The following is a 57671-nucleotide window of genomic DNA, read 5'->3' as shown; positions in this document are numbered from 1 at the left end:
TTCTCTATTGAAAGAACGAAACTTTTCTATTATATCCTCTTGTCTTTTTATTTCAGTCTGTTGAAGATTATAAGCCTTAAGTTGAGCCTCCATAGCTTTTTCACGAAGCTCTAAAAATTTTGTATAGCTTGCATTATAACAATTAACACTACCACCTATAAGTTCGAAGGTTTGGGTTGTAACAGAATCTAAGAAAAATCTATCATGGGATATTAAAATAACAGTACCTTTATAAGCCTTTAAATAGTCTTCAAGCCATTCAATTGCTGATAAATCAAGATGATTTGTAGGTTCATCCAAAAGTAATATATCAGGTTTTATAAGCAAAAGCTTACAAAGGGCAACACGAGTTTTTTGTCCTCCACTTAAGGTTATTATATCTTTATCAAAATCATTTTCAAAGAAACCAAGACCTTTTAAGACTCTAGAAATCTCAGCTTTATAAGTATAACCACCTCTATTTTCATAAAGTTCTTGATTTAAGGTATAGTTTTGTATCAATCTTTCATGGTATTCAGCATTGTTAGGATCATAAGGTTCATTAAGCTTCTCTTCCATATTTTTTAAAGTTTCTTCTAATGAAAGTAAATCACTAAATACTTTAAGCATCTCGCCGTATATAGTAGAATCACTATCTAAAGATAAATGTTGTGATAAATACCCAAGAGTTTTATTTTTATCTATGAATAATTCTCCTGAGTCACTAGAAAGATCTTTAGTTAAGATTCTAAAAAGTGTAGATTTTCCTTCTCCGTTAGCTCCTATAAGTCCAACTTTATCGCCTTCATTTACATTGAATGTAACACCTTTTAAAATTTCATCTATTCCAAAGCTTTTTGTTATATTTTTTGCGCTTAAAACTATCATATTAAAAACTCCTTTGTATATTCACTATGTTAAACTATACTCTATTATACTATAAAAAGGCTTTGTATGAAATGAAAAGAGCCTATGTTTTAAGGAATAAACATAGGCAAGATTATTATTAAACACCATCTTTAACTATTATATTGGTAAAAGTAGGGGTTTCATTTATCATTCCAATAGAATATATTGTATAAAAAGTTCCAAGTTCTAGTTTTGTATTAGGTAAGGTGCTTTTAAAACCAGTAGCATTAGAAGGATAAATTAGAAATTCATAAATACCGGCTGAGATTGGTCTATAACCAGTTTCTTCTTTATACTCTACATACTTAAATAATCTACGATTAGGGAATATACCTAAATCAAGCAAAGGAGCATTAGGAGAAAATTGAATATATCTCAAGAATGAAATGCTAGGATTTAAAGATCCCATGCCATCTTGGATTAATTGAAGTTCAATATTAGAATCAGGGTTAATAAAGGCTAGAGTTTGATAATTATTTGGGTATGTGTCTATAGCAGCATTTAGTATAGGGTTTTCTTTAGTACCAGCTTTGTAAACTGTTAATGTACTCTCTCCAGGGGTTACTGATATATAATTAGATACTTCTCCAAAATGTAAATTTTCATATGTTAGCGTATTATTAATATAGATATCTATTTCTACATCGCTTGGGATTGCATGTAAAAATCTTAAGTTACTATTTAAGTATGGAAGAGGGGGTCTAAAAAGAGCTAATTTAGTAGAGTTTAAATCATTAAAATACATAGTTACCTCCAAAATTTTAATATATATTTTAATATTATGAATAAGTGTAAGCTTTATAGAACAATAATAGCTGGAAATGAATATTATATAATTGGAGGTGGAGCGCTAAGATGGATAGAGATGTTAATTATAGAGATTTATTTATTGGATTAGATAATCCTGTTAAACTTAAAAATGGAAAAAGTACAATTCCTATAAACTTTGATAATGGAGCAACCACTCCACCGTTTAAAATGGTTGGAGAATACATTGAAAATTTTATACCTTATTATAGTTCTGTTGGTAGGGGCAAAGGACAAAAGGCTAAGATATGCACTGAGTTCTATGAAAAGTCTAGGGGAAAAGTTTTAAGATTTTTGAATGTTAAAAATATAAATAAGTATGAAGTTATGTATGTCAAGAATACTACAGAGGGCATTAATTTGTTAAGTAATATTTTATGGACATCAGAAGATGATGTGGTTTTATCAACTAGAATGGAACATCATTCAAATGATTTACCTTGGAGAAATAAATGGAAAATAGATTATGTTGAGGTGGGGAATGATGGAAGTATTGATGTTACTGAAATAGAAAAAAAGTTGATAGAATATGACGGCAAAATTAAGTATGTAACAATAACAGGATCTTCTAATGTTACAGGTTATGTCAATCCTATAAATGAAATAGCTAAGATAGCTCATAAGTATGATGCTAAGATAATTGTAGATGCGGCTCAGCTTGTGGCGCATAGAGTGATATTTTTAGAAGGAAAAGAAAATGATGATTATATAGATTTTATAGTGTTTTCTGCCCATAAGATGTATGCACCTTTTGGAATAGGGGTAGTTGCAGGAAGAAAAGAAAATTTATCAAATGTTCCTCCTTTTATGACAGGTGGTGGAACTGTAGATATAGTTTTAGATAATGAAGTTTATTACACAGAATGTCCTTATAAAGAAGAAGCTGGAACTCAAAATCTTATTGGTGTAGTAGCACTATTAGCAGGAATAAGACAACTAGAATTGATAGGTTTTAAAAATATTGAGAATCATGAAGAAGTTTTAAAAAATTACTTAATGAGTGGAATAAGTAATATAAGAGGAATAAAGCTTTATGGAAATAATATAGAAAAAGATAAACTGTGTGTAATATCATTTAATTCACAAAAGTTATGGCATGAATCACTTGCTATAGCTCTTGCTGATATACGAGGGATAGCTGTTAGAGATGGCTGTTTTTGTGCTCAGCCATATGTAAAGAGATTATTAAGTATCAGTGATCAGGCATCATATAGATATTTAGTACAGGATAGGACTCTAAGACCTGGCATGGTTCGTACAAGTCTTGGACTTTACAATAGTATAGAAGAAATAGATGAGTTTTTAAACACATTAGAATATATACAAAATCATAAGTGACATTCTAAATTTTAGATTTAGTTAATGTAACTTACTAATATGAACGATAGTGAATAGGAGTTTCATTTAAGTAAGAATCCAAATTTTTAATTTGGTTATTCGAACTTATTTCTATGAATGATAATGAATAAGAGTTTCATTTAAATAAAATGAGAGTATATGAATAAAATTATTATATACTCTCATTTTATTATATATATTATATCTTAGAAAGCTTAAATTTATACAAGATTTTAGTAAAGAACATATTCTTATCTGCTAAAAACTTTGTATTTTGGTAATAGATCCTCAGTATCTAACAGTACATTATCAGCTATTAAAGGTCGCAAATAATTTATAGCTTCGACTGTTATATGGTTTCCTTTTTTATTTATCCATTCCTTAGGAAAATGTTTAATTTTATTAGCTATTTCATTAGCATCTACAAGTACAGTTGAACTTTTGTAAGGGGAATTAGTTTCTCTTTTAATACTTACCATATACCCTGATTTTCCTTCTGCGGCAGCTCTAATAGCAGCTGCACCTACCATTATAGCTTCATCTAAATCAGTTTTTGAAGCACAATGCATAGCACATCTTTGCATAACACCTAATTCTAATGCTTTAACTCTTTTAGTTATACCAGCATCCATTATTAAATTTTTTAAATATTCACCTACACCACCTAATTGAGCATGTCCAAACTTATCGTGGGCAGAATAAGCGCTTTGTGTTATAAATTTACCAGTACAATCTCTAAGACCTTCAGAGGCAACTATGTATACATGATTTTTTTCTTTAAAGGTTTTTCTAACATCGTTTAAAAAATCAGTGATTGAGAATTCACTTTCTGGTAAGTAAATAAAATCAGCGCAAGGCTTGCCATTAATTTGGGCAAGAGCAGCAGAAGCAGCTAACCATCCTGTATCACGTCCCATAGCTTCAATTATAAAGATGCCATTATCCATATAAACTGTAGAGTCTAAATATGTTTCTAAAGTTGCAGTAGCTATAAATTTAGCTGCACTACCAAAACCAGGAGTATGGTCAGTTAGTACAAGATCATTATCAATAGTTTTAGGGATACCTATAAACTTAATATCTAAATTCTTCTTTTTAGCATATTTACTAAGTTTGGCAGTGGTATCCATAGAGTCATTTCCACCTACATAGAAGAATGCTTTTATATCAAGTTCTTTTAATATTTTTATAAGTTTTATATATTCATATTCATTTTCACTAAAATCTTTTAATTTATATCTACAAGAGCCAAGTCCAGAAGATGGTGTATTCTTGAATGCTTCTAATTCATCCTTGTTCATAGAAGAAAGATTAATTATTTTTTTTTCTAATATTCCTTGAATTCCATTTAAACCACCATAAACATTATCAAAAACTTCAAGATTAAAGTTTTCTTTTACTAGTCCATACACGCTAGCATTTATAACTGAAGTTGGACCACCTGATTGAGCTATTATACAATTCATTAATATTATCTCCTTTATGTATCAAATAAATTAATTTTATAGAAAAATATAAGAATAATTAACTTATACAATCTAAATGTGTTATACAATTTAAAATAAAGTGTATTACATTTAATAATATACATTAAAAAAGAAGTAAAATAAAGTACTTTTTTTTACTTTTAATATAGTCGGAATTTTCTTTTAATTTAAAATTTAAAAATTTCTTAAATAATACTGGTTTTATTTAAGAATTTTGATAAAATAAATAGGTTAGTATAATTAATATATTATGTTAATAAAATATATAGTATATAATATTAAATTATTTATATTAGGGGGATAATATGGATATAAAAACCGTAGTTTTAATAGGGATTGCGCTAGCTATGGATGCATCTGCTATAGCCTTAAGTATAGGGTTGAATTGTGCAATTCAAAAAAAGAATAAATTTTTATTTGCATTATCATTTGCTTTTTTTCAATTTCTATTTACATTATTAGGTGCTATAGGAGGGATGCTATTTGAAATTTATATAACATCCATTCCAAATATAATAGGCGGGATAGTAATAGCTATTGTTGGTGTTATGATGATAAAAGAAGGTATGGAGCAAAAAGAAGAATGTATACTTTTAAAGACTAAAATGTATTTTATACTTGGAATCTCTGTAAGTATAGATGCTTTAGTGGTTGGATTTACAGCCTTTAATAGAGTTGGAAACTTAATGAATATAACATTCATATCAGTTATAATAGGTATTATAACTTTAATTTTAAGTTTAACAGCATTTTTTGCTTCTAAATATGCTAGAAAGTTTAGTTTTATTACTAAGTATGCTGATTATATAGGGGGAGCAATACTTATAGTTTTTGGATTTAAAATGATATTTCTTTAAGTGAAATTCTAAATTTTAGATTTAGTTAATGAAACTTATTCATATAGGTGAGATTCTAAATTTTGGATTTAGGTAATCGAATTTACTCATATGAAGGATAGTGAATAGAAGTTTCCGTTAAAAAAGTGTTACTTTAAGCTTTTAGTAACATTTTTTCTTTTTTAATGATATAATAAAAGAAAATATTTATTTGGAGTTAACTATGAGTGATGTAGAATTTTTAAAGAGTAAAGGTATAAAGATTACAAAAGCAAGGCTTGTTATTTATGATATGCTAAAGCAAGCAGATAGCAGCATTACAGCGGATTATATATATGAAAAATGTAAGGAATTAGGTATAGATATAAACCTTTCAACTGTATATAGAAATTTAGAAGCCCTAGAACTTAAGGATATAATTGATAAATTTGATTTAGGGGAAGGAAGAAATTCTTTTGCTATTAAGAAAAATAAACATAAGCATACGTTGGAGTGTAATCTCTGTCATAAAGAAATAGAAGTACCTTGTCCTATGCAACAAATTGAAGAGATGGTTAGAAATCAGACTGGTTTTGTATTAACTGAGCATAAGCTTGTGCTTAAAGGTGTTTGTGAAGAATGTAAAATTAATGATGGTAAGTGTAAAAAAATGACTGAATAAATTATGAATTTGAACCTATAGACTTAATTAGTTTATAGGTTCATTTTTTTTATATTTTATAAGATTAGTTATATAATTTTATATATTTTAAATAATATATAAAACTTTTATATATTTTATACGTTATACTCATTGTAATGGTAAACGAAGGGGGAATTTATGGTGGAGGATTTTGAATTAGTAAAAAAGATAAAATCCGGAGATGTGCAAGCATTTGAAGTTCTTATGAAAAAATATCATAGGCAGGTTTGTAAATTTGTATATACTATAGTTCAAGATAATGAGGCAGTTAAGGATATAAGTCAAGAGACCTTTATAAGTATTTATAATAGTATTTACAGGTTTAAAGAGGAAGGCAGATTTACTACTTGGCTTTTTCAGATAGCAAAAAATAAAAGTATAGATTATTTAAGAAAAAACAAAAGGAATAATATGGAAGGAGAGAATGAACTCTCAAGTAGAGAAAGTCATGAGGAAAGTATAGATAAGATTTTAGAATTTAAAGAAAGAAAAAAATCTGTAGAAGGTTTTATAGGTGGACTAAGTCTTATAAATAGGAAGCTTCTTTATTTAAAATATTATCATCCAGAGCTTACTTTTAAGGATATAGGCGATATATTAGAACTTAAAGAACAAGCTACTAAGAATAGATATTATGATTTGCATAAGAGATATATAAGGTATGAAGAAGAGAGAAAAGGTGGTGATATTTATGAAATGTAAAGAAGTAGAAGTTTTATTATTAGATTTTATAGAAGGTAATATAGCTAGTATAGAAAAACAAGAACTTTTAAAACATCTAGAAGTTTGTGATGATTGTAAGCATATGTATGAGGTTTTAAAGTCAGCGAAACAAGATATAAAGGCTGAATTTGATTCTGATGGATTTGAGTATTTTGATAATACAAAGGAAATTATGAGTAAAGTTGATGTAAATAGATATACAAGTAATAAAAAGAATATACTTAGAAATTTGAAAAAGTATAAAAAGACTTTAATATCTATGGCTGCATTATTAGTTATAGCTTTTATATCAATTAGCTTAATTGTTAAGAACGGAAATTTTATTAATATGGGACAAAGTGTTAAAGAAAATAAAGATGATATTCATTCAGATATTAAAAATAAATGGGATGTAATATATAGTGATAAAGATAATATAATTTTAAGAGATTTTTATAAAATAAAGGCTTACTCTAAAAATAGAGGGGTTTACTTTTCCATAGATTTGAAAAAACAAGGATTAAGTTTAACTACTAAAAATGATTTGATAACTAATGTAAGCAAGGATGGAAAACTTATATATATATTTAATAATAGTGATAAAAGCTCCATGATTGTTGATGTTACTAATAGTAAAATTCATAAATTAGACTCTAAAATTTATAAGGAAGAAATTGAAAAGTTAGATGAATTTGATATAGAAATGTTTGCGAATTCTATAAGATGGTCAGATAATTCAAGATATTTAATTTTTTATAATAGAGAAAATTATATTCTTAAAGAAAAAGATAAATTGGATAGGAAGGAAAATATATATTATATTTTTGATTTGAATAACTTAGATGATATAAAACTTAATGAGATAAAATTAAATTTAACAAATAAAGAAATGGGGCTAACTGAAAAGTTAGGCAAAGTAACTAGAATTACAAACTTTAATGGGAAAACAGTATTTCAAGATAAAAATGGCCTTTTAAATATTAATGAATATTTAGGAGTGAACTCCTTAGATAAAACAAATTTACATGTAACAAACAATGGGGATGCGGTTATAAATAAATATATATATAGAAAAGGTGATTATAATACTAGAGTAGACATAGATGATAAATTTGAAAATATTGGCGATTTAAATAAATATACAACTACTGTTATAGATAATGACATTTATATAGCATTAAATAATTATAAAAAAGATAAAGTAGAAATTTATAAATTAGATGGTGGAAATTTAGATAAATTAATTGAAAAGGAAACTCGTGGTACAGTATTATTCTTAAATGATAAAAATATGAAGTTTAATAGTGATAAGTTATACTTGGAGGAAGAGATAGGAGATAGTAGAAAAAGTATAATATCAATTGAGTTGAAAAGTAAAGAATTAAAGGAAACAGTGCTTATAAGTACATTTAATGAATATGATTTAAAAATAGCAAAGGATGGCACAAAATTTATAGCATATGATGATAGGTTAAATGAATCTTCAGGCTTAATTTTAACAGATGAAGATTATAAAAATCTAGATCTTAAGAATATAGGTAGAGGTAGTTTTATAGATGAAGATACATTAGTGTTTACTCAAAGTAATGATAATGATGATTATGATATATTCAAATTGGTAAGTTACAATATTAAAACTAAAAAGTATTCTACATTATACAATAGTATGAAGGATTCTAAAATTGAATTCAAAACATCAAATGCAGACTATGAGGATGATATTAGATTATTGCTTAAAAATTATTCCCAAAATTTGATCACAGTTAAAGAGGTTATAACAGAAGATAAGTTTAAAGAAAATATAGAATTTTATGATAAGCGTTATAAGGAAAGATTAAATTCGTTTTTAAGTAAAGAAGCATTGGAGTACTTAACTAAGAATAATCATCATTTAGATTATACAGGATGTTCAGCTAAGAATAATATTTATTTAAGTGTATCAGGTGATGATATAGTGAATGAAAAGCTTGTATTTTCTAAAGAAAATACCTTTAAAGAAAAGAAAAACCTTTCTTTAGATTATGTTATTTATATAATGTCTATAAATAGAAAAGAAAATGAAACTCATAATAATTTTTTAAGGGAAACTCAAAAAATAAACTTAATTAAGGTTAATGATAAGTTAATGATAGATAGTATAAAGGTAGATGAACAGAATACTTCAATTAAGTAAATAAATAATATAAGTAAAGGGCTATCTAGAAATTGAGGTTTTAAGAGAGCTCTTTACTTATAGGGGTTTCACTTTTTAATATGAAGTTATTTTGATTTATTTTAAAAACAAATGTAAGAAAATATCTAACTTTTGAAATTTTGCTACGTTATACTAGATGTAAGGGTTAATAAAGGGGTGAAATTAGTTTGGAGGATTATGAATTAATAAAAAAAATAAAGTCTGGAGATATTTCTTCATTTGAAACACTTATGAAAAAATATCATAGACAAGTCTGTAAGTTTATTTATACTATAGTTCAAGATAATGACGCTGTTAAGGATATAAGCCAAGAAACTTTTATAAGTGTTTACAATAGTATTTATAAATTTAAAGAAGAAGGGAAATTTACTACTTGGCTTTTTCAAATAGCAAAGAATAAAGCTATAGATTATATAAGAAAGAACAAGAATCAGAAGTTAGAAGATGAAGAAAAGCTGCTAAATGAGGAGAGTAAAGATGAAAGCTTAGACAAGATTTTAGAGTTTAAAGAAAAGAAAAAATCTATAGAAACTTTTGTACAAGGGCTAAGTCTTGTAAACAGAAAGCTACTTTATCTGAGATATTACCATCCAGAGCTTACTTTTAAAGATATAGGAGATATATTAGAACTTAAAGAGCAGGCAGTTAAAAATAGATATTATGACTTGCATAAAAGATATATAAGATATGAAAAGTCACAAAAAGGTGGTGATATCTATGAAATGTAAGGATGCAGAAAGTTTAGTCTTAGATATATTAGAGAATAGTGTTTCAAGTAAAGAAAAACAAGAATTCTTTAAGCACCTAGAAGAATGTACTAGCTGTAAAACTATGTATGAAGAATTTAAGACAGCAAAAGATGAGCTAAAAGAGCAATTTACTTTTAATGATTTTGAATATTTTGATAATACTGCTGAAATTATGAATAGTATTGATCAAAATTTATACAAGGATAAAAAGAAAACTATAGTAAGAAAAGTTAAGGATTATAGAAAAACCATAATAACAATGGCTGCTTTATTAGTTTTAGCAATAACATCTGTTGCTTTTATAGTTAAAGATAATAGCTTTAATGCTATTAAAAATAATCAAAAAGATAAGTATAATGATTTTGATAATAGATGGGATATTATATATAGTCAAAATGGTAATATAATATTTAAAAACTTCTACAAAATAAAGGCTTATTCAAAGGAAAAAGGAGTTTACTTTTCAATAGATTTGAAAGAGAAAGGATTAAAACCAGATATAAAAGAAGAAGTTATAACAAGTGTAAGTAAAGATGGAAAGCTTATTTTTGCTTTTACTTCAAATGAAGGTAAAGGGGTTATAATAGATATAGCAAAAAATAAGATTTACAATTTAGATATCAGATTACCAATGCCAAATAACCAAGATTCTAAAAAATTTGAAGAGAAAATATGGTGGTCTGATAATTCAAGATATTTAATGGTATTAAATAAAGAAATAGCTCAAGGAGGAGAAAAAGAAAAGAAATTAGAAGGAGCCAATGAATTTTATGTTTTAGATTTAAAAGATTTAAATAATATAAAGACATCTATACTAAGACATAATCCAGAAACTGATAAAAATATGGTTATAGATAGTCAGGCATCAATAACTAATGATGGAACTGTAATAATTGGTAACTATGTTTATGATAAAAATAATTATGAAAATAGGATAGATATAAGTGAAAAGCTTAAAGCAAACGATATAAAAGAAAAATATTCAGCAGTTGCTAAAGAAAATAATATTTATATAGCAGTTAATGATTTAAGTAAACAAGGTAATAAAATTGATTTATATACTCTAGAAAATTCTAAGTTAAATAAAATAGGTACTATAAATAATTGTACAGGAAGGTTTATAAACAATAGATCTTCTGATAATGAAGAAAATAAACTTTATTTATATGGGGTTTATCCAAACTTAAAATATTCAGTTATAACTTATGATTTAAAAACAAATGAAATAAAAACAACAGATATGCAAAAAGGTTTTCCAATAATGGATAACGATGTTAGTAGTAATGCTCAGGCTGTGTTATATTATAGCCAAAGATGGTTAATTGAAAATCCAATGGTATTAATAAAAAATGATTATATAAATATAACTTTGAGTAATATAGGAAAAGGCAAGTTTTTGAATAATGATGAAGTTGTATTTATTCAAAGCTTACCAAAGGATGATTATTATAAGTTTAGAATAGTTAGTTTCAATATAAAGGATAAAAAATATACCAGTTTATATGATAATATGGATGATAAAAAAATAAGTTTTAAAAATAATATTATGGATTATGAATACGAAGCAAGAGAGATTTTAGAAATGTATTTAGGAAATTTAGTTAATTCAAAACATGAATTGTCACAAGATGAGCTGTTTAATAATATTAAGAATTATGAAGAAGATGTAAAGCCTTTTGTATCAGAAAAATATTTAAATAATTTAATAATGAATAGGGGGTTAATAGTTTTTAAGGGATATTCAATAAAGCAGGGAGTAGATTTAAATATTGTAAATGATAATGATAGCATGACTGCAAAGTATAATAAGAGTGAATTAAATGGAGCTGAGGAGATAGTAATTTCATATAATAGTCATATATATATATATAAGGATAATAAAGAAAGAGAAGTAAAAAATATAAAAGGAGAAGTTTTTTTTAGATTAGTAAATGGAAAAATTGTCGTAGATTATAGTAATGATAATTTTGATGAGTTTATGAAATAGCTCTATAAAGTGTACCCAAATTAATTTTAAGTAAGTTTGGGTGCACTTTTTCCTAATTAAATTTAGAGAAAATGTTTTTAAGCTATAAAAATTTTTAATGAAAATAAAAAGTAAAATTGCGTAAATACATTTGGTGTTATAAAGTAAAAATATAAGAAATGATTTTTAATGAATATGATTTTTTCCTAAAATCAGGAGAATATTTAAGAATTATGTTTAATATATATTAGTATATTTAGTAAAGTAGGAGGCACTAATATGCTTAATATTAAAGTATGGGATGAGAAGAATGAATGTGTGTTTAGTAGAAAAGTATGGGGGAAATTTAAAGGCGAAGAATTTTTAAATCATAATGAAGAGGAAGTAGGAGATCTAGCAATAACTTGGTGTATGTATAATGAGACCGCATGTACTTATATAGGCGATGAAAAATGTGAAGCTTTAAAACAAATTGCAAACGATTACGGATGCTTTTTATAATTTTCATCTGTATTAATAGATCGTTAAATTTTTTTTAACGGTCTATTAATTATTAAAATAATTAATTCATATAGTTATATAAGGTAACTTTTTTATGTATTTAACCGTATATACTTTAAAAGCTATTAAAGAGGGAGTTTATAAAATGAAGAAAAGATTTGTAGTTATATTTTTAATACTTATAGTTTTTGGTGGAGCGTATATAATATTAGCTAATTTATTAACAGGTGAGCAAAAATTCAACATAATCCCCCAAATAGTGAAGGTTAAAGATGAATCTTCTAAAAAAGATAATAATAAAAATGGTATAGCTGATACAATAGATATAGTAGAGGGAGCAAGAAAAGAAGTTAAGAATAAGACAGTATATAAAGACGCTTATTATGAAGGAGGATATCCTAAAGAGGGAGAAGGTGTTTGTACTGATGTTATATGGAGAGGATTAAAAGAAGCTGGAATAAATTTAAAGGATGAAATGGACAAGGATATAAGAAATAATTTAAAAGAGTATAAAAGAGTAAAAGAAAAGGTTGATCCCAATATAGACTTTAGGAGAGTGGCTAATCAGGATATATTTTTTCAAAGACATTTAGAAAGTATTACGACTGAAATTAAAGCAATGGATAAGGATAATTTAAAATTATGGCATCCAGGCGATATTGTAGTTTTTACTGAAGGTTATGAGCATGTTGGGATAATATCAGATAAAAGAGACTTTGATGGCGTACCCTTTGTAATTCATAATACTCCGCCTCATGCTAAAGAAGTTAAACTTACTTGGTTTAAAAGTCCTATACATGGACATTATAGATGGAAATATTGAAAAGTAGATAAGTAAAAGTAAATTTATGTTTAAGATTGAGCTAAGGATTAAAGAAAGCCTAAGAATACAGAGGTTGTATTCTTAGGCTAATGTTATAATTTTTTCCTATTTATTATAAGAGATATTATAAGTACTGCTACAGAAGCTAATGCAATAGTTCCTCCAGGTGCTGAGTTAAGCTTATATGAAGCTATAAGTCCTGAAAAAATATCTATAACTCCAATTATCATAGATAAAATAAGAGTATGCATAAAACCTTTTTTAAATTGCATAGCAGTAGCTACAGGAACTACTATAATAGATGATATTACAAGTATTCCCATAACTCTTATAGAAACAGATATGGTTGCGCCAACCATTATAGTAAAAAGATAGTTTATAAGTTTTACATTGATTCCGGAAACTTTAGCACCTTCTTCATCAAAGGTAGTATAAACAAGTTTATCGTATAAAAGAAATATACCTATAAAACAGATAAGAGCAACTATTCCTATTATAATGAGATCATCACTTGATACAGTTAATATACTTCCAAATAAAAAGGAATTTACTTTAGTAGCTGATTTACCAGTACTTACGAGAACTATGGCTATACCGAGACTCAGTGTAAGTATTATAGACATCACAAGTTCTGCATATTTTTTGTAATATTGTCTAAGTAATTCAATAACTATAGCACATACAGTCGTAAAAATAAAGGCTGTAATTATAGGGTTAAAGCCAGCTACAAGGCCAATCGCAACTCCTGCAAATGAAGAATGAGCAAGTGTATCACCAATCATTGAATATCTTTTAAGTACTAAAAATAATCCTATACAAGGGCACAATAATGAGATTATAAGGCCAGCCATAAAGGCATTTCTCATAAACTCTAAATCAAACATAGATTCTAATCCAAACATTAAATTCAACCTTTCTAACGTACTAAGCCATTTATTTTATTTATATATTCATTAGTAGTGTAAATAGTTCCTAAACTATCAGCTATTTCAAGTATATTTGAAGAATATTTTATAGCTTTTGATCTATTATGTTCTACAGATACTATAGTTATATTTTCATTTTTATTTAAATTATATAAAAGGTTATAGATTTCATTTTGAGTGCTTTCATCTATACCAGTTGCAAGTTCATCAAGGAGAAGAATTTCAGGTTTTCCCATTAATGCTCTAGCTATGAAGATTCTTTGTTGTTGACCACCTGACAAGGAACCAATTAAACTATGCTTAAAATCTTCCATTTTAACGTAAGATAAGACTTTATCTATCTCATCTTTATATTTTATTTTAATAGCCTTTCCATGACATTTTAATATTTCATTTACTGTAATAGTAAATTGGGAGTTAAAACCCTCGATTTTTTGAGGTACATAACCTATGTTCTTAGTATCTAAAGAAATATCTCCATTTATAGGTTTAAGCTGTCCTAAAATAAGCTTTAATAATGTAGTCTTACAACTTCCATTTTCTCCTACTATAGAGGTAAAACTTCCTTTAGGTATTTTTATGTTTATATCATTAAGTTGATAAGGTGTCATTCCAGTATAAGAAAAGTTAAGTTTATTTATGTTAATCAAAATATCACTCCTAGTTTAGTATGCTTTAATAATTATACTACTAATTGCAAACCATTTGCAATAAAGATATAAAAAATAGTGAAGAAAGCATTTTAATTGCTTTCTTCACTTTCTTTATAAGAGAGATTTTTATTATCGAGAGGAATAGCTTTTTCTAATGCCCAAGAATTATTGCTATCTTTTTTAAAATAAGCTTTATAGGTAATTTTAGCATTTGGTGGAGCAGAAGATAGACCATAAGCTTCAACAACGGCAGAATCTTTATCTGCAAAAACAAGCTTCATAGTTTTTACTCTTAAAAGTTTATTAGAATTAAACATACCAGTTGTCATATAGTGTTCTGTTGCATAATAAAGATCTTTACATTTAGTAGTTAATACTTTCTGTTTAAGAAAAAAAATACTACTTGCGAGTATTAGTAGAACTAATATTAAGGTGATTTTTCTAATTTTCTTTTTTCTAAGTTTTCTCCGTTTAATTCTAGTTAATGTACCTCTTTTTCGTCTTTCCATAAATATACCTCCAAAGTGAATTAAGTTTATATTAAATAGTAATAATAAAAGAGAATAAATAATATAAATATATATTACCAAAAAATTCCAGAAAAGTAAAAGGTAAAATTTCTTTATAGTTTAGGAAATATTTCCTTGAAAACCAGTTGTAAATGAAATTATAATAAGATAAAAGACTTATGAGAAGGGAATGATAAAAATGGATTTTTCGTCATTAGTATTAATGGAAAGAGACAAAGAAACAGGATTATTTAAAAAGGAGATTGGAAGCTATTCAGTAGGTGATGGAGCAGAATATGTTAGAAAGCTTTATGTAATAGAGAATGAAGTAACAATGATATTTGATACTAAGGTAGATGTAGAGGAATGGCAATTTTCTGCAATCTTTGATTTGTTTAATAAAAAGGCTTTTGAAGATTTAGGATATAAAATAGAGGACATAGATGAAGAATATAATCCTACTTTTAAGATAAATTTTAGCTATGAAGAAGAACATGAAGAAATGAAAGCTATAATAAATGAACTTTGTAACCTTATAAAAGTAAATATGCATAAAGTATTTAAAGATATAAAAGGCAAAGAACAAGAATACAAATAATAAATATGCAATAAGTATGAAAGAGGGGCATTATAATGAGTGAAGTTTTGAAATTAAGAAATAGGGATGAGATTGAAGCAGAAAGCAAGTGGAAAGTTGAAAAGATTTATGCTTCGGTTAAAGAATGGGAAGAAGATTTTGATAAATTAAAAGAAGAAGCTCCTAAGCTTAAAGAGTTTGCAGGAAAATTAAGTTCTGCAAAGAAACTTAAGGAGTATTTAGACTTAGAAGAAAAGTTATCAAGAAAAGCAGAAAAACTTATGGTATATGCACATTTAAGAAGCCATGAAGATACTACAAATGCAGAATTCCAAGCGCTTACTAATAAGATAGATCCGTATTTAGCAGAGTTTTCAAGCTATACAGCATATTTTGTACCAGAAATTCTATCCTTAGAAGAAGGTGTTTTAGATAAGGCTATGGAAGATATTCCAGAGCTTAAGATATATAAATTCTTATTTGAAGGAATATTAAAAGAAAAACCACATGTATTATCAAGAGAAATGGAAGAGTTCATGGCATCAGTTTCTGATTGTTTAGGAGCACCAGAGAGTATATTTAGTATGCTTACAAATGCCGATATGGTTTTTGGGAACATAAAAGATGAAAATGGTAATGAAGTAGAACTTACTGAAGGTAACTACAGTAATTTTATAAGAAGTAAGGATAGAAGAGTTAGAGAAGATGCATTTAAACTTTTATTTAATACTTATAAAGGCTTTGAAAACACTATAGCAACAAGCTTAACAAGTTCAATAAAAAGCTTTAATTTTAAAGCGAAGGCAAGAAATTATAAAAATGCTTTAGAAGCTTCATTAAAACCAAATGATATAGATGTTAATGTTTATTATAATGCAGTTGAGACTATAAATAATAACATTAAATCACTTCACAGATATGTTGATTTAAAGAAAAAATTGTTAGGTCTTGATGAAATTCATATGTATGATTTATATGTTCCAGTGGTTGATATAGAAAAAGAGCATATAGAATTTAATAATGCTATTGATATAGTTAAAACTGGGCTTAAGCCACTTGGCGAAGAATATCTTAACATATTTGATGAGGGTGTAAGAGAAGGCTGGATAGATATTTATGAAAATAAGGGCAAGAGAGGCGGAGCTTATTCATGGGGAAGCTATGATACTATGCCTTATGTACTTCTAAATTATAATTATGATATAAATGATGTATCTACTCTTGCTCATGAAATGGGGCATTCTATTCACTCATATTATACAAGAAATACTCAACCTTATGTTTATGGAGATTATACTTTATTTGTAGCTGAAGTTGCATCTACTACTAATGAAGTTCTACTTATACATCATTTAATAGAAAATGAAAAAGATAAAAAGAAAAAGCTTTATTTAGTTAATCAAGAACTTGAACAAATAAGGGCAACAGTATTTAGACAATTAATGTTTGCTGAGTTTGAACTTATAACTCATGAATCTTTAGAAAAAGGGGAAGCATTAACAGCTAAAGATCTAAATGATATATGGCATAAGCTGAATGTTAAATATTTTGGACAAAAAATGAAGGTTGATGAAGAAATAGACATAGAATGGGCTAGAATACCACATTTTTATTCAGATTTCTATGTTTATCAATATGCTACAGGTTATGCAGCAGCATCAGCTTTTGCTAAAGCAATACTTGAAGGCGGAGAAGAAGCTGTTGAAAAATATAAAGGCTTTTTAAAGACTGGTGGAGCTGATTATCCAATAAATACATTAAAAACTGCAGGGGTTGATATGACTACTTCAATGCCATTAGAGGCGACTATAGCAAGATTCAATGAATTATTGGATATGCTTGAAGAATTAATTTAGTAGATAATAATTATTAAATAATAAAAAATACTATTTATTTTTTATATAAAGTTTGGTATAATGAAATAAATAATAAAGATAATATTAAGGTATAAATAAATTATCTATCTAGGAGGAATAAAAATGAAAGAAGTTCAAATGTGTCCAAATTGTAATGAGGAATTTATAGCAAAATTCAAAGAAATGATGGAAGAAAAAGGGGTAGAGATTGAAGAAGGTTGTATAGGTCAATGTGGAACGTCAACTCCAATATGTTTAGTTGATGGAGAAGTTGTTGAAGCTGATACAGTTGAAGAATTAGCTGCTCAAATATAATTGATATTAAAAGAAAAATAATAGACCAATTTAATTGGCTATTATTTTTCTTTATATGCCTAATTTTTATCACAAAATTATAAATAATATTTTAACGTTTTTTAAATATTCAATATAATCTTGATAAATATTATATGTAGAGTATAATATTTATTAATAAATAAAGATGAAAAGATAATAGGTGGGAAGTATGAGTAAATTTCAAAAAGATTTTTTTTATAAACTTATTAATAGTTATGGATTTGTTGTAGAACAGTATTCAGAAACTGAAGAAGATTTTTTAGCTTTAAAGTATATAGAAGATGGTATATATTCAGTTATTATATCTAAAGAAAAGGATCAAAAAATAAATGCTACAAAGGCAGAAGAATATCTTAATACTAAAAATAAAAAATTTGCAATACACAATGTAATTTTATTAGAAGATGATATGGTAAACGAAGAACCAGTTAATTTTAATAGAATTTTCATAAACGGACATAGTGGAAAAATATTAAAATATGATATGTTATCAGAACCAATAGTAAAAATAATAGCAAATATTTTAGTGGATGAAAAAAAAAAGAATCAACAGTAGATAAAATAAAGGCTTTTAAATTTCCAGATAAAGCAACAAGTGTGTTAATAGCTATAAATTTAATTGTTTTTATAATTAGTGCTATCAAGTCGGGGTCAGTATGGAATATTAAAAAAGATATATTAGTGGAACTTGGAGCTAAGGTAAATTATTTAATAAATGGCGGAGAGTATGAAAGACTGATAAAATCTATGTTTTTACATAGTGGCTTAATACATTTTGTATTTAATATGTATGCTTTGTATTCATTAGGTAATTTAATTAATCAAATATATGGAACTAAGAAATATTTAATAATATATTTTTTATCAGGAATAGTAGCAAGTTTTACAAGTTATAAATTATCATATGGTGTTTCAGTTGGTGCTTCTGGCGCTATATTTGGACTTTTAGGATCTTGTTTGTTTTTTGCTTATAAGGAAAAGCAAAGAATAGGTAAGGAGTTTTTTATAGATATAATTTCAGTTATAATATTAAATCTTATAATAGGATTAAGTATACCTAATATAGATAATAGTGCACATTTTGGAGGACTATTTGCTGGAATTATAATTACATTTTTTATTTATAATCAGAATAAGATTATAAAAATTTTCAAAAAGGAATAAATCCTATGAGCATTATGCTCATAGGATTTATTAAATTTAAGATAAAATTAAGTTAAGTGTAATATTTTCTTAACTCTTTTTATGTGTTTATTTTGATATAATTTATTTACAATAGATAATAAGGGGATAGGAGTAAATATATGAAAAGAGGTATTCTTTTAATATGTGCAGTAGGAATGATAGTTTTAGCTTTTTTTAAGTTTGCCTACACTGATAAAACGGTTGAAGATAAAAAAAAGCAAGATCAAGAAAAAACACTTTTTGCTCAAACTTTAGAAAAGACCAAGGGAAGAAAATTTTTAAGTGATTTAGCAATAAAAAAGAAGGATTACTTGGGACAAGCATATCTTAATGATTTAAATTATAAAGTAGATTTCTATTTAAATAACAAAAAGTTGGTTTTTAATAAACCTATAAAAAATAAATTTAATAGATATTATTTTTCATTAAATGATTTTGCTAAAACTTTAGGAGTTAACTATAAACAAAGAAAAAATAACATAATTTTTGAAAATAAGGTTAAATTAGATTTAGATAATAATATTTATGGAATAAAAGACAATAGATATAGTTTAAGAGGTGAAATTATAAAAAGTGAAGATGATATATATATAAGCTTTTTTGATTTGTGTGATATTTTGAATTTAAGAACTCATTGGGATTATGGAAAAGGAAGTATAATAATAAATAAAATTAAAAAGGAAATTAAAAGAGATACTTATAAAAATGAAGAAAATAAAGAATTAAAAAATTCATATATAAGGTTTGAAGATTTTGCTCCTGGTAATGTATATGATGAAGGACTAACTGCAGAAGAGAAATCTGGATTGAATGCTGATGAGATTAAGAAATTGGATGCAAAATCTAGTGGAGTAAATCTTGAAAAGATGCGAGTTGTAGCAGACTATATGTATAGTAAATGTGAAACATTTCATATTGCATTAGTATCTAGGTATGTTAATCCGGAATTAGGAATAGATAATGATATTGCAAGGGATAATAATATTAAAAATGCTAACTTTTTATTCACAATTGATTATCTTATAAATAGAAATGGAATAGTAGGATTACATGGATATACACACCAATATGGAAATGCTGAAAGTATAATAGGATCTGAATTTGGGAAAAATGGGTATAATAAAGAATCAGATATAAGATTAAGGGTAGAAGCAGCTATTGAAAATGCGGTAAAGCTTAATATACCATATAAATTTTGGGAGACACCTCATTATAGGACTACCAAAGAACAACAAGCAATATTTGAAGAATACTTTAATTATTTATATGAACCATGTATAGGAGTATACAATACAGAAATAATAGAGTCTAAAAGAAATAAGCTTACTAAATATATTCCAACACCATTAAGTTATGTTAAGGATCTTAATGTAGAAGAAATGAAGAAAAGCATGCAAAATAAAAAAAGTAATGAAATAATGAGTCTTTATTATCATGCTAGTAAAGAAGCCACAAATTATATAGAAGTAAGTATAGACAAAGAAAATAATATAAACTATAAATATAATGAAAATTCAGTACTTAAAAAGTTAGTTAATTTTATACAGGAAAAAGGTTATAAATTTAATTCAATAGAATCTTAAAATTAATAAAGCTAGTTAAAGCTAGCTTTATTAATTTTTGTTTAATGTGTAAAATATTAGAAGGGATTATTTGATTTGTATAGAATACTTATATTAAACAAATATAAATTTAACACATACTCAATGTAAAGGATTACAAAAAGAATTATAAAATGATATTATTAAAAAACTTAAACTAATTAGTTTAAATTTGGGTATATATGTTTTTATATAAAATATATTTATCATATAGTAACTTATAAAGGAAGTGCTATTATGCTGCGAAGGTAATTTTAAATGTGCATTTTTAAAAAGTTCTAATTTTAAATTTTAATAATGAAGGGAGAAATAAATATGGGAATCTATTATGGAATAATATATGGAGTTATCATAGTGTCCCTTGCTATCATTTATTACTTATTTAAATATATCTTTTCTCAGGAAAAAGGAAGCAAAGAAATGCAAGAGATATCAGAAGCCATTAGAGAAGGCGCTATGGCTTTTGTAAAGAGACAGTACAAAACTATAGGTATAATTGCAGTTATAGTTTTAGTTATTATACTTTTAGCAGTATATTTTGGAAACCAATCGAAGGGAGCAGATGAAGCTTTTAAGATTGCATGGCATACAGCTATTGCTTTTGTAACTGGTGCATTTTGTTCTGCTTTATCAGGATATATAGGAATGTATATGACTGTAAACACAAACATAAGAACAGCAAATGGAGCAAAGAGTGGACTTAATAAGGCTCTTCAAATATCTTTTAGAGGGGGAGCTGTAACTGGCCTTGCTGTTACTGTATTATCACTTTTAGGAGTAACTACATTATTCTTAGTATTTGGAGGAAGCTCTAGTGATGATACGCTTATAAAAGAAGCCCCATCCCTAATAGTAGGTTTTGGTTTTGGAGCATCTTTAGTAGCATTATTTGCTCAATTAGGTGGAGGTATATATACCAAGGCAGCAGATGTTGGTGCAGACCTTGTTGGTAAAGTAGAAGCAGGAATACCAGAGGATGATCCAAGAAATCCAGCAGTTATAGCAGATCTTGTTGGAGATAATGTAGGTGATTGTGCAGGTAGAGGTGCAGATCTTTTTGAATCTACCGCAGCAGAAAACATAGGTGCAATGATACTTGGCGTAGCGTTATTCCCTGTATTCGGAGTAAAGGGTATATTATTTCCATTAGTTGCTAGAGCGTTAGGTATAATAGCCTCAATAGTAGGTATATTCTTAGTTCAAGTTAAGGATGAAAGTAAAGATCCTATGAAGGCTTTAAATAAAGGTTATTTGATAACTACAGGAATAGTTTTAGTATTTATGTTTTTCACAGTTAAAAATATGTTATCAGGAAATTTACCAAATGGAACAGAAGTAAATTATATGATGCTTTATGGATGTGCAGTGGCAGGAATAGTTTTAGGATTTGGATTTGTATGGCTTACCAATTATTATACATCTGTAGAATGTAGACCAGTTAAAGAAATAGCAAAATCCTCTGAAACTGGTCCTGGAACAAATATAATAACTGGAGTTTCTATGGGGATGGAATCTACAGCTCTTCCAGTATTGTTTATATCACTTGCTATATTCATTTCATATAAATTAGGAGATTCAGCACTAGGTGGAATAGCTAATGGTGGACTTTATGGTACAGCTATAGCAACTATGGGGATGCTTTCAACTTGTGCATTTATCTTAGCTATGGATACCTTTGGACCTATTACAGATAATGCAGGTGGTATAGTTGAAATGTCAGGTGCGCCTGAAGAAGTTAGAAATGTTACAGATAGATTGGATGCTTGCGGAAATACCACAAAAGCTCTAACTAAGGGCTATGCAGTTGGTTCAGCAGCTCTTGCAACATTCTTATTATTTTCAGCTTATCTAGATGAAGTTAAAAAGATAATTGGAAAACCACTTGATTCTTGGTTTTCAGTTGATATAGGTAAACCAGAAGTATTTATAGCTGGTTTTATAGGTGTTATGCTCGTGTTCTTATTCAGTTCAACAGCTATAAGAGCAGTTGGTAGAGCAGCTCAATATGTAATTATGGAAGTTAGAAGGCAATTCAAAGAAAAACCAGGTATAATGGATGGAACTGAGAAACCAGATTATGCAAGCTGTGTTGATATAGTTACAAAAGGTGCGTTAAAAGAAATGGTGCTTCCAGGAATACTAGTTATAGTAACTCCTGTTTTAGTAGGAATACTCCTAGGAAAAGAAGCAGCGGCAGGATTTTTAATGATAAGTACTATAGCTGGAGTAATACTTGCATTATTCTTAAATAATGCAGGTGGAGCTTGGGATAACGCCAAGAAGTTCATAGAGCTTGGAAATCATGGTGGTAAGAAGTCAGAAGCTCATAAGGCAGCTGTAGTTGGTGATACTGTAGGAGATCCATTTAAGGATACTGCAGGACCATCTCTTCATGTATTAATAAAATTAATAAGTACTATAACTTTAGTATTTGTATCATTATTTAGTTAAGAATTGAGAGTGGAGAGTTATTGATAATGGGCAATGGGTAATTCTTAATTTTCCTTTTTGGTTGTGTAGTGTGGAAGTAAGTTTAAAAAACCTAGGGAAGCCTAGGTTTTTTATGATTATAGATTAATAGTGAATAAAAAATTTTATAGTGAATATATTGGTGGTAATAAGATATGTTGGGGGCTTGTATGCGTAAAAAATTTTTATCTATAGCTATAGGTTTACTTTCAATTTTTACATTGATATTACTTTTTAACTATTTAAAGGAAAATGAAATGATTGTAAAAAAGTTAAAAAATGAAATAAGAGTTTCTAAACTTGATGATAAACAAAGGCAACTTTTAAATGTGTTTTCAGGTGGGAATATATATAGTTATGATATTAATTGTGATAGAAAAGCTTATAAAAAATTAGATATATGGTTAGAACGATATGAAAAAGGTGAGTTTAAGGGGGAAGCATTTAGAGGATCAGAAGAAAGTAGTCAGATAAATAATAGCAATATAAAGTATATGTTTTCTTTTGAAGATACTGAAAGAGGGAAAATTTACAGGGATGCCATGGTAGATGGGGAGAAGATGTATTGGGTAGGAAAGAGTGATATGCCATTTGATAAGTTAAAAGATATAATGGTAAAGTATAGCTTTGGAACAGATAATAAAAAAATAGATTTTAATAAGGATATTATATTGGCTGTTTGGGGAGAAAGGAAAGAAAGTTATATGGAAGCAAGTTTATCTGATGCTACAAATGTAAATGAAGAAAAATTTAAGAAAATTATAAATGATGAAAGAGCTTTTATATTAAAGTGTAAGTTTAGTAAGTGAATTTTAAAATAATATATAATTAGTAAACATGTTGTAATTGCAAATGCCTTCCTACGAATTTTGATATGCTCCCTTTATAGTAGACAGTTAAAATAATAAAACTGTCTATATAAAGGGAGTATTTTATTATGGTATAATTAACAAATAAAACCAATGAATGAAATTAGAGAAAATATGATTGAATTTAAAAATGTCAGTAGGATATATATGACAGTGTAGCAATTGCTAATATAAAAATTGCTATTTAAAATGAAAATATTACAAGAAATAAAGAACTGGGAGTTGCAATTATGAAGATTAGTACATATTATTTACTTTTAAAAGATGCTTCAAAAAATATTAGAAAGCACGCTACTATTAGCATTTCTTCCATTATTGCAGTAATGTTAACGTTATTGATTTTAGAAATGTTTTTGCTATCTTTCTTGAATCTTAAGGTGGGGATTATTGGTGCTAATACTCAATTTGAAATACGGGTGTCTTTAAAAGATGATATAAAGGTTACTGATAAGCAAAATATATATAATAAAATAAAATCGGCAAATGGTGTAACTGATATTAATTTTAAAAATAATAAATCTCTATCAGCAGCATATATAATTAAAGTGAATGGACCAGATGATATACCTAAAATAATTTCTAGACTTAATGGGTCAAAAGGTATAGATAAAATTAATGGTGGTCCAAAGGTTCAAGAGAAAATTGTGATAAAAGCTAAAATAATTCAATTGATAGGATTTATACTTTTCCTTATACTTATGGTAGCGGCTTTTTTTCTAATTAAAAATACAATAAAGCTTTCTATATATCCAAGAATTAATGACATTAGGACAATGCAGTATCTTGGTGCAACAGATTGGTTTATTAGATGGACATTTATTTTTGAAGGAATGATAATTGGATTTTTAGGAGCAGTGTTCTCATTAATAGCAATTTATTTCTTATACAGTTTGGTATATAAAAAAGCAACTTCTTTTTTGGCAAAAATGTTCATTACCTTTATAGATCCATCTTTTATATTAACAACTATGTCATGGAGCTTTATACTTATTGGAATAATTCTAACTACTATAGGAAATGTTTTAGTTTTAAAAAAGTTCTTAATATTAAAGAAAAGTGGATTGAGTATATAATCAAAGTATAAGATTGTCTTATATTAGTTTTTATATTCTAATGTTAATGGAATTTAATTTGTAATATTATTTTGAAAATGCTAAAATAGATTTATAGTAAAGATAATGAAAAGACAGTTAAGGATTTTAAATAAATATTTAGAATTAAAAAAATGAGGTGAAGTTTATGTTAGGTTATAATTATAAAGTTTCTAAAATTGAAGAATCTCTACAAACATCTAACATAGAACTAGGAAAATGTACTTATATAGATTTTAATATAGAGTTAATTTATAGCGTAGTTAAAACACCTAGAAAGTGATATGTGCTTTCTGGGTGTTTTATTTTTATAATTTTAAGATATAAGGAATGAAAAATAAGAAGTCACTACCTTGACTAAGATTAAAAATATATAAATAAAAGGAGAGTTTAAGAATGAATAGAAGTGAGATTACAATTAAGGGAGTACCAGCAAAAGCAAGTAAATTAGAGAATGGAAATGTTAATCTAATATTTAAAATAGCGACTTATGATGATAAGGAATCAATTTATAGTGTAATTGTAAAAAAGGAATATTGGAGAGATGCAGTAATTGGAATGACTGATGTAAATTATTTTGTTATTAAAGGTGAATTAAAAGCATGTGTAAATAGCAAAGGTATACCATTTATTTCGGTAGAAGCAACTTATATTAAAATATTCAAATTTTCGAAGGATGCTACTGGAGAAATAGATCTAAATTATGAAGTACCAGATGGAACCGATGAAATAATAGATATTTCAAAGTTAGTAAATGAAAATGAAGACATGTCAATAAAACGTTCAAAGAGGAAAGCAATAAATTATATTAAAAATAATAATAAGTTTAGTAATCCTATAGTTGTTAAAAAAGGAAGTTTTGTAATAGTTTCAGGGCATGATCAATATGCAGCCGCACAAGAACTTGGAATAAAGAGTGTGCCAGTGTCATACGAAGAGAATTAGATAAGAGATAGGATACTTTAGAGAATTTTGTGGCTAAAATGAATCCTACAGTTATAAATGGCTATAAAACCATGGATATAAATTAATGTATAGCTTTCATCATAAAGTATATTAGGCTTTTTTGATGAGAGCTTTTGATATAGTATAATGAATGGTTTGAATATATTGTAACTAATAAAAGTAAAGGTTGTAAAAAGTTATATAATGCTGAGTAAAATGATTGAATTTGTGCTATAATATGGTGTGTATAAACTGGTAATTTTTACTTTGAAGAAAAGCAGAGAGTTGATAGAAAAAGCATTAAATTGGGGTGTAATAAGATAAATTTTAGTATAAAAAAGGGGGGCTAAGGTATGCCGATAAAGATAGCAAATGATTTGCCAGCAGCTAAAGTACTAAGTAGCGAAAATATATTTATAATGAATGAAGATAGGGCTAGAAATCAACAAATAAGACCATTACGTATAGGAATTTTAAATCTTATGCCTACAAAGATAACAACAGAAACACAACTTCTTAGACTTTTGTCAAATACGCCACTTCAAGTTGATATAACTTTAGTTCATACAAAAAGCTATGTATCTAAAAATATTTCAGAGGAGCATTTAATTAATTTTTATACTACTTTTGATGAAATTAAAAATAAAAAGTTTGATGGTTTTATAATAACTGGAGCACCAGTGGAAGAACTTGAGTTTGAAGAAGTTGAATATATGGATGAACTTAGAGATATTATGAATTGGACAAAGGAAAATGTATATTCAACACTTCATATATGTTGGGGAGCTCAAGTTGGTCTTTATCATCACTTTGGTATACCAAAGTATAAGCTTAATAAAAAAATGTTCGGCATTTTCGAACATTATAGTAACGATCAAAAACTACCATTATTAAGAGGTTTTGATGATGAGTTTTATGTTCCTCATTCAAGGCATACAGAAATAAAAAAAGAGGATATATTAAAAGTACATGAACTTTTTATAGCAAGTGAATCAGAAAAAGCAGGTGTTTACGCTGTGCTTTCAAAGAATGGCAGACAAATTTTTATAACAGGTCATCCAGAATATGATAAGGAAACTTTAAGCTTAGAATATTTTAGAGATTATAATAAGGGACTACCAATAGAAATTCCTTTTAATTATTTCAAAGAGGACAATCCATCAAAAGATATAAAGGTAACTTGGAAAAGTTCAGCTAATTTATTATTTTTTAATTGGCTTAATTATTATGTATATCAAGAAACTCCATTTGAAATTGAAAATATTAAGAAACAGTAGTTTATATTATAAAAACATATAATATAAATATATATGAAAAGGGGATGAACTATATGGATGAAATTTTAAAGAAAAAAATTGATTTAATGGTGGAAAATTTTCATAGATTAAAAAACGATTTTATTTGGGAAGAGAGACTAGTAAAGCATTTTGCAGCTATGATACATGCTAATAATAATAAAGTTGTTAATACAAATGAAATTCGCAAAACTGTAGATTATATAAAAGAAAAAACAAGTACATTTTCTTATTTTAGAGGCGCAAATAAGTTTATAATAGCTAATTTGTTAACCTTTGAAGAGGATTATGAGGATATGTTTAAAAAAATAGAAAATATTTATGGAAAGTTAAAGGAAAGCGGATTTAAAAGGTCAGAATATTTACCATTAGCAGCCTATACAATTGCTAAAGAAGCTAGTGATGATAGTCAAATTGCTTATAGAATAGAAAGAATGAGTTTATTTTATGAAAGTATGAAGAAGAATCATTGGTGGTTAACATCTAGTGATGATTATGTTTTAGCAGCAGTATTAGCTAATACTGATTTAGATGTTAATGAAACTACAAATAAGATTGAAGAATGTTATGGTATTTTAAAGGATAAAGCTTTTAGTGCGAGCAATGATTTACAAACATTGTCCCATATATTGGCTTTAGGTGATGAAGATTCAAATAAAAAGGTAAATAAAGCCATAACTTTATATGAGGGATTAAAAAATATTAAGTGTAAAGTAAGATATAGTGGCTTATCTTCATTAGGAGTTCTAACTTTAATAACAGATGATACAAGTAAAATATTAAAAGAAGTAAAAGAAGTCTATGATTATATATACGAAAAAGATGGTTATGGATTTTGGTCACTTGATAAAAATATTAGAATAATATTAGTTTTAAACTTAATTTCAGCTTATTATGTAGACGCTATTAAGGATGAGGTTTTAGAAATCACTTTAGCAAATAGTATAAATGCAATACTTATAGCACAAGAACAAGCTGCAATGATGGCTTGTATAGCTGCAAGTGCTGCTGCTTCAAGTGCAAGTAATTAAAATTAAAAAATAAAAGAATAAAAAGCAAATTTTAAATAAATAATAGAATAGCTTTAATAATTTTATGGATTTATAACTTTATAATGTGTTAAAAAAATAGTTTTGGATAAACTACATTTGATATATTTAAAACTAAGGAGGATAAAGTTATGAGATACGAGAATGAAAGGCAATATAGAAAAGAAACTTCTTTGAAAAATTCAACTAAAACTCAAAATCAATGGGCTAAGAATAAATTAAATACGTCTGTTGAAGAGCCTGGAATAAATGAAAGTGGAATAGAAGCTAAGAAAAAAGGCTTCTAAAAATATAATCGGAATAAAAAACTATGTGGAAATTTTCCACATAGTTTTTTACATTTTGGATGTTTAAGGATTTATATTCGATTACTTTTTCAATATTTATTTTCAATTGTTTTTATAATACCTATAATTGACCAAATAAAAAATATAATCAGAAATAATATGAATTTGCAAACTATATCATCTATTAAGATGTTCATTTGAAAGATTACTTTAGTTTTTTACCACACTTAGGACAAACGTTCCAAGTTGGAGAAATTGGTGAATTACAGGAAGGACAATCATTTTTTAATTTATAACCACAATAAGGACAATTTAAAAAATCTTCATTTACTGCTTTACCACAGTTTAAGCATACTTCTTTTGTATAAGATGTTCTTATTATTAAATAAAGAATTAAACCTAAAAGGTTTGGAATAAAGATTGCAATTGTAGTCCAAAGCCAAGGATCCATACCTCTTTTTTTTGCATCAGTGAAAACAAATCTACCTATTAAATAAATAATTAATATAACAATTAAAACAACTAAGCCCATTATACATACTGGAATAATATCAGCCTTAGTACAATTTATTATTACTAACGAAGATATGCCTATAAAAAATATAGAAATTATACTCAAAATTATAAAAAATATTTTTTTCCAAATACTCATTTTAATACACTCCTTTTAATGATTTAATATTGTATTTAAATTTATTTTATTTAAATTTTTCAGATTATCTTTTAAAGCTATTATAGGAATAATAGTTAAGCTTTGAAGAAAACTAAATGTAATATACACAGCTATAATTCCAGTGAAGCTATATTTAATATAAATAAGAATAATTAACGAAAATAAGCCTGTAAGATTTAAAAACATTGCTAAAATTATTAAATAAATTAAGTTTTTATTTTGTATCTTCTCAGTAGTTTTTTGAACTAAATTAACTGGCTCAACTGTTTCGTAATTACCTAATTCAAAAAGTAGATTATCTAGTTCTTTATCAGTCATAATTAGCCTCCTCCATATATTTCTTAAGAATTTTTTTTGCTGTGTTCAATCTAGATTTTACTGTTCCTTCAGGTATATTCAAAATTAAAGCTATATCTTTTTGCTTTAAATTATTATAGTAAAATAAGATAATTATAATCTTATAATCGTCTTTCAATTTATTAATAGATTTTTGCAACAATTTTTTAATTTCATTTTTTTCCATTTCTTGTTCTGGTAAATATAAATCGCTAGGTATATTCTCTATAAGAAGATTTTTTTCAGTATCATCTTTAAAATCAATAAACTTTGCAAAGTATTTTTTTATTTTTCTATAACTATCTTTATATAAATTTATAGCTATAGTAAAAAGCCAAGGCTCAAAATCTCTAGTTCTATCAAATTTATCCATATACCTAAAGGCCTTTATAAAGGTATCTTGGAATAAATCTTCAGCATTGGTTTGATTCCGAGTTAAGTTAAAACAAAGCTTATATAGAGATGTTTTATATTTTACTATAAAGAGCTCTAAAGCCTTATTTTTATCTTTATCCCATATCTGCCAGATAAATTGATCATCCAAAGTTTTGCCCCCTTTCACTATTTACTACGATGCTAAAAGTAAAAGGTTCATTTTATTTTTTAAAACTTTTAAATAAACCTTCTGTTTATATTTGTATTAGTACTTTTACAAAGTAAATTGTAATATAAAAATCGAAAATTTAGATTTTTACTTAACTTCAAATAACTAAATTTATCAACTAGGTAAGTTTGAAAAATAGAATTATGATTTTGACTTTAATTTAAGATTTAGCTATTTGAGCTTAAAAATAATAGCTTAATTTTACCATATTACAGGTTAAAATTAAGCTATTAAATGTTTATTAATTATTAAGTTGTAAATTATAGTTTTCTAAATCAGTTTTGTGAAGAACTTCTTTTTCTAATAGATGCTTGGACATAGAATGTAATACTTCAATATTTTCATTAAGAAGGTTTTTAGTTTCGTCATAAAGCTCATCAAGAATTTTTTTACATTCTTCTACAACCTGATTTCCATAAGAAGAACCTAAATTGCCAAGGTCAGATAATTTTAAAAGACCAAGACTTTCGCCCATACCATATTCAGTTACCATATTTTTTATTATATTTGTGCATTGCATTAAATCATTATAAGCACCAGTAGTTATATTTTTCACTCCAAAGATTATTTCTTCAGTAGCACGACCACCTAAAAATACCATTACTCTCTTTCTTAAGTAATCATAACTTTGGTAGGATTTATCTTCTGGAATTGTTAGTGTATAACCACCTGCACCTTTTGTAGTTGGAATTATAGTTACTTTAGATACAGTGTCTTCTGGCATTAATAGCATAGAAATCATAGCATGTCCAGATTCGTGATAGGCAGTTATTTCTCTATCTTTATCTTTTATATGAGATCTTTCAGTTTTTTCATGACCTGCAATAACTATAGAATAAGCTTCTTCTAAATGGTTGTTTAAAATATATTCAGAATTATCTTTAGCAGCTAGTATAGCAGCTTCATTTACAAGGCTTTCTAATTTAGCACCTGAAAAGTAGGTGGTTTTTTGAGCAAGTTCTTTTATATCTATATCCTTATGTGGTTTGTTTTTAAAATAAAGAGAAAGAATTTTTTCTCTAGCATTAACATCAGGAAGAGTAATTTCTATATGTCTATCAAATCTACCTGGTCTTAAAAGAGCAGAATCTAAAGTATCAAGTCTATTGGTAGCTGCCATAACTACAATACCTTCTTTTTCTGCAAATCCAGACATTTCTGTAAGTAATGCATTTAAAGTTTGGTCTCTTTCATCAGAGCCACCTGAATTATTGCCAGAGCTTCTTTTCTTACCAATAGCATCAATTTCATCTATAAATATAACAGCTTTTCCTTTAGCTTTAGCTTTTTTGAATAAACTTCTAACTCTAGCTGCGCCAACACCAACATACATTTGAACAAAATCAGAACCACTTATAGCATAGAAAGGAACTTTTGCTTCACCAGCTACAGCTTTAGCCATTAAAGTTTTACCAGTTCCAGGTTCACCATAGAGAATAATACCTTTAGGCATCCTTGCACCATATTTTTCATATTTTTCAGGGTTTTTAAGAAAATCAACAATATCCTTAACACTTTCCTTTGCTTCTTCATTACCAGCCACGCCAGTAAAATCTAGTTTAGCAGATTGACTAAAATCAATAGCATCTAAAGATGACATACTCTTAGCACCTACTTTACCTTTTGAAAATGCTAAAAAAATAAATGCTAAAACAGAGGCAGTTAAAAGTCCTGCAGGAATAGTTTTAGATAAAGGTTTAGTAGGGTTTTCAGTAGCATCGACCCCTTTTTTTAACAACTCTTCTTTAAAAGTAGGGGAGTTAGGATTCTCACTTATATATTTACTACCATCCTTTAAGGTAACACTTAGTGTATTATCTGCATTAAATACAACTTTAGATATATTTCCATCTGTAGAATTTTTTAGAAATGTAGGATAGTCTATTTTTGAAATATGACTTTCAGTATAATTCATATATACAAGAGAGGATAGGGATAAAGCACCAATTATTGTTGGAATTAAAAAGATTTTCTTTTTAATGTTATTCATAAATACCTCCTCAAACTTTATAAACTAATTGAATTTTTAAATTTTAAAATTTAAAAATAATTTTTATAATCATAACAATTTATATTATATATTCTTTTAAAAATTTGTCGAATAAAAAGCATATGTTTTACCAATGTAAGTTATGGAGAAAATGACTTTTAAAAATATGGTAAATGAGTTATACTTTAAAGGGAAAAATAGACTTTAATAATTAGGAGGGGTAAACCGTGAGAGTTTCAAATGTAGAAGCTGTTTTAAGTGGACAAGATATATTAAGTATAATTAATGATTTTGTTAAAGTAGATGGTTTAAATTTAAAAGAAGTTAATATAAAAGAAGAAATAGAAATTGAAGGTAATTTTAAAAAAATTATAAAATTTAAATTTAAATTAAATGTAAGTATAATTAAAATAATAGAAAATAATATATATTTAAGTTTAAATAAAGTTAAAATATTTAAGCTTGGAATATTTAAAAAAATAAAAAATATAGTGTTGAAAAAGGTAGTTAATAATTTTAAAGAATATGGAATATCTGTAGAAAAAGAGATTATAATAGTAAATTTAAATAAAATATTAGGCACTCTTCCATTTATAAATTTTAATTTAAATAATTTATATATTGAACAAGAGAATATAAAGGTAAATTTCTCAGATATAAATTTCTATTTAAATAAAATCAATGAAGAAATAACAAGTGTATTAGAAGAAAATGTACAGGAAGTTATAGAAGAGGAAAACAGTGATTTAAAAAATGAAGATTTAGTGATTGAAGCTATGGAAGTAGAAAAAGTTAAGGATAATTATTCAGGTGGAAGAGAATTTATAAAGGAAAAAATGCCAGAAAAGATTAAAAATTATTCTGATTATTTATTCTTAGTTCCTGATATAATTGCTTTAATATGTAGATTATTTAAAGATAAAAGGGTAAATAAAAAAACAAAAACAATACTAGCAGCTTCTTTAGGCTATACTATTATGCCTTTTGATATTATTCCAGATAAAATTCCATTTATAGGCTCAATTGATGATTTATCCGTAATATTTTTTGCTTTAAATAGAATAATAGAAGATGTACCTATGGAAGTCATATTAGAAAACTGGCAAGGTAAAAATCATTTTGTTGTAGTTTTAAAATATATGGTAGATTATTTAACAAGATTTACAGGAGCAAAAAATGTAGATAAAGTTTATAATTTTATAGATGAAATGGTTACGGCATAATTGCAAATCGATTTTAGCGAGCCTAGATTATAAATAAAAAATTAAAAATTTAATTATAGAGTATAATATATAAATATTAATACTTATATAGATATGAAGTCATTATAAGACTTCACATACAATTAGAGTAGAATAAGGAGCATATTATGGGAAAGAAAGTTTATGCCATAAAGGAAGGGTTTAATTCTGAAAAGAATGAGAAAATCGAAAATAAAATCGTTTATACTTGGGCAGAATGTTTAAAATATGTAAAGGGTGTAAAAGGAGCAAAGTATAAAAGTTTTGAAGATATGAGTGCAGCTAAGCAATTTTTAGAAGAAGGAAGTAAGTTACTAAAGAAGGGAGTAGATGAGTATCCAAATGATTGTCTTCATATATATGTTGATGGAAGTTATGATATAAGTACAAAGAGATATGCATACGGATTAGTAGCTGTTAGAGACAATGTGGTTGAATACATTGATAGTTCAGCATCAGAAGATTCGTCTCAAAGTAATATAAGACAAATAGCAGGTGAATTAGAAGCAGCAGTTAAGGGTGTAGAATATGCCCTAAGTAAAGAAGATAAAAAAGTTGTTATATTTCATGACTATGAAGGAATAGCTCATCATGCTACAGGCTTTTGGGAAAGAAGGGAAGAATCATCAGTTAAATACTATAATAAAATGAATGAATTAATAAATTTAGGAATTGAAGTGATATTTGTTAAGGTTGATAGTCATACAGGAGAGTTATTTAATGAACTTGCAGATGAAAAATGTAAGGAGAAATTATCAATAACTTCTGATAAAGTAGTTGATAAATGGCTAGCAAAAAATATTTTATATGTAAGTAATGATGATGTAAAGAAAGAAATAATAAAAGTTACTAATAACAAACAAGATAATATTGTAATTGTTGATAGTTTAAATAAAGCTAAAGATAATAAAAAGCAAAATCAAGCTGACTTAGATATTAGTAAAGAAATTAATAATATTGTTCAAGGATTATCTAAGGAAAAACAATTAAGGATATTAGAGATAGTAAGAGAATTTAGTTTGAATTAGAATCTGTAACTATAAATATATTTATAAAAAGTAATTAACAAAATATATGGTTGCATATAAATATAAATTAAACTAACAGAAAATATTAGTTTTCCTCAAAGAAAAACTAATATTTTTTTGTTTTTTAACTCAAGAGATTGATAATTTAGGAATTCATTAAAGGTTATAATTTATATAATAGTTAAATGTTTACAATATATCTTTGTAATGGTATATTTTAGTTATAAAATCTTAATTAGAAAGGAGGAAATGAGTGACCTAAGATAAAGAGTTAATAAACTTGTAGTACATCTGCTATTAATAAAATATAGTTTTAAATGTATTTATTAATAGTGGACAAGCACAGAGTAATTTTAAAAGTTAATATTATTAAATTAGCTTTAAATAGTATTAATGAGGTTGATTAGAAGTAATATTCAGACAAACTAATAGGCAAAGAATAATGAATTTCTATATTTTAAACAGTAGAATTATTATTCGTATGGTTAAGGATTATATTTAAATTGGATGGAGGGAGAAAGTTGAAATTTAAATTAAAATTGAAGAAATTAATAGTAGCCATGATAGTATTTATGATGTTTATTACTATGACACCTAATGTAAATGTTTTCGCAACAGCCACTGGATTACCAGGCGTACCTTCAATTGAACATAATCAATGGGAAGGAGATTATGATGGAAATTATGATATAAGCTGGAATTTGTGGTATGGAAACAATGCAACATCGTGGTCACTATATGAAAAAGTAAATCTTAATGGCAAATTTGAAAAAATACAAGAAGGTAAGTTAACTGATAACAGTCCAGGGCCTCAAAAAGGAACTATAGCTATTAGAGATAAAGCTGTAAGTGGTACTTTATATTATTATGTAGAATTATCAAATTCTTTTGGAACAAGTAAAAGTAAGGTAGTCACAATAAATGTTGGTGAAGCATCTGTAACATCAAAAATATTTATAAAAGAATTTGATATAGAAGGTAATGTTAACCAAATTACAGTTCCTTTAGGAAAAAATGAAATTACTTTAGATACTCCTGAAATAAAGGATAGTAAATTTAAACTAAGTACAAATAATAATACAGTGATTAATTATTCTTTAAATGGAAATAAAATTACATTAAATGCTTTAAAAAGTGGTAGAGCTTCTTTGAAAATAGTAGAAGAAACTACTGGAGAGACTAGGTTAGTTGGTGTAAGAGTTAAAAATACAGATGGATCTATTCCAGCATTACCAGATTATCTTTCAATAGGCTCTGTAAGTGAAAGTACAAAGACAGATATGGACTTTTGGAAGGACTTTTCAAATGATTATAAAAATAAAAGAATGGATGTTAGATATATATATGTAAATGGTGGACCAGGGCCAGATGGTTGGGTAAATTCAGAAGGTGGTAATGGTTCTAGAGTAAAAAAATACTTAAGAGATAGTTTACAGTTAGGTGCTATACCATTCTTTGTATATTATAATATACCAGCTGGTGGAGAAAGCTGGGCTAATGATTATCAAAATGCTAATAACAGAGATTATATGAAAACCTATTATAAAAATTTAAAATTGTTTTTAGATATTTGTAAACAATACGGTAAAGATGAAACAGTAGGTATAATATATGAACCTGATTTTATAGGATATGTAATGCAACAATCAAATACAACAGCAGATAAAGTTAGTGCATTAGTAGATACAGCTTATGAGACAGGTATTTTAACAAGAGGACAAGATCCGGATTTTCCTAATACAGTTCAAGGACTAGTTCAATCAATTAACTATATAACAGATAAATATTATAAACAAGCTTATTTTGGATGGCAATTTAATATATGGTCTTATTCTGGTACAGTAGTGCCAAGAGGACTTATGCATTCTACAGAATTTAATGGATGGGAAAATGGAAGAGAAGAGATAAAAAAAGTTGCTAAAATAACGGCTGATTATTATATAGATGCTGGAGTTAGAACATATGGAGCTGATTTTATTTCAATTGACAAATATGGTTTTGACGGAGCAGGTGAAGGAAATATAGCAAATGATCCTAAGAATTCTATTTGGTTATGGAACGCTGATTTGTGGACAAACTATTTGCTATATACAAAGACTTTACATGAGACTACTAATTTACCAGTAATACTTTGGCAAATGCCTGTAGGACATTTAAATTCATCGGAAGATATAAGTCCATATACAGGACAAAGGTTTAAGGATTTAACAAATGTTAAAAGAAATTTTGAAGATTCATCTACAACTTATTTTCTTGGAGATACTTTTAAACCAGGAATAGGTAACAGACTAGATTATTTTAAAGGAAATGATGCAAAAGATCCTAAAGTAAAAGTTAACGGAGATACTGTTACTTGGGGCTCTCATATGGAAGAGGTAAGAGATTCGGGTGTAGTTTCAGTTTTATTTGGTGCAGGTGTAGGAGATAGTACTGATGGTGTAGGATTTATACCTGAGTTTGGGAATCAACCAACAGATTATTATTTCTGGATAACTAAAGTTCAAAAATATTTTGATAATCCTATTTTATTAAAGAAATAATATTAATTAGGTTAATAAGAGGCAGAAAAATTTATCTGTCTCTTGTTTTATAAAAAATATATATAGGGGATAATGTGTATTTTTAAAAAATTAGGTTTAAAGTATTAAAATTAATTTTTTTAATAAAAGATCATGATAAGAATAAATATAATTATATTAGGGATAAACTTACCAAAAGTACCTTAGAAAAACTATAAATAATAACACTATTTTTATTATAAAAACTTAAAATATACATAAGATAACATTATCAAGTTGAAAAGAGGTGTTAATTATGGGTAAATTATTAACTGGTTTAACTACTGGCGCCATATTAGGTGCTACTGTCGGTATGATGGTATCTCCTAACTTAGACAGAAAAACTCAAAAGACATTAAAAAGAGCTAGAAAAAAGGTCATGAGTATGGCTGATGATACATATGATAATGTTCTTAATTTTATGAAATAATTAATTAAATAATAAAAGGCATTCAACTTATTGGCAAAACATTTGTGAATGTCTTTTATTTTTTTATAATATATAATATTTTTTTTAAAAGTTTAATATTTATGTTAAAATAGTAGAGAAAATAAAGAAAAAAGTTCATATTTTTTATATTATTATGTTATAATCTATACATAATAATATAAAAATGGAAAAATGAAAAGGAAGATTGGGTTATGGAAATTTTGTCATTAGGAGAAAAAATTAAGCGTAGAAGAAAAGAATTAGGTATGACATTAAAAGATTTAGCTGGTGATAGGATTACTCCAGGACAAATAAGTCTTGTTGAATCTGGGAGATCAAACCCATCTATGGATCTTTTAGAGTATTTAGCAACTACATTAAAAACTTCAGTAGAATATTTAATGGAGTCAGAAGAAACTCAAGCAGAAAAAATATGTATATACTATGAACAAATAGCTGAAGCTAATATATTAAATAATGATATATTAACTGGTGAAAAATATATTGAACAAGCACTATATTATGCAGAAAAGTATAATTTAGATTTTAGAAAAGCTAAAAATTTATATTTAAGAGCTGAAATTTACATGAAGCAAGATGAGAATATATTAGCACAACAATTTTTTCTTTCAGCAAACGTTATATTTATAAAAAACAATAATCAAGAGGAAATTGTAAAAACATTTTTAAACCTTGGAAAGATAACATTTATAATGAAGGCATATCATTCAGCTAATACATATTTAAAACAAGCAGAAAAACTTTATTTAGATAATAATTTAGGTGAAGATTTCATACTTGGAGAAATATATTATTATCTTTCAAAAACTTATTTTCATGTAGAAGATTTAAGAAATGCTATGAACTATTCTTTTTTAGCAAAAGAAAAATTTGCAAAAATATATAATAGGGAAGAATATGCAAAAACATTAATGCTACTAGCAGAGCAATATAATAAAGAAGGTGATTTAGAGAACGCTATTAAATATTCTAAAAAAACACTTAGTATTTATAAAGAGCTAAATGATAGTAGAAATATATCAAATATAGAGAATTCTCTTGGAAAGTTATTTTATGAATTTGAAAATTTAGAAGAATCTTTTATACATTTTGATAAGGCAAAGAAAATAAGAGAAGAAAATAACGACAAGGGACTTATTGAAACACTTTTAAATATTTGTGAAAACTATATAAAATTAAAAGATATAGCAAGTTGTACTAAAACTTTGGAACAGATAAATCAATTATTAAAACTTGACGATATAGAAGAATTCATACAATATAATATAGTAAAGTTTAGACTTAATATGATAAAAGAAAATTTAAAAGAAGCAGAAATAGTACTTATAGATACTTATAATTTTGCAAAAAATAATGATTTAGATAAACAAAGAGCCGAAATTGCTATAATGATTGGTAAATTTTATTTAGATAATAAAAGAGAATTTGAGGCAGCAACATATTTAGATGAAGGAGTAAAGTTGTTTAGAAAGGTTGGAATAATAAAAAATTAGATAGTAAACAAAGGTGAGTGTAGCATGGAGATATTATCAACTGGAGAGAAGATTAAAAGAGCTAGAATATATAAGGGAATAACATTAAAAGAGCTTTGTAAAGATAAAATATCTATATCTAAAATGAGTTGCATAGAAAATGATAAGATAGTTCCAGAACAATGGATACTAGAAATAATTTCTGAAACTTTAGATTTAGATATAAATTATTTAATACAAAATGATGAATATCAGCTTCATGAATATATAAAAAAAGCGGAAAAATTAGAAAAGAGAAAGCTTGATGTTGAGGAACTTAAATATTATATAGAATATGCTGAATCCAAAGAATACTATAAAGAAGCATTTAAATTAATACATATTTTAGTGCTTGTGTATATGGAGCATAGGGATTTTGCAAGTATATCTAATATATTTTATAAGTATTACGGAGCATATGAAAAAAACTTAGAGTTAAGTAAAATATTTTTTGAGGATATAAGTAAATATTTTTTTAAGACTGAACAATATAGGGAAGCTCTTATGTATTTAGAAAGATTGTATATATACCTGATGGAACAAAATATAATTTATGATGATATAAATTATTATGGGAATTTAAAGGTTTTTGAAGGAAAATGTTATTATTATTTAAATAACTTTGAAAAGTTAAATATGATTATAGAAGAGATAAAACAAATATTTCCGAATGTGACTGATACAAAGTTAGAAGGAAAGATATATGCATTAAGTATATTATTAAATCCAAAGATTTTGTATGAGGATAGATCTAAATATAATAAAATGGAAGAATGCTTAAAAGATAATAAAGTTATTTTAGCTAAGGTTAAATTTAATATTGCACTTTCATTCTTTCAGTTTGGGGATAAAGATGAAGCTTTAAAAGAAATAGATGAAGCATTAAGCGCTATTAATAAGGATAATAATGAAGAATATGTGGAATTTTTATTAAAAGTAATTAAGACTTTAATAGGAAATAATGAAATAAACAAGTCTAAAATTCTTTGTGATGAAGCTTGTGATATAGCGATAGAACTTGATAATATAAGACTAGTGGAAAAGGCTTACTATTTTAAAGGTATAGTTTCTCGAATATTAGGAGATTTTACACAAGGGGAGATGTATATGAATTTATCTACAGACGCCCTTATGAAATTTGGAAATAAGAAAGAAAAATATGATAGATATCTTGAAATGGCAAATATGTATCATGTAATAGGTGATTTAAGAGATTCCTTAAGATATTTTACGTTAGCTATGAGACTAGAAAAGATTATGAATAATTAAAACTAAAAAAGGAGATTATATCAAAATTTTGATATAGCTCCTTTTTCATATATATTAAAAGAAGCTATTAGTAAACGAATGTTCACCAATAGCATTATATTTTTCTATTTAAACCAGTATTATAGCTTTTAATTCTGATTTTCAATTTAAATATGTTATGTGTATGCAGTATCTTTTATATATTTATTAGAAACTAATTCTTTATTTTCGGATGATTCAATTTTTGAAAAAGTTATGTTATTTATTCTATATTTATTAAATAAGTTCATAAGATTTAAAGTGTATTTTAAAGGATTTAAATTCAAAGCTTTTAATATAAAATAAATTGATGTTAAGCAAGATATAAAATCAGCTATAGGATAACTTATTAAAGCTCCCATTACTCCAAATTTAATAGTTAATATTGTAGCAAGTGGAATAAAAACAATAAGTTGTCTATAAAGTGATAAAATAAAGCTTAATTTAGCTTTACCAATAGCTTGGTAATAATAAATACATATATAATAAATACTTACAGAAGGAAGTAAAGATATACATATTCTAAAGGCTAATACAGTATCATTTAAAAGAGTTAAATCTTTTAAAAAGAAGCCGATGATTTGTTTTGAAAAAATCATTAATATAAGCCATAGAGCTACAGAAGAAAGGCTTACTGCTTTTATAGAAGTTATAAGTGCTTCACGAACCTTAAGCTTGTCAGAAGCTCCAAAACTAAAAGCAACAATAGGTTGCATAGCAGAACTTATACCAATTATTGTTATAAACATAAACATACTTACTTTAGTTACTATACCTATAATGATAATGGCTTCGTCACCACCATTATAAGCTAATAAATTATTTAATATAACAGCAACTATTGCATCAGAAATTTCTATAATAAAACTAGAAAATCCAATTATGAATATAGATATTAGAATACCTTTATTTATAGACAGCTTCATACTTTTTAAGGAGAAGCTTAAATTAAAGGATTTCTTTATAGGTTTAAACTTATAAAGTGTGAAAGCAAAACCTATGGCTTGAGAGATGACTGTTGCTATGGCTGCGCCAATAACTCCAAAACCAAGAATAGCAACAAGAAGATAATTTATAAAAATATTAATTATTGCTCCTAAAGAATTTGCATAAAGAGTTATTTTAGTATTACCAAGGGCTGTCATAATATAGCATAGTACTACTGTTAAGCATTGAAAAATACCACCTATTAATATTACTGAAATATAATTATCAGCATAAGGAAAAATAGTAGAACTAGCGCCTAAGAAATAAATTATTTTATTTTTAAAAATATATATAAGTAATGATAAAGTTGTTAAAGATAAACCAGTTATTAAAAATGCATTTAGAATTGTATTTTTTAAAGCTTTTAGGTTATTTTCACCTAGGTTTCTAGAGACTAAACTTGATGTACCAATAGCTATAAGCATACCTACGGCAATCAATAATCTTTGAATTGGAAAGGCAATTGTAAGTGCACCAATAGCATCAGGACCTATATATATGCCAACAAATAGGGTGTCTACCATATTATAAAGCTCTAGAACTAGGAGAGATATAACGGCTGGTATAGCAAATTTTAAAAGGATTTTGCTTATTTTCCCGTTAGTAAAAATTCTACTGTCCATTCCCATAAACTCCACCTCGAATTAAAACAATTTAAATTAACTGGTTTTAAAAACTTTTTCATATTTTTCATATTAATATCAACTCCGTTTCTATTTATTTTCTTAATATCATTTAACCTTCTTAATACTATTATATTAATACTATGAAAAAATAACATTAACTTAAATGCTCAATAAAAGGTACTATTATGTGGTTATATATACTTTACAAATATATGCAAATAGCAAAAAAACACCTTATTTAAGGTGTTTTTGTACTTCTTTTAGTATAATTAGTTGTGATCCATAGCCTATAAGTTTAGTTTGTAAGTTTAGAACTGTACTTTTTTTGTTATATTTAAAATCAATTTTAGGAAACGATGCTTTATGAAGTATTTCTTTTTCTTCCTTGCTAAGTCTTTTAGGTTTCCCCATTGATTTCCAATAATTAAAAGAAGAACCAAAGGTCTCACTTATTTCATATTTTGTCATTATAGTATCGTTATTTATATTTGTTATATTTAAAGAAATCTTTTTTTCTGCTGTATTTTTAACACCTCTAAGTTTTGAAAAACTATTAAAAGGGACTAAATTATTAAGTTCTTCATTATAGCTATATATAAGTATTTGATATTCAGAGTCATTTTTAGTTACTATATAGTCTTCACCTTGAGATACAAGGGTATCTCCTAACTTATTTAAAAGATAGTAAGCATAGTATGCTGGTTTTTTAATTCCTTTATCATTAACAAGACCGGGATAACCGAAAAACACTTCATTTGTAAGATTTATTTGCCTATCTAAAACATCGAAAGCTCTTAAAAAAGCTAAATCGTTTTTATAATTTAAAGTATTATAAATTATAAAAGGTAGCATATAGGCAGTATCATAAATTAAATCTATACTATTTGAAACAAAAAAATTATCGGTTAGAATCTCTAAATTGTATTCATTTTCTAATAAGTTAGTTAAGTTGTTTCTTATATTTTCATTCATAGATATAGAGAACTGAAACTTAAAGGAAGATAGGTCTATTATTTCAAGTTCGTTAAAATAATCTAAAAATGAAACTATTACTTCAATAAATTCATCTTCTGTAAAACCGGTGTCATCTAATATTATAAGTGGTTTCAAATTAAGATTTTCTACATATTCAAAAACATCACAGGCTCTATTGAAATTATAAAATTTAGCTCCTGGAAAGATTCCCATATCTTTAGAAAATACATTAAGTAACCTTACAAAATTGAAGCCTATTTCTTCCTGTAACTCATCTAGAATATCCTTATTATCTTCAATAAGTAAATCAAAAGCATCGCCTACATTTAGACATTCTTTAAAAGTCTTATTAAACTCACCTAAATCACTCGCCATATCTATATTTATTTTAGTAATTTTATTTTCATAATTGAATCTATCATAGTCTTCAAGATAATAGTTTAAATAGTTAATACTATCAGGTAAGAGTAAAAGTTCTAATTTTTTTTGTTTTTCAAAATTTGCCTCATTAACTTTGTATTTTTTTCTATATTGTAGAGGTGTACATTTATAATAATTTTTAAAATGTTTATTAAAATATCTAGTATGCGAAAAACCAACATCCTCACTAATTTCTGATAATGTCTTATCTGTATCCAAAAGTAACTTAACAGATTCCTCGATTCTTGTTAAATTGATAAGGTCAGTAAAACTATAACCAATAGCAGATTTTATTTCATGAGAAAGATAATGAGTACTTAGAAACTCTTTCTTCGCTATATCTTGAAGAGTAATGTTATTATTGTAGTTATTAAAAATAAACTTAGCTATTCTGTGATATCTTTCTAATTGTTCTTCATTTTCTTTTAAATCTTCTTTTTCATACATTAGATAATGAAAATTATTAATTAGATGATAAAGTAAATTAACTAATGTAGATTCTATTTCCTCATCAAAATTATCACCTCTTTGAATAAATTCACAAAGAATTATAGCTAAAAATGTTCTTAATACATCATATTTTTCAGATTCTTGGGCACCATCATCACTACTGTTAGTGTAAAAAACCATATTTTCAATATCACTGTAATATTTCTCAAAAAAATAAGGATCTATATGAAAAATCAAAACTCTATTGTCATCATTACTTGAATATATTCTATGAGCTTCATCCACATTAATTATTTCAAGCTCCCTATCCATAAGTTCGTAATTATCTGTATCCACACTTACAGTTATACTTCCTTTAAGAACAAAAAGTATTTCAATTGAATTATGCCAATGAATTGGATATTCCTTAATGCTAACATAGGATATGGTAACTGGTAGATCAGAAGGATAATTAATATACTCTCTTCGCATTAAATGAACTCCTTTCAAATTTTAATAATATATTCTATTATATTAATAAAATTACAATTTTAAAAGTAGGTAGTTAAAAGATATAAAATTATAGTGGGTTAGAAGATATAAAATTAATTATATTTTTTGAAAAAAGTTTGCATAATTTAAGGAATTTTTAAGTTGAGAAACAAGCTTTATGGTGAGATAATTAATATAGTTAATACATATACTAAGGAGATTAAAAGATATGGTAGAAATAATTAAAAAAATGATGAGTATCATGAATGATATTCATGACAAAATAATGGACAAATTCGGAGCAGGAACATATAATTTTTCAGATAAACAATTACATTTTATTATAATAGGTATAATAGGTATATTAATATTTGCAGTAACTCAAATAGTTTTTAAAAAGCTTGCTAAGCATAGTATAACAGCTATCTCTTTTATATATACATTTACTGTTTTGTTAGTAATTGTTTTTGGAATAGAGCTTGAACAAAAGATAACTAAACGAGGTAACATGGAGTTTGGAGATATTGCAGCAGGAGTAAATGGTTTTTTATATCTTTTTGGAATATACCTAGTAATAAAACTTATAGTTTATGCTATAAGAAATTTTAAAAAGGAAAAAAGAAAAAAATAATGAATTATGTATATATGTTAAATTGCATAGATAATTCATTATATACTGGATGGACAAATGATTTAAAGAAGCGTATTAAAGCACATTCAGCAGGTAAGGGGGCTAAATATACTAGGGCTAAGCTTCCGGTTAAACTTGTATATTTTGAAGAATATGAGGATAAAATAGAGGCTCAAAAAAGAGAATATTTTATAAAACAATTACCAAGACAAAAAAAGCTAGAATTAATAGAAATGTTTGATAGTGAAAAGATTAAGGAATATATTTAATATTAGCATAATAAAGAATACTGAAAATAAATATAAACATAAGAGAAAAAATTTCTTTTATGTTTTATTTTTTTAAAAATAGAGGAATTTAAAGAAAAAAATAGAAAAAAGTAAATAATAGAGTTTAATTTTTATAAATAAGCATAATAACTTAGAAATTGCTTTTAAACATCTAAAAGCAATGTTGTAGTTATTACTACATATGGTATAATAACTTATATCATTTAAAGAGTTATTAAATACAACTTTAAAAGTTTTAAGGAGATGATGGGGGAAAGTTTTAAAATATTTTAGGTGGACTAAAGGGGGAGGAAGTTTATGGGTTTTTATGAGATAGTCTTTTGGGTTGGAGTAATTTATACTGTGATAACATTTTTACTTGGAGGAGTTTCAGGAATACTTCATTTTGATGCACATGTGGATTCTCATATGGATACTCATATAGATACTCATGTAGATAGCTTCCATGGAACATCAACTTTTGCAGTATTTCCAATAAAGCCAATAACAGTAGTTTCATTTCTTACAGTTTTTGGTGGTACAGGTATTGTTCTAACTAAAAATGGATTTTTAGCAATTGTAGTTTTTATAATTGCCACATTTTTAGGATTATTAGTATCAACTTTATTATATAAACTAGTAGTAGTACCATTATATAAAGCTCAAAATACTAGTGCTGTATATCAAAAAGAACTTATAGGAATTAAAGCAACTGTAATCACGCCAATATTAAAAAATAGTTTTGGGACTATTGCCTATGTGGTAAATGGTAGTAAAAATAATTCGCCGGCTAAAAGTGTTAAGAATACTGCGATAAATCAAGGTGAAGAGGTTTTGATTTTTAAAATTGAAGATAATGTATTTTATGTAGAACCTTTAAATGAGAATAAATAAATAAAGGGAGAGAGAAAAATGGAGTTAAGTGATTTAGTTATTCCACTAATTATTGTAGGAGTTATTATACTTCTCATAATAACAATATTTTCAATGTGGAAGAGAGTTCCACAAGATAAGGCGTTAGTAGTAACAGGGCTTAAGAAGAGAGTTATAACAGGTGGTGGAGGACTTGTAATACCACTATTAGAAAGAACAGATAAAATATCACTCGAGAATATGCAGATTGAAATTAGAATAGAAGGAGCATTAACTGGTCAAGGAGTTGGTATTACAGCTGATGGTGTAGCTGTAGTTAAGGTTAAATCAGATACAGATTCAATATTATCAGCAGCAGAGCAGTTTAATACATCAAGGGGATTAGAGCATACATTACAAGTTATAGAACATACTACAAAGAATGTATTAGAAGGAAAACTTAGAGAAATTGTTTCTAAGATGACAGTAGAAGAAATATATAAAGATAGGGAAACATTTGCGTCTCATGTACAAGAGAACGCAGCTATTGGACTTGCTCAGATGGGACTTGAATTAAAAGTTCTTACCATTAAAGATATATCAGATAGAAATGGATATCTAGAAGCATTAGGAAAGCCAAGAATAGCAGCTGTTAAGAGAGATGCTCAAATAGCAGAAGCAGATGCTGCAAAAGAAACTAAAATCAAAACTGCAGAAGCAATAAGACTTGGAGAGGCTGCTAAACTTTTATCAGAGACTCAAATAGCAGAATCAAACAAACTTAAAGAGTTAAAGGTTCAAGCTTATAGAAAAGAACAAGAACAAGCAAAGGCTGTAGCTGATCTTGCATATCAAATAGAAGCAAATAAATCTAAAAGAGAAGTTTCAGAGACTGAAATTCAAGTAGAAATAACTAAAAAGCAAAAAGAAAGAGAACTTGCTGAAGCATCAGTACAAGTCGAAATTACTAAAAAAGAAAGAGAAATAGAACTTGCTGAAAAAGAAGCATTAAGAAAAGAAAGAGAACTTGAAGCTACAGTTAGAAAACAAGCAGAAGCAGATAAATTCAGACAAGTACAAGTAGCAGACTCTGTAAAGTATAAGGAGATTGCAGATGCAGAGGCAAGATCTAGGGCGATAGAATTAGAAGGAAAAGCTAAAGCCGATGCATTAAGGCTTCAAGGTATGGCAGAGGTTGATATTATAAGAGAAAAAGGTAAAGCAGAAGCAGAAGCTATGATGAAAAAGGCAGAAGCATTTAAACAATACAATGAGGCTGCTATGGCTCAAATGGTCGTTGAAAAATTACCTGAGATTGCTAAAGCTATTTCCGAACCTTTATCCAAGACTGAAAAGATTGTTATTGTTGACAATGGGTCAGGCTCAGAAGGAAATAAAGGTGCTGCTAAGGTAACAGGGTATGTTGGAGATATAATATCACAACTACCAGATACAGTTGAAGCTTTAACAGGAGTTAATATATTAGATTTTTTAAACAAAAAAGCACCAGTTGAAGATAAAACAGAAAAAGTAGATAGTAAATAATAAAAGAAAAGGCCGATAAGCTAAGCTTATTGGCTTTTTACATAACAAGAGAGTATATTATCACTTATTAATTATAGCTCATAGGATGATAAGGAATAGTTAATAAGTCTTTTGTAATTGGAAATAGTTCTTAAGTACTTATTTTTATAGAAGTAAAGTGGGGGTGATTTTTTACTTGAGCTTATTACTTTATTTTTTGAGTTTGAGTTATTAGTAGAAGTTCTGTTAAGTTTTGAAGAACAACCACTAAAAGAAATGATTTGAATTAAAATTACTATGATTAGTTTTTTCCATTTCATAATTAGCACCTTTTATATTTTATCTGTGTAATAAAAAAGTTTAAATAGAATATTTAGAAAATAGTTTAAAAGTATCAAATTTAAATATTGTTAAAGTTTACCGTAAACATCGGTAGCTATTTTTTGTTTAAGTATTTCTTTACCATCTTGTTTGGTTATAAAGTAAGAAGTTACTTGAATTTTTCCATTGGATAAGGTTTTACAGTCTTCTGCTACTAAATCATAAGTTTTATTGCCTTTTTCAGAAGCATTTCCATAAATGTTGAAAACAACTTTTTTATTTTGAACATAGCTTTCTATATATATTGGTGATTTATAGGTATTTTTAAACTTATAATCTAATGATCCAAAATAAACAGTAGCATCTAGGCCATATTTTGAATAGCTTGTTCCAAATGAATGATTATGGCGTTCAGTTGGAAGTATTCCAGCATTCATAACAGCCCTGTACAAAGTTGTTGATACTTGACATATACCCCCACCAACTTCGTCTACTAATTTGTTGTCTTTAAATACGCCACCTAAATCAAATCCGTTTTTGTATGTCCTTTCACCTACAGTATTGTTGAAGCTAAAAGTTTCATCGGGTGCAATTATTTTACCATTAAGTTTAGATGAGCCAATTTCTAAATTTTTTTTTCTTCCTTCTTGTTGGTTAGCTGGAAAATCTGTGCTGAAAGTTCCTATAATACCATTAACTTTTGCTAAATCATCTTTTTTTATTTTTGGAATTTCTTCTTCTACTGGGATATCCACAGAGGTTTCTTCAGAAATTTCTCCATTAATAGAATCATTAATAATCTTTGACATCTGTTCATCATTTATTTTTCTACCATTTATTCCATCAGTAATGTGGGGAGTACCATTATTTATTGTGAGAGTAGCATTTTTAGCTACCTTATTTACTGTGGATTTTAATTTTTCTTCAAAAACTTTAAGTTTTTCTTTATTATAAGTAAAATCTAATTTTATATTGGTGTTTATCCCCTTTTTTATATTTTTATTTCCAAAATATATATTATTATCTTTTCCTAAGGACATTGCTTCTTTTATAGCTTTTTCTATATCATATTTGGGATCTAAATCAGAATACTTGATTTCAATATTTTTATTATCAGCTCTAACAATTAATTTTTTGTTTAAAATTTTATCACTAAATTCTTTTTTCAAAATGTCTTTTGCTTCATCTTCAGATTTATTAGTTAAATTAATCCCTTCAACTTTTATTTCTGGATATATTTTATTACTCCAAAGTTTAACATTATTCTTTGCATTAATAGAATAGATCCCAAATGTACTCAATATAACAACCATTGTAAGAATACTAATAATATTCCTTTTGAAATTTTCTTTTTTTTTCTTCTTTTTATGCATATTTTCCCCCTTGTTTTAAAGCTTAATATTTCAACTTAAGTTTCAAAAATATTTAAAATCAAATTTCCTTAAATATAGTATAATGTTAAAGTTTTTCTAAATTTAGTTAAAATGTTTCTAAAATATTTCTAAAAAGCACTTTAGAACAAAATTTAATTTAATATTCTAAAGTGCTTGTTTTATTATTCAATATTTATTATTCTTTGAATTCGATTATCTTCAATAGAATATTTATTTTCTTTCACATAGTAACAAGTTAACAATAATTTTGTTCCGCTTTTATTCCAAAGAGCAGAAAAGTTATTATTATCATTATTTTTGATTTCTTCAGTAGTAGAGATTTTAGATTTTATTATTAATTTATTTCTAGATACTTCACCTATAATTGGATGGAGAACTGAAGTTTTGTTATCAATGAATTGAGTAAATAGCTTATTTTTTGTCTTATTATACGCATAAGCATCCAATTTCATTAAAGTAGATGATTTGACTGAATAATCTAAAAATTCAGTGAGTTCATTAGATGAAAAATTGTATATATAAGCTTCAGTTTCTTCAGAATTATTTTTTATAGTTTCAAATAATAATCCTGAGTCTTTATTTAATAAGTGAAAATTAGAGGAAACTATATCTAGATTACCGGTATCTTTTATAATTTTTGGAGCTGGATCGTCAAAAGTAAAAGTATATATTTTATTTTTTAAAGCACCATAAAATTTATTATTTATATGTGAATATACTATTGCCATACCGATTTTTTCGTAAGGATATCTGTCTATGTCTTTATATAAAGTTTCTTCATCAATAGAGATAGATTTTCCTGTATCTCTATCTATTATATGAGATACGAAATTTGTATTTTCAAAACCATTTCCATTACCGGCTTTAAGATCATAATATTGAATTAGTATATATTTCTGGTTATCGTCTATATACTGTATATTGCCATACATATTATTTTCAAATATAAGGCGACTTTTTTTAGTATATAGGTCAAATTCGTAGTAGGAAGCTTTAGGCTTTAAAGAATCTTTTTCGCAATTAAAACTAGCTGTTAATAGTTTACCATTAGAATAACTACCTTCGGATATTTTACCAGGAATATTCAATTGTAAATCGCTTGTTTTTTTAGTTTTTGTATTATAAAGGTACAAATCATCACTATTATAAGTAATTAATAAAATATTATCATCATCAAACCAATCTAAAAGCCTATAGTTATTAAGTTTAACTTGTTCACCATTATAAATTTTAAGTTGATTACCATCAAATTTTTTGCTTGCTTCTTGAGTATTATTAATTAATGTAGTCCCTTTTGAAATAGTTCCTTTTTTAGAAGATTTATCTTCTTGCTTTGAAGTTACATTAGTAGAAGGAGTGTTAATTGCATTGGTTTTATTTTTATTAGGCGAACATGATACAAATAATAGGGATAATATAATCAAAAAAATAATGGAAAGTTTAATATTTTTCATTTTACGTACCTCGCTTTAAGAACAAGTTGCTTTATTTTAACAGACTTATATTGGGGGTTTTTGCGTTAGAATAACAAGATATAAAACTTGAAACTATAAATATTTATAATTTTAAAACAACTAATAATTTTTTTCCATAAAGGTAGAATCTCCTTATATATTTTATAATATAAGGAGAGCATTTCTAATGATAATAAAGTTATTTCTAAGTTGTTTCCGAAAATGGAATTTTTATCATAACATTAAAAGTTGTATCAGAACTTAAAGTTATACTTCCCTCATGTTCTTCAACTATAGTTTTACATATATATAGTCCAAGACCTAAACTACCTTTTTTTGATTTTGAGTTTCCTCTAATAAAAGGTTCTAGGAGATTTTCTAATATGTTTTCTGAAATTTTTTCATTAGAATTTATTATTTCTAAACACCAAAAATTATCCTGTAAATAGTTATTGATGTAAATTGATGTGTTAGGAATGCTATATTTAATAGCGTTGTCCAATAGATTAATAACAAGTTCTTTTATTTTGTTTTTAAGACATTTTAATTCTAAATTTTCTAAGGAGGATACAAGTTTAAGATTATGTTTGTTCAGGCTTAAGCTCAAATCAAAACAAATATCTTCAATGAGTAGTTTGGTATTAGTTATTTCAAAATCTTCATCTATTCTAGAGTTTCCCTTTGATGTTTCTAAAAGTTCAATAACCAACTTATGAAGTCTATTGCTTTCTTCTAAAATTCTATTTGAAGCCCTTTTTTGAAATTCTTCATCATTTAAATCGCCTTCACTTAATAGTTGAGCGTAGGCTGAAATGCCAGTTAGAGGTGTTTTCAATTCATGGGTAACATTGTTAAAAAAATCTCTTCTGGTAGCTTCTAATTTAACTATTTTATTTTTTTCTTTTTGAAGCTTATCTATATAATTTTTTATTTCCTGAGACATAGTGTTAAATTTTTTAGCAAGTATACCGATTTCATCATTACTATTAATTATAATTTCATTATCATAAAAACCATTTGTTATATTCTCAACTGATGAAGTGAGTTTATTTAAAGGTCGAGTTATTTTTGTAATAAGGTAGTAAGTAAATAAAAAGGCTATTAATAATGTTATTATTTGAATTATAGTAATATTTCTAATAAAATCATTATTAGATTTGAAGAAATCCGTATAATCAAGTTTAAATGAAGCAATACCTAAAAAATTATTATCAAAATATATAGGATAAGAAAAATGTAATATAGTTTTGGTTGAATAATCTTCTAAGTAATAAAAGGATTTATTATTTACAGCTTCTAAAATATCTTTTTTATAAGAAACATATTTATTATCTAAGGTAGGATTAATTGCCTCTATTAAGTTTCCATTAGTATCACTCATTGAAACATAGCAGTTATTTAATAAACTTAATTTAACTGCTATATTGTATGAAGACTCTTCAAATGAAGTTTTATTTAGTGGTTTATTTTCAAGAGTAAGTTGATTACGTATAAATTCTCTAGAGTTATTCATTATTGATAACATGGAATCTTCAATTTTTTTATTGTTATTTTCTTCAAAAGTAGTTCTTATCTTGTAATTAAGAAATACAGAAGATGAAAAGAAAATTATAAATATACCAAAAATAAACTTTTTCTTTAAGCTGCTTTTAAATAATTTATTTTTCATCATATCCTCTCATTTTATATCCTACTCCAAAAATAGTTTCTATTAAAGTATTATCATCCATAAGTTTACTTCTAAGTCTTCTTATATGAATATCTACAGTTCTAGAGTCGCCATCATAATCCATTCCCCATACTTTATCTAATAGGGTTTCTCTATTAAATACTATTTCTCTATTTTGAGATAGGAATAGTAAGAGCTCAAATTCTCTTGGTTTAAGTTTGACCTCTTCTTCATTAAAAATAACCTTACGTTGTTTCTTAAATAACTTAATAGACGAATTTAATTTGATAAAGGGGGTCTCCTCCTGTTTTTGAATAGTAGTACTATAATTAGAAACTCTTCTAAGTGCTACTTTTATTCTAGTTATGACCTCTCTAATATCAAAAGGCTTAGTTATATAATCATCAGCTCCAAGCTCTAAGCCTAATATTTTATCAACTATATCATTTCTAGCAGTAAGCATAATTATAGGGGTATTATTATAATTTATCTTTCTACAAACATCAAAGCCATTCATATCAGGTAGCATAATATCTAATATAACAAGGTCAGGAGCAAAGGTTTGAAATATGTCTATTCCATCTTGTCCATTAAAACATTGACGAGTTATAAAGCCTTCTTTCCTAAGAGCAAATGATAATGCATCGGAAATTGAATAATCATCTTCTATAAGTAAAATTTTGTCTTTCATAAGTTGAAAATCCTTTCTTTTATAGTATTAGACTAATTATAAAACAGTAAAAAATATATTACAATATTGAGAAAAAATACATATATAAAAAATAGACTTTGACTTTCTTTGACCTTTGTATTATTATATTAAATATAGAGAAAAATATTAAGGTCTGTAAAAACTTAAAGGAAAGGATGAGATGAGTTATGAATATTGAAAAAATGACATTGAGAGTGCAACAAAGTCTAAATGAGGCACAATTAACTGCTGTAAAATATAATCATCAGCAAGTGGATGTAATTCATCTGTTTTCAGCGCTTGTAAATCAAGATGATGGATTAGTGCCAAACATTTTTGGGAAAATGGGAGTGGATTTAAAAGCTTTAAAAAATACTGTTCATGTTGAGCTTGATAAAATGCCTAAGATCCTAGGGGAAGGAGCTCAGAGTTCTGGAGTCTATGCAACTAGAAGAATAGAAGAGGTATTAGTAAAAGCAGAAGGTATAGCTAAAAAATTTAATGATTCATATATAAGTGTTGAGCATGTTATGCTTGCCATTATGGAAGTTGATAGCAATGGAATAGTAGGAAAAATATTAAATAAATTTAGTATAAATAAATCTGATTTTATGAAGGTTTTAGCTGAGGTTAGGGGAAGTCAGAGAGTTGATAATCAAGATCCAGAAGGTACTTATGAAGCGTTAGCAAAGTATGGAACTAATTTGGTTGAACTTGCAAAAAAGCATAAGTTAGATCCTGTTATAGGTAGAGATGAAGAAATAAGAAGGGCTGTTAGAATTCTATCAAGAAGAACTAAAAATAATCCTGTATTAATAGGTGAGCCTGGAGTAGGTAAGACTGCTATCGTAGAAGGATTAGCAGAAAGGATTGTAAGAGGGGATATTCCAGAAGGTTTAAAAGAGAAGATAATTTTTTCCTTAGATATGGGAGCACTTATTGCTGGAGCTAAATATAGAGGTGAGTTTGAAGAAAGACTTAAGGCAGTTCTTAAGGAAGTGCAAAATTCTGATGGAAGAATAATTTTATTTATAGATGAAATTCATACTATAGTTGGAGCAGGAAAAACAGAAGGTGCTATGGATGCAGGAAATCTTATAAAGCCTCTTCTTGCAAGAGGAGAACTTCACTGTATAGGAGCTACTACCTTTGATGAATATAGACAATATATAGAGAAAGATAAAGCTTTAGAGAGAAGATTTCAACCAGTAATAGTTGATGAACCAACTGTTGAAGATACTATTTCAATATTAAGAGGTCTTAAAGAAAGATTTGAAATACATCATGGAATAAGAATACACGATTCAGCTATAGTGGCAGCAGCTAAACTTTCTCATAGATATATTCAAGATAGGTTTTTACCAGATAAGGCTATAGATTTAATAGATGAAGCTGGTGCTATGATTAGAAGTGAAATAGATTCTCTTCCAACAGAATTAGATATGGTAAGAAGAAAAATGTTTCAATTAGAAACAGAAAAAGAAGCATTATCTAGAGAAAATGATGATGCTTCAAAAGCAAGACTTGCAACATTAGAGAAAGAACTGGCTGAACTTAAGGGTAAGAATGATGAGATGACAGCAAAATATGAAAAAGAAAAAGGTCATATTTTAGAGCTTAGGAATCTTAAAGCTGAACTTGATGAAGCTAGAGGTATGATTGAAAAGTATGAAAGAGAATATGATTTGAATAAGGTAGCAGAGTTTAGATATGGTCTTATACCAAAGCTTGAAGAAAAGATAAAACAAAAAGAAGCTGAAACTAGAGAGAACTATGAAGGTGCTCTACTTAAAGAAGAAGTAACAGAGAGTGAAATATCAGAAATTGTAGCTAAATGGACTGGAATTCCTGTAAGTAGATTAGTAGAGGGAGAAAGACAAAAACTTTTAAGACTTGAAGATGAGCTTGAAAAGAGAGTAATAGGCCAAAATGAAGCGATAAGGAGTGTTTCAAGCTCAGTTATAAGAGCTAGAGCAGGAATGAAGGATGAAAGAAGACCTATAGGCTCATTTATATTCTTAGGACCTACTGGAGTTGGTAAGACAGAACTTGCAAAGACATTAGCTAGGAATTTATTTGACAGTGAAGAAAACATTATAAGAATAGATATGTCAGAATATATGGAGAAATACTCTGTATCAAGACTTATAGGAGCGCCTCCAGGATATGTAGGGTATGAAGAAGGGGGACAATTAACAGAAGCTGTTAGAAGAAAACCATATTCAGTAGTTCTATTTGATGAAATAGAAAAAGCGCATGAAGATGTATTCAATGTGTTTCTTCAAATTTTAGATGATGGTAGACTTACAGATAATAAAGGAAAAACAGTAGATTTTAAAAATACTATAATAATAATGACATCTAATATAGGAAGCAATTATTTATTAGATAATAAGAGTGAAGAGACTATAGATGATAGTATAAGATCTTTAGTTATGAATGAAATGAAGGCTAGATTTAGACCAGAATTTTTAAATCGATTAGATGATATAATATTATTTAAGCCTTTAACAAATGAAGGAATAAAGAAGATTATAGATATATTCTTAGAAGATGTTAAGAAGAGACTTAAGGATAGAAATATAACTATGAAAATAACTGAAGGTGCCAAAGAAATATTAGCTAGAGAAGGTTATGATCCTATATATGGAGCTAGACCACTTAAGAGATATATAGAAAACACATTAGAAACAAGTATTGCTAGAAAAATCATAGCTGGTGAAATTTATGATGGATGTACAATTGGAATTAATTCAAAGGATGATAATATAGTTATAGAAAAAATATAATAAAAAGAGGATGCTTTAAAAATAATTTTAGCATCCTCTTTTTATAATAGCTTCTAAATTTAAAGCACATATTAGGCTTAATACAGATAGTTATAATTAGGATAAATAGCTATATAGTTTCAGTAAAACCAAAAATTTTAGCAGTTTCTTTAAACTTTTTAGCTACATCAAAATTTTCTTTTTTTTCATTAACTTCTCCAAGCAAGTAATATATTTCGCCGTTGGAGCTACTTAGAGTAAGAGCTTTATTTAAAATTTCTTCAGCTTTATCATAGTTATCTTCCAAAATAAGTTTTTTGCCTAAATTTATATAGATGTTTACGTTGTTTCTTAAAGAATCTTTTTTTAAAACTTCATCTAAAACAACTTTAACTCTTTTAACTGTAAAAGGTTTTTGTAGATATGTAGAAGCTCCCAGTTTGGTACATTCAACAGCATTTTTAATTGTACCAAAGGCAGTCATAACTATTACTGTAATAGTTTTATCGTATTTTTTTATTGCTTTCAAAAGTTCAGTTCCTGACATACCAGGCATTTTTATATCAGTAAATACAAGAGATACTTTATTTTTATTTAATAATTTTAAAGCTTCTTCACCATTTGTAGCCTCCAAAACTTTATATCCTTCCATCACTAAAAATGTTTTTAACATTTCTCTAATATTTTTAGTATCATCTACTATAAGTACTTGTTTCATTAAAAGTCCTCCTTGACAACTTATAATCTATATGTTTTTTTGTAGTATAACTGTGAAGGTAGTACCTTTATTTAAAGTACTATCACAAGTTATAACACCGTTATGAATGTCTATAATTTGTTTTGATAGTGACAAGCCAAGACCTGTCCCGTCTATATCTTCATTAGCTCTAAAAAATTTACAAAATACTTTTGGAATATTTTCATGGCTTATGCCAATACCTTCATCTTTAACAGAAAACTCTATACTAGTTGAAGTTTCTTTAATAGTCACATAAATGGAAGAATTATTATTAGAAAACTTTATTGCGTTAGATAAAAGATTATTAATAACCCAGCCAATCTTATCTTCATCACCATAATAGTTACTTTCATTTACATAACTATCAAATATTATTGATATATCTTTAGTAGAAGCTAAACTAGTGAATTCTAAAACTGATGTTTCAACAAGTGATTTTATATTAAAAACATCTTTATTTAGTAAACTATCATCAGAAGCTATTTGAGATATTCTTAAAAAATTATTGATTAGTGTGAGTAATCTTTGAGAATCCTCATTTATTGTTGAAATTATCTTTGATATATTTTCATTATTTTTGATTTCATTTACCTCTTCAAGAAGGCTTGCACCCATCATAATAGAAGTAAGAGGTGTTTTAATTTCATGAGATATTGAACTAACAAAATTATTTTTCATTTTTTCAAGGTTCTTAATGTGAGTTATATTTTGGAAGCTCACAATTATACCATTTAATGTACTATTAGTATCCATTATAACAGAAAGATTTACATTATAGATAAATTCATCATCTTTAAAATTCATTATTTTACTAGAAGTATCTAAATTATTGTTTAGAAGTTCACTAATAAAATCAAAAAGTTCACCATTAGGAATAGCTTCTAGAATATGATGACCTATAACATCCTGCTGATTTATATTGAAAAAGTCCTGACAAGCATCATTCAAAAGTAAAATTCTAGAATTAATATCTAGTACAATAAGTGGATCAGCAATACTCTTTACTATAGCTAAAGATTTATTTTTTTCATTTAAAAGCTGACCAAGAGTTGAATTTTGAAATTCACATATTTTATTACTCATGTCATTAAATTCAGAGGCAAGCATTCCTATTTCATCCTTAGAAATTA

52 protein-coding genes (2 of these 52 cut by a window edge) are annotated in these 57671 nt (G+C 26.6%); 34 read left to right on the top strand and 18 right to left on the bottom strand.

Annotated features, from left to right (window positions below):
• Positions 1-867: the 5' end (the start) of an ABC-F family ATP-binding cassette domain-containing protein gene (locus tag BUB01_RS02575; RefSeq protein WP_072985004.1), read on the bottom strand. It extends 1053 nt beyond the left edge of the window; the window shows 867 of its 1920 coding nt (coding positions 1-867); it begins with the start codon at positions 865-867; the stop codon falls past the left edge of the window.
• Positions 868-985: 118 nt separating this feature from the next.
• Entirely contained in the window at positions 986-1633 is a 648-nt protein-coding gene (locus tag BUB01_RS02570) for a DUF4397 domain-containing protein (RefSeq protein WP_072985002.1), read from the bottom strand.
• A 110-nt stretch (positions 1634-1743) separates the two neighbouring features.
• Between BUB01_RS02570 and BUB01_RS02565 the strand changes: the two genes are divergently transcribed.
• Complete coding sequence (locus tag BUB01_RS02565) at positions 1744-3033, top strand: aminotransferase class V-fold PLP-dependent enzyme (RefSeq protein WP_072985000.1); 1290 nt, start codon at positions 1744-1746, stop codon at positions 3031-3033.
• Positions 3034-3284: 251 nt separating this feature from the next.
• Here BUB01_RS02565 and BUB01_RS02560 read toward each other — a convergent pair whose 3' ends face one another.
• Positions 3285-4499 carry a 6-phosphofructokinase gene (locus tag BUB01_RS02560; protein WP_072984998.1) on the bottom strand — a complete coding sequence of 405 codons (1215 nt, stop codon included), beginning with the start codon at positions 4497-4499 and terminating at the stop codon, positions 3285-3287.
• A 326-nt stretch (positions 4500-4825) separates the two neighbouring features.
• Here BUB01_RS02560 and BUB01_RS02555 point away from each other — a divergent pair, with 326 nt between their 5' ends.
• The 8 genes from BUB01_RS02555 (at position 4826) to BUB01_RS02520 (ending at position 12973) form a co-directional block, all read left to right on the top strand.
• Positions 4826-5377, top strand: coding sequence for a manganese efflux pump MntP (locus BUB01_RS02555; protein ID WP_072984996.1), 552 nt, complete (start codon positions 4826-4828; stop codon positions 5375-5377).
• A 202-nt stretch (positions 5378-5579) separates the two neighbouring features.
• The gene (locus BUB01_RS02550; protein WP_072984994.1) at positions 5580-6017 is read left to right on the top strand and encodes a Fur family transcriptional regulator; all 438 of its coding nucleotides are present in this window, start codon (positions 5580-5582) and stop codon (positions 6015-6017) included.
• 159 nt (positions 6018-6176) lie between these two features.
• Positions 6177-6740 carry an RNA polymerase sigma factor gene (locus BUB01_RS02545; RefSeq protein ID WP_072984992.1) on the top strand — a complete coding sequence of 188 codons (564 nt, stop codon included), beginning with the start codon at positions 6177-6179 and terminating at the stop codon, positions 6738-6740.
• Positions 6730-8913 carry an anti-sigma factor family protein gene (locus BUB01_RS02540; protein ID WP_072984990.1) on the top strand — a complete coding sequence of 728 codons (2184 nt, stop codon included), beginning with the start codon at positions 6730-6732 and terminating at the stop codon, positions 8911-8913. Before BUB01_RS02545 ends, BUB01_RS02540 begins: the two co-directional genes overlap by 11 nt.
• 188 nt (positions 8914-9101) lie before the next feature.
• Positions 9102-9662 (top strand): RNA polymerase sigma factor, encoded by a 561-nt coding sequence (locus BUB01_RS02535; protein WP_072984988.1) that lies wholly within the window; start codon positions 9102-9104, stop codon positions 9660-9662.
• Complete coding sequence (locus BUB01_RS02530; RefSeq protein WP_072984986.1) at positions 9652-11670, top strand: anti-sigma factor family protein; 2019 nt, start codon at positions 9652-9654, stop codon at positions 11668-11670. Before BUB01_RS02535 ends, BUB01_RS02530 begins: the two co-directional genes overlap by 11 nt.
• Positions 11671-11928: 258 nt before the next feature.
• Positions 11929-12150, top strand: coding sequence for a hypothetical protein (locus BUB01_RS02525; protein ID WP_072984984.1), 222 nt, complete (start codon positions 11929-11931; stop codon positions 12148-12150).
• Between the two features lie 145 nt (positions 12151-12295).
• Positions 12296-12973 (top strand): DUF1287 domain-containing protein, encoded by a 678-nt coding sequence (locus BUB01_RS02520; RefSeq protein ID WP_072984982.1) that lies wholly within the window; start codon positions 12296-12298, stop codon positions 12971-12973.
• A gap of 92 nt (positions 12974-13065) precedes the next feature.
• Here BUB01_RS02520 and BUB01_RS02515 read toward each other — a convergent pair whose 3' ends face one another.
• The 3 genes from BUB01_RS02515 to BUB01_RS02505 form a co-directional block, all read right to left on the bottom strand.
• Positions 13066-13857 (bottom strand): metal ABC transporter permease, encoded by a 792-nt coding sequence (locus BUB01_RS02515; RefSeq protein WP_072985355.1) that lies wholly within the window; start codon positions 13855-13857, stop codon positions 13066-13068.
• A 32-nt stretch (positions 13858-13889) separates the two neighbouring features.
• The gene (locus BUB01_RS02510) at positions 13890-14549 is read right to left on the bottom strand and encodes a metal ABC transporter ATP-binding protein (RefSeq protein WP_072984980.1); all 660 of its coding nucleotides are present in this window, start codon (positions 14547-14549) and stop codon (positions 13890-13892) included.
• Positions 14550-14641: 92 nt separating this feature from the next.
• The gene (locus BUB01_RS02505; RefSeq protein WP_072984978.1) at positions 14642-15061 is read right to left on the bottom strand and encodes a hypothetical protein; all 420 of its coding nucleotides are present in this window, start codon (positions 15059-15061) and stop codon (positions 14642-14644) included.
• 199 nt (positions 15062-15260) lie between these two features.
• On the opposite strand from BUB01_RS02505, the gene BUB01_RS02500 reads away from it, so the two are divergent.
• The 14 genes from BUB01_RS02500 to BUB01_RS23410 all read left to right on the top strand — a co-directional run bounded on the left by BUB01_RS02500 (position 15261) and on the right by BUB01_RS23410 (position 28621).
• Positions 15261-15659 carry a DUF6762 family protein gene (locus BUB01_RS02500; protein ID WP_072985354.1) on the top strand — a complete coding sequence of 133 codons (399 nt, stop codon included), beginning with the start codon at positions 15261-15263 and terminating at the stop codon, positions 15657-15659.
• Between the two features lie 35 nt (positions 15660-15694).
• Positions 15695-17494 (top strand): oligoendopeptidase F, encoded by a 1800-nt coding sequence (gene pepF, locus BUB01_RS02495; RefSeq protein ID WP_072984976.1) that lies wholly within the window; start codon positions 15695-15697, stop codon positions 17492-17494.
• A 123-nt stretch (positions 17495-17617) separates the two neighbouring features.
• A complete protein-coding gene (locus BUB01_RS02490) occupies positions 17618-17809 on the top strand; it encodes a YuzB family protein (RefSeq protein WP_072984974.1) in 192 nt (63 codons plus the stop codon).
• A gap of 190 nt (positions 17810-17999) precedes the next feature.
• Entirely contained in the window at positions 18000-18386 is a 387-nt protein-coding gene (locus BUB01_RS22660; RefSeq protein ID WP_084108198.1) for a hypothetical protein, read from the top strand.
• 41 nt (positions 18387-18427) lie between these two features.
• Positions 18428-18994, top strand: a complete 567-nt coding sequence (locus BUB01_RS22655) for a rhomboid family intramembrane serine protease (protein ID WP_084108195.1) — start codon at positions 18428-18430, stop codon at positions 18992-18994.
• Between the two features lie 140 nt (positions 18995-19134).
• Complete coding sequence (locus tag BUB01_RS02480; RefSeq protein WP_072984972.1) at positions 19135-20598, top strand: DUF2334 domain-containing protein; 1464 nt, start codon at positions 19135-19137, stop codon at positions 20596-20598.
• Positions 20599-20931: 333 nt separating this feature from the next.
• Positions 20932-23067 (top strand): sodium-translocating pyrophosphatase, encoded by a 2136-nt coding sequence (locus BUB01_RS02475; RefSeq protein WP_072984970.1) that lies wholly within the window; start codon positions 20932-20934, stop codon positions 23065-23067.
• Between the two features lie 188 nt (positions 23068-23255).
• Entirely contained in the window at positions 23256-23894 is a 639-nt protein-coding gene (locus BUB01_RS02470; protein ID WP_072984968.1) for a hypothetical protein, read from the top strand.
• A 290-nt stretch (positions 23895-24184) separates the two neighbouring features.
• The gene (locus BUB01_RS02465; RefSeq protein ID WP_072984966.1) at positions 24185-25027 is read left to right on the top strand and encodes an FtsX-like permease family protein; all 843 of its coding nucleotides are present in this window, start codon (positions 24185-24187) and stop codon (positions 25025-25027) included.
• A gap of 166 nt (positions 25028-25193) precedes the next feature.
• Positions 25194-25328 (top strand): hypothetical protein, encoded by a 135-nt coding sequence (locus BUB01_RS23785; RefSeq protein ID WP_278337105.1) that lies wholly within the window; start codon positions 25194-25196, stop codon positions 25326-25328.
• Positions 25329-25441: 113 nt separating this feature from the next.
• The gene (locus BUB01_RS02460) at positions 25442-25990 is read left to right on the top strand and encodes a ParB N-terminal domain-containing protein (RefSeq protein ID WP_072984964.1); all 549 of its coding nucleotides are present in this window, start codon (positions 25442-25444) and stop codon (positions 25988-25990) included.
• A 353-nt stretch (positions 25991-26343) separates the two neighbouring features.
• Positions 26344-27267 carry a homoserine O-acetyltransferase MetA gene (gene metA / locus BUB01_RS02455; RefSeq protein WP_072984962.1) on the top strand — a complete coding sequence of 308 codons (924 nt, stop codon included), beginning with the start codon at positions 26344-26346 and terminating at the stop codon, positions 27265-27267.
• 53 nt (positions 27268-27320) lie between these two features.
• Positions 27321-28316 carry a DUF4003 family protein gene (locus BUB01_RS02450; protein WP_072984960.1) on the top strand — a complete coding sequence of 332 codons (996 nt, stop codon included), beginning with the start codon at positions 27321-27323 and terminating at the stop codon, positions 28314-28316.
• A gap of 149 nt (positions 28317-28465) precedes the next feature.
• Positions 28466-28621: a hypothetical protein gene (locus tag BUB01_RS23410; protein ID WP_200802827.1), complete on the top strand. Its 156-nt coding sequence runs from the start codon at positions 28466-28468 to the stop codon at positions 28619-28621.
• 205 nt (positions 28622-28826) lie between these two features.
• Here the strand turns inward: BUB01_RS23410 and BUB01_RS02445 are convergent, their stop codons facing one another.
• The 4 genes from BUB01_RS02445 to BUB01_RS02430 all read right to left on the bottom strand — a co-directional run bounded on the left by BUB01_RS02445 (position 28827) and on the right by BUB01_RS02430 (position 32224).
• Complete coding sequence (locus tag BUB01_RS02445; RefSeq protein WP_084108194.1) at positions 28827-29273, bottom strand: zinc ribbon domain-containing protein; 447 nt, start codon at positions 29271-29273, stop codon at positions 28827-28829.
• 15 nt (positions 29274-29288) lie between these two features.
• Positions 29289-29612, bottom strand: a complete 324-nt coding sequence (locus BUB01_RS02440) for a hypothetical protein (protein ID WP_072984958.1) — start codon at positions 29610-29612, stop codon at positions 29289-29291.
• The gene (locus tag BUB01_RS02435; RefSeq protein ID WP_072984955.1) at positions 29605-30174 is read right to left on the bottom strand and encodes an RNA polymerase sigma factor; all 570 of its coding nucleotides are present in this window, start codon (positions 30172-30174) and stop codon (positions 29605-29607) included. The genes BUB01_RS02440 and BUB01_RS02435 overlap by 8 nt, the downstream gene beginning before the upstream one ends.
• A gap of 301 nt (positions 30175-30475) precedes the next feature.
• Positions 30476-32224 carry an ATP-dependent metallopeptidase FtsH/Yme1/Tma family protein gene (locus BUB01_RS02430; RefSeq protein ID WP_072984952.1) on the bottom strand — a complete coding sequence of 583 codons (1749 nt, stop codon included), beginning with the start codon at positions 32222-32224 and terminating at the stop codon, positions 30476-30478.
• Positions 32225-32451: 227 nt separating this feature from the next.
• Between BUB01_RS02430 and BUB01_RS02425 the strand changes: the two genes are divergently transcribed.
• From BUB01_RS02425 to BUB01_RS02405, 6 genes are all read left to right on the top strand, one after another.
• A complete protein-coding gene (locus BUB01_RS02425) occupies positions 32452-33447 on the top strand; it encodes a YkvA family protein (RefSeq protein WP_072984950.1) in 996 nt (331 codons plus the stop codon).
• A gap of 146 nt (positions 33448-33593) precedes the next feature.
• Entirely contained in the window at positions 33594-34493 is a 900-nt protein-coding gene (locus tag BUB01_RS02420; RefSeq protein ID WP_072984948.1) for a ribonuclease H1 domain-containing protein, read from the top strand.
• A gap of 521 nt (positions 34494-35014) precedes the next feature.
• Positions 35015-37033 (top strand): early set domain-containing protein, encoded by a 2019-nt coding sequence (locus BUB01_RS02415; RefSeq protein ID WP_072984946.1) that lies wholly within the window; start codon positions 35015-35017, stop codon positions 37031-37033.
• A gap of 274 nt (positions 37034-37307) precedes the next feature.
• Positions 37308-37481 carry a hypothetical protein gene (locus BUB01_RS23405; RefSeq protein WP_200802826.1) on the top strand — a complete coding sequence of 58 codons (174 nt, stop codon included), beginning with the start codon at positions 37308-37310 and terminating at the stop codon, positions 37479-37481.
• A 212-nt stretch (positions 37482-37693) separates the two neighbouring features.
• Complete coding sequence (locus tag BUB01_RS02410) at positions 37694-38995, top strand: helix-turn-helix transcriptional regulator (protein ID WP_072984945.1); 1302 nt, start codon at positions 37694-37696, stop codon at positions 38993-38995.
• Between the two features lie 24 nt (positions 38996-39019).
• A complete protein-coding gene (locus BUB01_RS02405) occupies positions 39020-40282 on the top strand; it encodes a helix-turn-helix domain-containing protein (protein ID WP_072984944.1) in 1263 nt (420 codons plus the stop codon).
• A gap of 155 nt (positions 40283-40437) precedes the next feature.
• Here the strand turns inward: BUB01_RS02405 and BUB01_RS02400 are convergent, their stop codons facing one another.
• Positions 40438-41916, bottom strand: coding sequence for an MATE family efflux transporter (locus BUB01_RS02400; RefSeq protein WP_072984942.1), 1479 nt, complete (start codon positions 41914-41916; stop codon positions 40438-40440).
• Between the two features lie 231 nt (positions 41917-42147).
• Entirely contained in the window at positions 42148-44229 is a 2082-nt protein-coding gene (locus BUB01_RS02395) for a helix-turn-helix domain-containing protein (RefSeq protein ID WP_072984940.1), read from the bottom strand.
• Between the two features lie 229 nt (positions 44230-44458).
• Here BUB01_RS02395 and BUB01_RS02390 point away from each other — a divergent pair, with 229 nt between their 5' ends.
• The 4 genes from BUB01_RS02390 (at position 44459) to BUB01_RS02375 (ending at position 47526) form a co-directional block, all read left to right on the top strand.
• Positions 44459-44860 (top strand): hypothetical protein, encoded by a 402-nt coding sequence (locus BUB01_RS02390; RefSeq protein ID WP_072984938.1) that lies wholly within the window; start codon positions 44459-44461, stop codon positions 44858-44860.
• Positions 44860-45129 (top strand): GIY-YIG nuclease family protein, encoded by a 270-nt coding sequence (locus BUB01_RS02385; protein WP_072984936.1) that lies wholly within the window; start codon positions 44860-44862, stop codon positions 45127-45129. The genes BUB01_RS02390 and BUB01_RS02385 overlap by 1 nt, the downstream gene beginning before the upstream one ends.
• Positions 45130-45447: 318 nt before the next feature.
• Complete coding sequence (locus BUB01_RS02380; protein ID WP_072984935.1) at positions 45448-46023, top strand: NfeD family membrane protein; 576 nt, start codon at positions 45448-45450, stop codon at positions 46021-46023.
• Positions 46024-46041: 18 nt separating this feature from the next.
• Entirely contained in the window at positions 46042-47526 is a 1485-nt protein-coding gene (locus tag BUB01_RS02375; protein ID WP_072984933.1) for a flotillin family protein, read from the top strand.
• 389 nt (positions 47527-47915) lie between these two features.
• Here the strand turns inward: BUB01_RS02375 and BUB01_RS02370 are convergent, their stop codons facing one another.
• The 4 genes from BUB01_RS02370 to BUB01_RS02355 form a co-directional block, all read right to left on the bottom strand.
• Positions 47916-49199 (bottom strand): VanW family protein, encoded by a 1284-nt coding sequence (locus BUB01_RS02370; protein ID WP_072984931.1) that lies wholly within the window; start codon positions 49197-49199, stop codon positions 47916-47918.
• 182 nt (positions 49200-49381) lie between these two features.
• Positions 49382-50674 carry a hypothetical protein gene (locus tag BUB01_RS02365; protein ID WP_072984929.1) on the bottom strand — a complete coding sequence of 431 codons (1293 nt, stop codon included), beginning with the start codon at positions 50672-50674 and terminating at the stop codon, positions 49382-49384.
• A gap of 205 nt (positions 50675-50879) precedes the next feature.
• Entirely contained in the window at positions 50880-52343 is a 1464-nt protein-coding gene (locus BUB01_RS02360; protein WP_072984919.1) for a HAMP domain-containing sensor histidine kinase, read from the bottom strand.
• Positions 52333-53034, bottom strand: a complete 702-nt coding sequence (locus BUB01_RS02355; protein ID WP_072984917.1) for a response regulator transcription factor — start codon at positions 53032-53034, stop codon at positions 52333-52335. Before BUB01_RS02355 ends, BUB01_RS02360 begins: the two co-directional genes overlap by 11 nt.
• Positions 53035-53222: 188 nt before the next feature.
• On the opposite strand from BUB01_RS02355, the gene clpB reads away from it, so the two are divergent.
• Entirely contained in the window at positions 53223-55823 is a 2601-nt protein-coding gene (gene clpB, locus BUB01_RS02350; RefSeq protein ID WP_072984915.1) for an ATP-dependent chaperone ClpB, read from the top strand.
• A 109-nt stretch (positions 55824-55932) separates the two neighbouring features.
• Here clpB and BUB01_RS02345 read toward each other — a convergent pair whose 3' ends face one another.
• Together BUB01_RS02345 and BUB01_RS02340 are read right to left on the bottom strand one after the other, a co-directional pair.
• A complete protein-coding gene (locus BUB01_RS02345; protein WP_072984913.1) occupies positions 55933-56520 on the bottom strand; it encodes a response regulator in 588 nt (195 codons plus the stop codon).
• A 27-nt stretch (positions 56521-56547) separates the two neighbouring features.
• On the bottom strand, positions 56548-57671 hold the 3' portion of the coding sequence (locus BUB01_RS02340; RefSeq protein WP_072984911.1) for a HAMP domain-containing sensor histidine kinase. Its footprint extends 703 nt past the window's final position; the window shows 1124 of its 1827 coding nt (coding positions 704-1827); its start codon lies off the right edge, out of view; the stop codon is at positions 56548-56550.

This window comes from Clostridium cavendishii DSM 21758, assembly GCF_900141845.1.
Lineage (GTDB): Bacteria > Bacillota > Clostridia > Clostridiales > Clostridiaceae > Clostridium_AG > Clostridium_AG cavendishii.
The sequence above is the reverse complement of the archived record's forward strand: the minus strand, read 5'-3'. Positions and strand labels throughout refer to the sequence as shown.

Bases quoted from the DNA above. Each gene is read 5' to 3' on its own strand.
- BUB01_RS02375 (WP_072984933.1), top strand. From the start codon at position 46,042: ATGGAGTTAAGTGATTTAGTTATTCCACTAATTATTGTAGGAGTTATT.
- BUB01_RS02405 (WP_072984944.1), top strand. From the start codon at position 39,020: ATGGAGATATTATCAACTGGAGAGAAGATTAAAAGAGCTAGAATATAT.
- BUB01_RS02400 (WP_072984942.1), bottom strand. From the start codon at position 41,916: ATGGGAATGGACAGTAGAATTTTTACTAACGGGAAAATAAGCAAAATC.
- BUB01_RS02355 (WP_072984917.1), bottom strand. From the start codon at position 53,034: ATGAAAGACAAAATTTTACTTATAGAAGATGATTATTCAATTTCCGAT.
- BUB01_RS02430 (WP_072984952.1), bottom strand. From the start codon at position 32,224: ATGAATAACATTAAAAAGAAAATCTTTTTAATTCCAACAATAATTGGT.
- BUB01_RS02390 (WP_072984938.1), top strand. From the start codon at position 44,459: ATGGTAGAAATAATTAAAAAAATGATGAGTATCATGAATGATATTCAT.
- BUB01_RS02345 (WP_072984913.1), bottom strand. From the start codon at position 56,520: ATGAAACAAGTACTTATAGTAGATGATACTAAAAATATTAGAGAAATG.
- BUB01_RS23410 (WP_200802827.1), top strand. From the start codon at position 28,466: ATGAGATACGAGAATGAAAGGCAATATAGAAAAGAAACTTCTTTGAAA.
- BUB01_RS02470 (WP_072984968.1), top strand. From the start codon at position 23,256: ATGCGTAAAAAATTTTTATCTATAGCTATAGGTTTACTTTCAATTTTT.
- BUB01_RS02555 (WP_072984996.1), top strand. From the start codon at position 4,826: ATGGATATAAAAACCGTAGTTTTAATAGGGATTGCGCTAGCTATGGAT.
- BUB01_RS02505 (WP_072984978.1), bottom strand. From the start codon at position 15,061: ATGGAAAGACGAAAAAGAGGTACATTAACTAGAATTAAACGGAGAAAA.
- BUB01_RS02445 (WP_084108194.1), bottom strand. From the start codon at position 29,273: ATGAGTATTTGGAAAAAAATATTTTTTATAATTTTGAGTATAATTTCT.
- BUB01_RS02570 (WP_072985002.1), bottom strand. From the start codon at position 1,633: ATGTATTTTAATGATTTAAACTCTACTAAATTAGCTCTTTTTAGACCC.
- BUB01_RS02490 (WP_072984974.1), top strand. From the start codon at position 17,618: ATGAAAGAAGTTCAAATGTGTCCAAATTGTAATGAGGAATTTATAGCA.
- BUB01_RS02370 (WP_072984931.1), bottom strand. From the start codon at position 49,199: ATGCATAAAAAGAAGAAAAAAAAAGAAAATTTCAAAAGGAATATTATT.
- BUB01_RS02565 (WP_072985000.1), top strand. From the start codon at position 1,744: ATGGATAGAGATGTTAATTATAGAGATTTATTTATTGGATTAGATAAT.
- BUB01_RS02550 (WP_072984994.1), top strand. From the start codon at position 5,580: ATGAGTGATGTAGAATTTTTAAAGAGTAAAGGTATAAAGATTACAAAA.
- pepF (WP_072984976.1), top strand. From the start codon at position 15,695: ATGAGTGAAGTTTTGAAATTAAGAAATAGGGATGAGATTGAAGCAGAA.
- BUB01_RS02410 (WP_072984945.1), top strand. From the start codon at position 37,694: ATGGAAATTTTGTCATTAGGAGAAAAAATTAAGCGTAGAAGAAAAGAA.
- BUB01_RS02530 (WP_072984986.1), top strand. From the start codon at position 9,652: ATGAAATGTAAGGATGCAGAAAGTTTAGTCTTAGATATATTAGAGAAT.
- BUB01_RS23785 (WP_278337105.1), top strand. From the start codon at position 25,194: ATGTTAGGTTATAATTATAAAGTTTCTAAAATTGAAGAATCTCTACAA.
- BUB01_RS02560 (WP_072984998.1), bottom strand. From the start codon at position 4,499: ATGAATTGTATAATAGCTCAATCAGGTGGTCCAACTTCAGTTATAAAT.
- clpB (WP_072984915.1), top strand. From the start codon at position 53,223: ATGAATATTGAAAAAATGACATTGAGAGTGCAACAAAGTCTAAATGAG.
- BUB01_RS02465 (WP_072984966.1), top strand. From the start codon at position 24,185: ATGAAGATTAGTACATATTATTTACTTTTAAAAGATGCTTCAAAAAAT.
- BUB01_RS02525 (WP_072984984.1), top strand. From the start codon at position 11,929: ATGCTTAATATTAAAGTATGGGATGAGAAGAATGAATGTGTGTTTAGT.
- BUB01_RS02500 (WP_072985354.1), top strand. From the start codon at position 15,261: ATGGATTTTTCGTCATTAGTATTAATGGAAAGAGACAAAGAAACAGGA.
- BUB01_RS02540 (WP_072984990.1), top strand. From the start codon at position 6,730: ATGAAATGTAAAGAAGTAGAAGTTTTATTATTAGATTTTATAGAAGGT.
- BUB01_RS02480 (WP_072984972.1), top strand. From the start codon at position 19,135: ATGAAAAGAGGTATTCTTTTAATATGTGCAGTAGGAATGATAGTTTTA.
- BUB01_RS02385 (WP_072984936.1), top strand. From the start codon at position 44,860: ATGAATTATGTATATATGTTAAATTGCATAGATAATTCATTATATACT.
- BUB01_RS02380 (WP_072984935.1), top strand. From the start codon at position 45,448: ATGGGTTTTTATGAGATAGTCTTTTGGGTTGGAGTAATTTATACTGTG.
- BUB01_RS02515 (WP_072985355.1), bottom strand. From the start codon at position 13,857: ATGTTTGATTTAGAGTTTATGAGAAATGCCTTTATGGCTGGCCTTATA.
- BUB01_RS02545 (WP_072984992.1), top strand. From the start codon at position 6,177: ATGGTGGAGGATTTTGAATTAGTAAAAAAGATAAAATCCGGAGATGTG.
- metA (WP_072984962.1), top strand. From the start codon at position 26,344: ATGCCGATAAAGATAGCAAATGATTTGCCAGCAGCTAAAGTACTAAGT.
- BUB01_RS02450 (WP_072984960.1), top strand. From the start codon at position 27,321: ATGGATGAAATTTTAAAGAAAAAAATTGATTTAATGGTGGAAAATTTT.
- BUB01_RS23405 (WP_200802826.1), top strand. From the start codon at position 37,308: ATGGGTAAATTATTAACTGGTTTAACTACTGGCGCCATATTAGGTGCT.
- BUB01_RS02520 (WP_072984982.1), top strand. From the start codon at position 12,296: ATGAAGAAAAGATTTGTAGTTATATTTTTAATACTTATAGTTTTTGGT.
- BUB01_RS02440 (WP_072984958.1), bottom strand. From the start codon at position 29,612: ATGACTGATAAAGAACTAGATAATCTACTTTTTGAATTAGGTAATTAC.
- BUB01_RS02365 (WP_072984929.1), bottom strand. From the start codon at position 50,674: ATGAAAAATATTAAACTTTCCATTATTTTTTTGATTATATTATCCCTA.
- BUB01_RS22660 (WP_084108198.1), top strand. From the start codon at position 18,000: ATGAGTAAATTTCAAAAAGATTTTTTTTATAAACTTATTAATAGTTAT.
- BUB01_RS02360 (WP_072984919.1), bottom strand. From the start codon at position 52,343: ATGAAAAATAAATTATTTAAAAGCAGCTTAAAGAAAAAGTTTATTTTT.
- BUB01_RS02460 (WP_072984964.1), top strand. From the start codon at position 25,442: ATGAATAGAAGTGAGATTACAATTAAGGGAGTACCAGCAAAAGCAAGT.
- BUB01_RS02475 (WP_072984970.1), top strand. From the start codon at position 20,932: ATGGGAATCTATTATGGAATAATATATGGAGTTATCATAGTGTCCCTT.
- BUB01_RS02395 (WP_072984940.1), bottom strand. From the start codon at position 44,229: ATGCGAAGAGAGTATATTAATTATCCTTCTGATCTACCAGTTACCATA.
- BUB01_RS02420 (WP_072984948.1), top strand. From the start codon at position 33,594: ATGGGAAAGAAAGTTTATGCCATAAAGGAAGGGTTTAATTCTGAAAAG.